This window comes from Nocardiopsis sp. CC223A, assembly GCF_030766825.1.
GTDB lineage: Bacteria > Actinomycetota > Actinomycetes > Streptosporangiales > Streptosporangiaceae > Nocardiopsis.
Window position 1 is genome coordinate 1 of sequence record NZ_JASFDV010000034.1, and the last position, 57421, is coordinate 57421.

The 57421-nt window shown below is 73.1% G+C and carries 48 protein-coding genes, 3 tRNA genes and 1 pseudogene (1 of these 52 cut by a window edge); 28 read left to right on the forward strand and 24 right to left on the reverse strand.

The features are described 5' to 3' along the window. Positions 1 to 240: zinc finger protein (locus QJS33_RS15455; protein ID WP_372339669.1), on the reverse strand; the 240-nt coding region annotated here is incomplete at its 3' end. 228 nt (positions 241 to 468) lie between these two features. On the opposite strand from QJS33_RS15455, the gene QJS33_RS15460 reads away from it, so the two are divergent. From QJS33_RS15460 to QJS33_RS15485, 6 genes are all read left to right on the forward strand, one after another. Further along, entirely contained in the window at positions 469 to 1221 is a 753-nt protein-coding gene (locus QJS33_RS15460; RefSeq protein ID WP_306368675.1) for a hypothetical protein, read from the forward strand. 143 nt (positions 1222 to 1364) lie between these two features. Then, a tRNA-Met gene (locus QJS33_RS15465) sits at positions 1365 to 1438 on the forward strand. 18 nt (positions 1439 to 1456) lie between these two features. Continuing rightward, positions 1457 to 1529 (forward strand) — tRNA-Pro (locus QJS33_RS15470). Positions 1530 to 1571: 42 nt separating this feature from the next. After that, a tRNA-Lys gene (locus tag QJS33_RS15475) sits at positions 1572 to 1644 on the forward strand. A 1-nt stretch (position 1645) separates the two neighbouring features. Beyond that, on the forward strand, positions 1646 to 3955 hold the full coding sequence (locus QJS33_RS15480) for a transcriptional regulator (RefSeq protein ID WP_306368676.1): 2310 nt from the start codon (positions 1646 to 1648) through the stop codon (positions 3953 to 3955). Between the two features lie 171 nt (positions 3956 to 4126). After that, the gene (locus QJS33_RS15485) at positions 4127 to 5122 is read left to right on the forward strand and encodes a phosphatidylinositol-specific phospholipase C (protein ID WP_306368677.1); all 996 of its coding nucleotides are present in this window, start codon (positions 4127 to 4129) and stop codon (positions 5120 to 5122) included. A 303-nt stretch (positions 5123 to 5425) separates the two neighbouring features. On the opposite strand, the gene QJS33_RS15490 is transcribed toward QJS33_RS15485, so the two are convergent. Next, entirely contained in the window at positions 5426 to 5854 is a 429-nt protein-coding gene (locus QJS33_RS15490; RefSeq protein ID WP_306368678.1) for a hypothetical protein, read from the reverse strand. A 194-nt stretch (positions 5855 to 6048) separates the two neighbouring features. On the opposite strand from QJS33_RS15490, the gene QJS33_RS15495 reads away from it, so the two are divergent. The 3 genes from QJS33_RS15495 to QJS33_RS15505 all read left to right on the forward strand — a co-directional run bounded on the left by QJS33_RS15495 (position 6049) and on the right by QJS33_RS15505 (position 9701). Next, a complete protein-coding gene (locus QJS33_RS15495) occupies positions 6049 to 7215 on the forward strand; it encodes a thiolase family protein (RefSeq protein ID WP_306368679.1) in 1167 nt (388 codons plus the stop codon). Positions 7216 to 7380: 165 nt separating this feature from the next. Then, positions 7381 to 8247, forward strand: coding sequence for an acetylxylan esterase (locus tag QJS33_RS15500; protein ID WP_306368680.1), 867 nt, complete (start codon positions 7381 to 7383; stop codon positions 8245 to 8247). Between the two features lie 11 nt (positions 8248 to 8258). Next, positions 8259 to 9701: a carboxylesterase/lipase family protein gene (locus tag QJS33_RS15505; RefSeq protein ID WP_306368681.1), complete on the forward strand. Its 1443-nt coding sequence runs from the start codon at positions 8259 to 8261 to the stop codon at positions 9699 to 9701. Here the strand turns inward: QJS33_RS15505 and QJS33_RS15510 are convergent. Then, the gene (locus QJS33_RS15510; protein WP_306368682.1) at positions 9679 to 10788 is read right to left on the reverse strand and encodes a CdaR family transcriptional regulator; all 1110 of its coding nucleotides are present in this window, start codon (positions 10786 to 10788) and stop codon (positions 9679 to 9681) included. The genes QJS33_RS15505 and QJS33_RS15510 overlap by 23 nt on opposite strands. Positions 10789 to 10973: 185 nt before the next feature. Between QJS33_RS15510 and QJS33_RS15515 the strand changes: the two genes are divergently transcribed. The 3 genes from QJS33_RS15515 (at position 10974) to QJS33_RS15525 (ending at position 13631) form a co-directional block, all read left to right on the forward strand. Continuing rightward, positions 10974 to 11642, forward strand: a complete 669-nt coding sequence (locus tag QJS33_RS15515; RefSeq protein WP_306368683.1) for a TetR/AcrR family transcriptional regulator — start codon at positions 10974 to 10976, stop codon at positions 11640 to 11642. A gap of 51 nt (positions 11643 to 11693) precedes the next feature. Beyond that, positions 11694 to 12296, forward strand: coding sequence for a TetR/AcrR family transcriptional regulator (locus QJS33_RS15520; protein WP_306368684.1), 603 nt, complete (start codon positions 11694 to 11696; stop codon positions 12294 to 12296). A gap of 150 nt (positions 12297 to 12446) precedes the next feature. Next, a complete protein-coding gene (locus QJS33_RS15525; RefSeq protein ID WP_306368685.1) occupies positions 12447 to 13631 on the forward strand; it encodes an MFS transporter in 1185 nt (394 codons plus the stop codon). Positions 13632 to 13687: 56 nt separating this feature from the next. On the opposite strand, the gene QJS33_RS15530 is transcribed toward QJS33_RS15525, so the two are convergent. Then, positions 13688 to 14971 carry a hemolysin family protein gene (locus QJS33_RS15530; protein WP_306368686.1) on the reverse strand — a complete coding sequence of 428 codons (1284 nt, stop codon included), beginning with the start codon at positions 14969 to 14971 and terminating at the stop codon, positions 13688 to 13690. Positions 14972 to 15153: 182 nt separating this feature from the next. On the opposite strand from QJS33_RS15530, the gene QJS33_RS15535 reads away from it, so the two are divergent. From QJS33_RS15535 to QJS33_RS15545, 3 genes are read left to right on the forward strand one after another with little or no spacing between them, the layout of a single operon-like run. After that, positions 15154 to 15564, forward strand: a complete 411-nt coding sequence (locus tag QJS33_RS15535) for a DUF1048 domain-containing protein (protein WP_306368687.1) — start codon at positions 15154 to 15156, stop codon at positions 15562 to 15564. Positions 15565 to 15593: 29 nt separating this feature from the next. Continuing rightward, positions 15594 to 16376 carry an ABC transporter ATP-binding protein gene (locus QJS33_RS15540; RefSeq protein ID WP_372339670.1) on the forward strand — a complete coding sequence of 261 codons (783 nt, stop codon included), beginning with the start codon at positions 15594 to 15596 and terminating at the stop codon, positions 16374 to 16376. Positions 16377 to 16385: 9 nt separating this feature from the next. Then, entirely contained in the window at positions 16386 to 17147 is a 762-nt protein-coding gene (locus tag QJS33_RS15545; RefSeq protein ID WP_306368689.1) for an ABC transporter permease, read from the forward strand. Between the two features lie 267 nt (positions 17148 to 17414). Here QJS33_RS15545 and QJS33_RS15550 read toward each other — a convergent pair whose 3' ends face one another. Continuing rightward, a complete protein-coding gene (locus QJS33_RS15550) occupies positions 17415 to 18416 on the reverse strand; it encodes a LacI family DNA-binding transcriptional regulator (RefSeq protein WP_306368690.1) in 1002 nt (333 codons plus the stop codon). A 162-nt stretch (positions 18417 to 18578) separates the two neighbouring features. Between QJS33_RS15550 and QJS33_RS15555 the strand changes: the two genes are divergently transcribed. From QJS33_RS15555 to QJS33_RS15575, 5 genes are all read left to right on the forward strand, one after another. Continuing rightward, positions 18579 to 19118: a TRAP transporter small permease gene (locus QJS33_RS15555; protein ID WP_306368691.1), complete on the forward strand. Its 540-nt coding sequence runs from the start codon at positions 18579 to 18581 to the stop codon at positions 19116 to 19118. Further along, entirely contained in the window at positions 19115 to 20389 is a 1275-nt protein-coding gene (locus QJS33_RS15560) for a TRAP transporter large permease (RefSeq protein WP_306368692.1), read from the forward strand. The genes QJS33_RS15555 and QJS33_RS15560 overlap by 4 nt, the downstream gene beginning before the upstream one ends. A gap of 46 nt (positions 20390 to 20435) precedes the next feature. After that, entirely contained in the window at positions 20436 to 21440 is a 1005-nt protein-coding gene (locus QJS33_RS15565) for a DctP family TRAP transporter solute-binding subunit (RefSeq protein WP_306368693.1), read from the forward strand. 73 nt (positions 21441 to 21513) lie between these two features. Beyond that, positions 21514 to 23391 carry a bifunctional sugar phosphate isomerase/epimerase/4-hydroxyphenylpyruvate dioxygenase family protein gene (locus QJS33_RS15570; RefSeq protein WP_306368694.1) on the forward strand — a complete coding sequence of 626 codons (1878 nt, stop codon included), beginning with the start codon at positions 21514 to 21516 and terminating at the stop codon, positions 23389 to 23391. Then, positions 23388 to 24266, forward strand: a complete 879-nt coding sequence (locus QJS33_RS15575; protein WP_306368695.1) for a shikimate dehydrogenase — start codon at positions 23388 to 23390, stop codon at positions 24264 to 24266. The genes QJS33_RS15570 and QJS33_RS15575 overlap by 4 nt, the downstream gene beginning before the upstream one ends. A gap of 33 nt (positions 24267 to 24299) precedes the next feature. Here QJS33_RS15575 and QJS33_RS15580 read toward each other — a convergent pair whose 3' ends face one another. After that, a complete protein-coding gene (locus tag QJS33_RS15580) occupies positions 24300 to 25073 on the reverse strand; it encodes an SGNH/GDSL hydrolase family protein (protein WP_306368696.1) in 774 nt (257 codons plus the stop codon). A gap of 112 nt (positions 25074 to 25185) precedes the next feature. Between QJS33_RS15580 and QJS33_RS15585 the strand changes: the two genes are divergently transcribed. The 3 genes from QJS33_RS15585 to QJS33_RS15595 are packed head-to-tail and all read left to right on the forward strand — an operon-like array spanning position 25186 to position 27769. Continuing rightward, entirely contained in the window at positions 25186 to 25860 is a 675-nt protein-coding gene (locus QJS33_RS15585; RefSeq protein WP_306368697.1) for a response regulator transcription factor, read from the forward strand. Then, positions 25857 to 27296, forward strand: a complete 1440-nt coding sequence (locus QJS33_RS15590) for a cell wall metabolism sensor histidine kinase WalK (protein ID WP_306368698.1) — start codon at positions 25857 to 25859, stop codon at positions 27294 to 27296. Before QJS33_RS15585 ends, QJS33_RS15590 begins: the two co-directional genes overlap by 4 nt. Then, positions 27293 to 27769 (forward strand): hypothetical protein, encoded by a 477-nt coding sequence (locus QJS33_RS15595; protein ID WP_306368699.1) that lies wholly within the window; start codon positions 27293 to 27295, stop codon positions 27767 to 27769. Before QJS33_RS15590 ends, QJS33_RS15595 begins: the two co-directional genes overlap by 4 nt. 185 nt (positions 27770 to 27954) lie before the next feature. Here QJS33_RS15595 and QJS33_RS15600 read toward each other — a convergent pair whose 3' ends face one another. The 5 genes from QJS33_RS15600 to QJS33_RS15620 form a co-directional block, all read right to left on the reverse strand. Then, positions 27955 to 29178 (reverse strand): acyltransferase, encoded by a 1224-nt coding sequence (locus tag QJS33_RS15600; protein ID WP_306368700.1) that lies wholly within the window; start codon positions 29176 to 29178, stop codon positions 27955 to 27957. A 204-nt stretch (positions 29179 to 29382) separates the two neighbouring features. Next, positions 29383 to 29877: a DinB family protein gene (locus QJS33_RS15605; protein ID WP_306368701.1), complete on the reverse strand. Its 495-nt coding sequence runs from the start codon at positions 29875 to 29877 to the stop codon at positions 29383 to 29385. After that, complete coding sequence (locus QJS33_RS15610) at positions 29874 to 30548, reverse strand: cyclopropane-fatty-acyl-phospholipid synthase family protein (RefSeq protein WP_306368702.1); 675 nt, start codon at positions 30546 to 30548, stop codon at positions 29874 to 29876. The genes QJS33_RS15605 and QJS33_RS15610 overlap by 4 nt, the downstream gene beginning before the upstream one ends. A 71-nt stretch (positions 30549 to 30619) precedes the next feature. Next, positions 30620 to 31204: a helix-turn-helix domain-containing protein gene (locus QJS33_RS15615; protein ID WP_306368703.1), complete on the reverse strand. Its 585-nt coding sequence runs from the start codon at positions 31202 to 31204 to the stop codon at positions 30620 to 30622. A gap of 103 nt (positions 31205 to 31307) precedes the next feature. Further along, positions 31308 to 31700: a Fur family transcriptional regulator gene (locus QJS33_RS15620; RefSeq protein ID WP_306368704.1), complete on the reverse strand. Its 393-nt coding sequence runs from the start codon at positions 31698 to 31700 to the stop codon at positions 31308 to 31310. A 211-nt stretch (positions 31701 to 31911) separates the two neighbouring features. Here QJS33_RS15620 and QJS33_RS15625 point away from each other — a divergent pair, with 211 nt between their 5' ends. The 3 genes from QJS33_RS15625 (at position 31912) to QJS33_RS15635 (ending at position 36963) form a co-directional block, all read left to right on the forward strand. Further along, positions 31912 to 32652 carry a trans-aconitate 2-methyltransferase gene (locus QJS33_RS15625; RefSeq protein WP_306368705.1) on the forward strand — a complete coding sequence of 247 codons (741 nt, stop codon included), beginning with the start codon at positions 31912 to 31914 and terminating at the stop codon, positions 32650 to 32652. 3 nt (positions 32653 to 32655) lie between these two features. Then, positions 32656 to 33867, forward strand: a complete 1212-nt coding sequence (locus QJS33_RS15630; RefSeq protein ID WP_306368706.1) for a GTP-binding protein — start codon at positions 32656 to 32658, stop codon at positions 33865 to 33867. Between the two features lie 252 nt (positions 33868 to 34119). After that, positions 34120 to 36963: a BTAD domain-containing putative transcriptional regulator gene (locus tag QJS33_RS15635; RefSeq protein WP_306368707.1), complete on the forward strand. Its 2844-nt coding sequence runs from the start codon at positions 34120 to 34122 to the stop codon at positions 36961 to 36963. Positions 36964 to 37333: 370 nt separating this feature from the next. Here the strand turns inward: QJS33_RS15635 and QJS33_RS15640 are convergent, their stop codons facing one another. The 10 genes from QJS33_RS15640 to QJS33_RS15685 all read right to left on the reverse strand — a co-directional run bounded on the left by QJS33_RS15640 (position 37334) and on the right by QJS33_RS15685 (position 49896). Beyond that, positions 37334 to 38218, reverse strand: a complete 885-nt coding sequence (locus QJS33_RS15640; protein ID WP_306368708.1) for a glycosyltransferase family 2 protein — start codon at positions 38216 to 38218, stop codon at positions 37334 to 37336. A 254-nt stretch (positions 38219 to 38472) separates the two neighbouring features. Then, positions 38473 to 39966 (reverse strand): amidohydrolase, encoded by a 1494-nt coding sequence (locus QJS33_RS15645; protein ID WP_306368709.1) that lies wholly within the window; start codon positions 39964 to 39966, stop codon positions 38473 to 38475. Between the two features lie 14 nt (positions 39967 to 39980). Next, a complete protein-coding gene (locus tag QJS33_RS15650) occupies positions 39981 to 40622 on the reverse strand; it encodes an FMN-binding negative transcriptional regulator (RefSeq protein WP_306368710.1) in 642 nt (213 codons plus the stop codon). After that, positions 40619 to 41902, reverse strand: a complete 1284-nt coding sequence (locus tag QJS33_RS15655) for a M20 family metallopeptidase (RefSeq protein ID WP_306368711.1) — start codon at positions 41900 to 41902, stop codon at positions 40619 to 40621. The genes QJS33_RS15650 and QJS33_RS15655 overlap by 4 nt, the downstream gene beginning before the upstream one ends. Beyond that, positions 41899 to 42684, reverse strand: coding sequence for an ABC transporter ATP-binding protein (locus QJS33_RS15660; protein WP_306368712.1), 786 nt, complete (start codon positions 42682 to 42684; stop codon positions 41899 to 41901). The genes QJS33_RS15655 and QJS33_RS15660 overlap by 4 nt, the downstream gene beginning before the upstream one ends. After that, a complete protein-coding gene (locus tag QJS33_RS15665; protein ID WP_306368713.1) occupies positions 42681 to 44489 on the reverse strand; it encodes a dipeptide/oligopeptide/nickel ABC transporter permease/ATP-binding protein in 1809 nt (602 codons plus the stop codon). Before QJS33_RS15665 ends, QJS33_RS15660 begins: the two co-directional genes overlap by 4 nt. 4 nt (positions 44490 to 44493) lie before the next feature. Further along, positions 44494 to 45510, reverse strand: a complete 1017-nt coding sequence (locus QJS33_RS15670; protein ID WP_306368714.1) for an ABC transporter permease — start codon at positions 45508 to 45510, stop codon at positions 44494 to 44496. 5 nt (positions 45511 to 45515) lie between these two features. Continuing rightward, positions 45516 to 47102 (reverse strand): ABC transporter substrate-binding protein, encoded by a 1587-nt coding sequence (locus QJS33_RS15675; protein WP_306368715.1) that lies wholly within the window; start codon positions 47100 to 47102, stop codon positions 45516 to 45518. Between the two features lie 71 nt (positions 47103 to 47173). Further along, positions 47174 to 48778: a hydantoinase/oxoprolinase family protein gene (locus QJS33_RS15680; RefSeq protein WP_306368716.1), complete on the reverse strand. Its 1605-nt coding sequence runs from the start codon at positions 48776 to 48778 to the stop codon at positions 47174 to 47176. Next, entirely contained in the window at positions 48775 to 49896 is a 1122-nt protein-coding gene (locus QJS33_RS15685) for a DUF917 domain-containing protein (RefSeq protein ID WP_306368717.1), read from the reverse strand. The genes QJS33_RS15680 and QJS33_RS15685 overlap by 4 nt, the downstream gene beginning before the upstream one ends. 72 nt (positions 49897 to 49968) lie before the next feature. On the opposite strand from QJS33_RS15685, the gene QJS33_RS15690 reads away from it, so the two are divergent. Then, positions 49969 to 51477, forward strand: coding sequence for a CdaR family transcriptional regulator (locus tag QJS33_RS15690; RefSeq protein ID WP_306368718.1), 1509 nt, complete (start codon positions 49969 to 49971; stop codon positions 51475 to 51477). 1017 nt (positions 51478 to 52494) lie between these two features. Here QJS33_RS15690 and QJS33_RS15695 read toward each other — a convergent pair. Beyond that, entirely contained in the window at positions 52495 to 53628 is a 1134-nt protein-coding gene (locus tag QJS33_RS15695) for an IS701 family transposase (RefSeq protein ID WP_306368724.1), read from the reverse strand. Between the two features lie 329 nt (positions 53629 to 53957). Between QJS33_RS15695 and QJS33_RS15700 the strand changes: the two genes are divergently transcribed. Beyond that, positions 53958 to 56534, forward strand: a complete 2577-nt coding sequence (locus QJS33_RS15700) for a DEAD/DEAH box helicase family protein (protein ID WP_306368719.1) — start codon at positions 53958 to 53960, stop codon at positions 56532 to 56534. Between the two features lie 76 nt (positions 56535 to 56610). On the opposite strand, the pseudogene QJS33_RS15705 reads toward QJS33_RS15700, so the two are convergent. Further along, positions 56611 to 57297: pseudogene (locus QJS33_RS15705) on the reverse strand (site-specific integrase); the annotation flags it as partial. Between the two features lie 59 nt (positions 57298 to 57356). Beyond that, on the reverse strand, positions 57357 to 57421 hold the 3' end of the coding sequence (locus QJS33_RS15710; RefSeq protein ID WP_306368720.1) for an NADPH-dependent F420 reductase. The gene runs 637 nt beyond the window's last position; only the last 65 of its 702 coding nucleotides appear in the window; its start codon lies beyond the right edge, outside the window — the gene reads right to left on this strand; the stop codon is at positions 57357 to 57359.

The window sequence follows — 57421 nt, forward strand, 5'->3', positions numbered from 1 at the left end:
GGCCGGGCGCCGGGGCGGCGGGTCCGGTGGTTCCATCACGCGGACCTGGGGCAGGTCCTCCGCCGCGATCGGCGGCGCGGCCGGAGCGCGGAAGGCGTCGGCCCCCACGGGTTCGGCCAGCAGGTCCGCCGGACCCGCGGCCCGGGCCGCGGTGCGGACGGTGTCGCACACCAGGCAGGCGCGGTTCGCCGATTCGTTGAGAGCGGTGCAGACGCCGCACCGCCAGTCACCTTCTGCCAAGGGTGTCCTCCCCTCGATCAGCCCCACCGTACGCCGCCGGACCCCGAATCGTGCCACAATCCCGGAATCCGCGCGCTTGGGAGGTACCCCCGCAGAACACAGGGAACCCTCCCGAAACCCCCGTCACTGCGGCCGGTCCCGGCCGCCCCGCGGCCCTTACCGTCCGTCCCGGGAACCTCACCGCCGGGGCCATGGCCGCGTCCGCGCAGGTCGGACATGCTCGAAGGCATGGCTCGGAACCCTGTTCGCGCCCGCCCCTGCGACGGTCCCACCCTGCGCGGCGGCCGCTGCCGCCGTCCCCGCGTGGTCCCGCCCTGTGCCGACCACACCCCGCACGCCCTGTCCCGCCGGGGCACCCCGGGCCCGTGGGCGCGCCGTCCCGCACCGCTGCGCGTCCCGCGCCGCCGCGGCCCCCGGTTGAGCGCCCTGCTCCCCACCGCCTGGCCGGTCGCCGCGGACTCCCCCGGCAACGCCGAGCACGTCCGCCGCTGGCACACCCCGCGGGCCCGCGCCGCCCTGGACTGCTTCGCCTCCCTGCTGCCGGCCGTGTGCTGGCACCGGGTCTGCTCCCCCTCGCGCCGCGCCGACTGCCCGACCCTGGAGGCCCTGGCCCGGGCCGCTGAGTCCCCGGCCGCCGTCGCCGCCGGAGCCCTGCCCCGTATCGCCGAGGACGGTTTCGCCGACCTGCGGCCCACCCCGGAGCACCGTATCGCCCGGGCCCTGGCCCGGGCCAAGCAGGAGCAGCTGGGCCTGCGCGCCTTCGCCCCGGGGGCCGCCGTCGAGCACCCCGCCCCGCACCTGGCCGATCTGGCGCTGTCCCTGCGGCTGCTGGGCGTACTGGCCTGTACCGCACAGGGCCGGTCCCGCTGGTGCCCGTGCCTGGCCGCGCTGCTGGCCCGGGGCCCGCTGCCGGACCCGACGGCGGTGTTCGCACTGGCGACCCGGTTCGCCACCCCCTACGGGCTGGAGTCCAGCGCCTGACGGCCCGATCGCCGCCGCTCGTCCGATGCTCCGCCGACGGGGCTCTCTGCGCGCGGCGCCCCGGCCGTACGGAGCATCCGCCGCCGGAGGCGGAAAATCATTTCCCCGCCCCGCGTCCCACGCGCTACGGTTCCGGCCATGGACGACGTGTAGCTCAGTCGAGGAGAGCGTCCGGCTCATAACCGGGAGGTCGCGGGGGCAGGGCCCGCCACGTCGACGGCCCCTCAGGGGGCGACGGTACGTAGCTCAACCAGGAGAGCGCCCGGCTCGGGACCGGGAGGGAGCGGGGGCAGGGCCCGCCGTACCGGCGGGCCGACGCGCACTCCCGACCGTGCGCGTCGGCACGCACACGGTGCGTAGCTCAGGCAGCAGAGCACCCGGCTCTTATCCGGGAGGGCGTGGGGGCGGAACCCACCGCACCGGCATGGACGACACCACCCCCGTACACGCGAACCCCGGGTACCCGGCGAGCCGCCTGCTCAAGGAGCTGGCCACCGCCGCGGCCCACGACGACCCCGCCGTGCGCAGGGCCGCCGAGCGGCGCGCCTCCGCCTGGCGCCGGATCACGGAGGGCATGGCCTCCGGGCGGCTGTCCATCGGATCGCGCACGCCCGTCAGGGGCCTGCCCGCCTGGGTCACCCCCGAGGTGGCGCACGGCGGGTTCGCCACGGGCGAGGCCGCCGCCGCGGGGCCGCTGCGCCCGCACGAACTGGACCTCATCCGCCGGCACGGCCTGCGGGAGGACCGCGCCGCGCTGTACGCCCACCACCTCACCGAGGCGGGCCTGGAACACCTGGGTGCGCTGCTGGACGGCGGCGGCTACGCGGTGGACCAGCCCGAGCAGGCCGCCCTGCTCACCGTGGTGTGGCTGCTGCGCACGGGGGACACCGCGGCCGCGCTGCGGCTGCTCGCCGAGCTGGACCCCTTCGCCGCGACCCTGTGCTTCACCCCGCGTCCGGCCCCCGCACGGGACCTGCCGCCGGGCGCGGTGTTCCGCCACTCGGTCCGCGAGGTGCGCGACACCCTGGCCGCGGTGGCCGCCCGGGGGCCCGGGGCGCCGGGCGCCCAGCGGGAGGCGCTGGCGGTGTGGAACCCGTTCGCCGACCGGGTGCTGGCCCACTGGCTGGAGACCGCCCCGGACGGCGGGACCGCGGTGGACGCGCACCGCCCCGACGGGTGGGCCGCGCGCGGCTCCGCCCTGCTCGACGAGTACGGGCGGCTGGCCGCCGAGCACACGCTGTGCACCAAGCACCGCAGGCCCAAGGAGAACCTCGCGATCCTGCTGGCCGCCCTGCGCGAGGCCGTGGCCCCGGACGGGCCCGGGGTGCTGGGCGCGCGGCGGCGCGGCCTGCTGCGGTGCGCCGTGGCCGCGATGACCGCCAAGCGCGGCGTCCCCGGCTCCGCCGGGCACTCCGCGGTGCGTACCGTGCAGGCCGCCCAGGCGGCGCTGCCCACCCACGACGTGCTGGCGGCGCTGCTCGCCGAGCGCCTGTCCGCCCTGCCGGAGAACTCCGGGGTGCCCGACCCGGACGCGGCCCTGGCCCCTGTTTCCGCCGAGGAGGCGCGGGACTTCGACGCCGCCGCCGGGTCCGCGGTCCCGGGGCCGCTGCGCGCCCGGGTGGCCAAGGCCGTCATCGCCCCGCTGGAGGAGCTGGTGGAGCGGGGTGTGGTCCCCTCGGCCGAGGTGCTGGCCGCCCTGGTGCCCGCCCTGGCCGCCGCGGCGCAGGCGGCCGCGATCGACGACCCCGCCCTGTCCCGGCTGGTCACCGCCCACCACGAGGCGTTCGCGCGGCGACGGTCCCTGCTGCTGCTCGACCTGGCCTCCCAGGTGCGGCAGGGGGAACTGCCCTGGGTGCGGGAGCTGGAGCGCCACCACGGGTCCGCCCGGGTGCGCCGGGAGGCCGCCCGTGCCGTGCTCGTCCGGGTGGGCGACACCGTGCTGACCCACTTCCCCGGGACCATCACGCCGAACCCGCTGGTGAGCGAGCTGAGCGGGCTGGCGCGCACCGCCGAGGGGCGGGTGCCGCCGCGCCAGGTGGACTTCCCGTTCGTGGAGGAACTGGCCTCGGACATCTTCACGGGCACCTTCTCGGCCAAGTTCACCCGGGCCGCCCGGCGGGCCGCCGAGGTGGTCGAGGGGACCCTGTACGCCCGGTACTACGGGATCGACTGCGCCGAGGTGTTCGCGCTACAGGAGAAGCCCTCCGGCGGGGAGCCGACCTTCGCCCTGCTGTGCCGGGAGCGCGCCGGGGACCCGCTCCGGTCGGTCTCGGGCAACGGAATGGTGATCGAGCAGGCGCAGATCCTCACCACCCACAACCTGGCGGCGCTGGTCGTGGCCGGGGCGCGGCCGCGGGACGGGTGGGCGGCGGCGGCGCGGGGGGCGCACCGGACGACGGTGCGACTGCTGGGTGCGCTGCCCCGGGTGTACGACACGCTCGCGCACGTGAAGAACGCGGCGTTCGCGTGGCGGCAGACCGTGTTCTTCCTGTCCCGGTGCACGCCGCGGGAGCAGCGCGAGGTGCTGGCCCGGATGGAGGGGGCCGACCTGCCCTACCACGTGCGTGAGCGGCTGGACCCGGCGCTGGTGTGGCTGCGCGCGGCGGTGGCGGGGCACACCCTTCCGGCCCGCGACGACGGGGAGACCGTGCGCTTCCTGGGGTGGACGGCGGGGCGGCACTGGATGCTGGACATCGCCCCCGAGGCGCTCTTCCGGTACCGCCACCCGTTCTGAGGGGCGGGTGGGACCGGGCGGCGCCCGCCCGTACGCCGTCCTTCGACGCCGGGGCGGGAACGGTGTGCGTCCCCCGGCGCGATAGGGGGATATGGGCGGCGTCCTCCGCGTGGCAGTGTGAACGGGATCGGGCGCTCCCCCGCGTCCGCCCCCCGCGAACGGAGGAACCCCATGCTCCCCGCGTCCGCCCCCGTCCTCCCGGTCCCCGCCCCGACCGTCCCGCGCCCCTCACCCCTGTCCCTGGTGTGGTCGGCCCTGGTGACCCTGGTCGTCCTGCCCGGTCTCATGGCCCCGGCCCCGGCCGCCGCCGAGACCGTGGCCGCCGCCGAACCCGCCGGATGGATGGGCTCCCTGCCCGACGGCGCGGGTCTGGCCGAGCTGTCCATCCCCGGCACCCACGACAGCGGTGCCTGGCGCGGCACGGTGTGGTCGCGCACCCAGGACCTGACCATCGCCGAGCAGCTCGACGCGGGTGTGCGCTTCCTGGACGTGCGCACCCGCCACTACCGGGACGCCTTCCCCATCCACCACGGCGCCGAGTACCTGCACCTGAACTTCAGCGACGTGGTGGTGGCGATCGACGCGTTCCTGGACCGCAACCCCACCGAGACGGTGCTGATCCGGATGAAGAAGGAGCACACCGAGGAGGAGAACACCCGCAGCTACCAGGAGACCCTGGACCACTACATCGAGGGGAACCCCGACACCCGGGGGATCCTGGGCGAGCGCCTGTGGCGGCCGCCGGTCCAGGGCGGGGCGTACGTGCCGGACCTGGGCGAGGTGCGCGGGCGGATCGTCATCGTGCAGGACTTCGCGGCCTCGCGCGACTACGGGATCGGGTGGAACGGCCCGGCGACGGACGTCCAGGACGCCTACCGAGTGCCCACCCTGTTCGACATCCCGGCCAAGTGGGAGAAGGTGCGCGTGCACCTGGAGAAGGCGGCGACGGGGGCGTCCGGGACGCTCTACGTCAACCACCTGAGCGGGAGCGGCGCCCCGTTCGCGAACCCCCGCGAGGTGGCCTGGGGGTTCCTGGGCTCGCGCGGGGTCAACACCTACGCGGTCGCACACCTGCGGCAGGCTCCCCTGCAACGGACCGGGATCGTGGTGATGGACTTCCCGGACCGGGAGCTGATCGACCTGGTGCTGGCCCGCAACACGGGGTGAGTCCACGGGCGGATCCGCAGGGTCCGGCCCGCCGGCGTCGACCGCCGTCCGCCCTAGGGCACGGCCGACACCGGCGGGACCGGGTGGGCTCCGGGGCCCGGACGGGGCGTCCGTCCACACCGTCCCGCCCGAAATTCCCGGGTCCCGGAGAACACCTTACGGAATACGAGGGAGTGAACGTGAACGCTTTCGGAAAACCCGTGGGGCACAAGGGGCTGTTGTGGCCCTTGTCTCGCCCTGTCCGTTATCGAGGGTGACGGACCCGCCACCGCCCGACACGGTTCCGGAGCGATGGAACGCCGGTCAGGACGGGTCGGTCGCCGCGAACCACTCGTGTGAAGAGCGCAGCTGCAACAGGATGAGCACGATCAGCGGGGAGAGCACCACCATGGCGGCCGCACGGTCGGTGACCAGCGCACCGGCGACGGTCACCAGCGCGGCCCCGCCGATCAGCAGGCGCGCGATGAGGTGGGTGCGCCGCCCGCCCCGGGGCAGCAGCAGCCCGGCCGCCAGCAGGGCCGCCGCGGACACGGCGCCGATACCGAACCGCAGCAGGATGTCGCCCAGGCCGGCCCCGGTCTCGGCGGACAGTTCCCGCTGTTCCTGCACGGGCAGGCCGAGCAGGTAGAACACGCCGAGCAGGTTCATCACCAGGGCGACACCGACCAGCCCGGCCGTGACGAACAGGATGATCCGGGCGGCCTTCAACGGGCCGGGCATCGGGGGAATCACCGGGGTCTCCTCGTTTCCGAGTGCGGAGGTACGACCCGGGCATGGTACCGCCGATGCCCCGAAGCCCCTGGCCAGGGCGCCGGGGTCCGCGACCGGCCCCGGACCCGTTCGGCGGGGGAGGCGACCCCCATGGTTTGAAAACCAAACCCTCTCGGTTAAGGTGACCGCACAGACCGCCCGACAAAGGAGTCGCCATGACCGCCGCCGTCATCGTGGACGCCGTCCGCACCCCGATCGCCAAGGGCAGGCCGGGGGGCGCGTACGCCGACATCCACCCCGTGGACCTGCACGCGCACGCCCTGCGCGCGCTGGTGGAGCGCACCGGGATCGACCCCGCCCGGGTCGACGACGTCATCGGCGGCACCGTCGGCCAGGTCGGCGAGCAGTCGGGCAACACCGCGCGGTGGGCCGCCCTGGCCGCCGGGTTCCCCGAATCGGTGCCCGCCGTGACCGTCGACCGCCAGTGCGGGTCGAGCCAGCAGGCCCTGCACTTCGCCGCCCAGGGCGTCATCGCCGGCGCCTACGACCTCGCCATCGCCTCCGGTGTGGAGTCCATGAGCCGCGTGCCCATCGGCTCGCAGTCGCTGGGCCGCGACTTCCCCGGCCCCGCCGTCGGGGCGCGCTACCCCGAGGGCCTGGTCCCGCAGGGGGTGAGCGCCGAGCTCATCGCGCAGCGCTGGGGTCTGGACCGCGGGCTCCTGGACGAGTTCGCCGCCACCTCGCACCGGCGGGCCGCCGACGCCTGGGCGCAGGGCCGGTTCGACGCCGAGGTGAGCCCCGTCAACGATCTGCGCACCGACGAGACCGTCCGCCCGGGCACCACCACGGAGGTCCTCGCCGGACTGCGCACCGCCTTCGAGGACGACCACTGGAAGCAGCGCTTCCCCGAGCTGGAGTGGAAGGTCACCGCGGGCAACAGCTCCCCGATCAACGACGGCGCCGCCGCCGTGCTCGTGGCGGGCGAGGAGACGGCCCGCCGTCTGGGCCTGCGGCCCCGCGCCCGCGTCCACTCCTTCGCGGTCGTGGGCGACGACCCGCTGTACATGCTCACCGGTGTCATCCCGGCCACCGAGAAGGTGCTCGCCCGGGCCGGACTGCGCCTGGACGACATCGACGCCTTCGAGGTCAACGAGGCCTTCGCGTCGGTGGTGCTCGCCTGGCAGAAGGAGACCGGCGCCGACCCGGCCAGGGTCAACGTCAACGGTGGCGCCACCGCCATCGGCCACCCGCTGGGCGCCTCCGGCGCCCGGTTGACCGCCACCCTGCTCAACGTGCTGGAGCAGACGGGCGGCCGCTACGGGCTCCAGGTGATGTGCGAGGCGGGCGGCCTCGCCAACGCCACGATCTTCGAGCGCCTGTAACGCACCCCCGGGAGGCCGGTCCGTCGGCGGATCGCACGAACACCGGCCCCCGGGATTGCCGCGATTGCGCAGAGACGGCGGCCGTTCCCCCCGGCAGGATGTGAAGGCGAACCAGGTGGGGCGGGGCCCGGACCCGCTCCACCGCGACGTCAGGAGTCCCCCGCCATGCGCGCACGACGCCCCCTCGCCCTGCTGTCCGCACTCGTCCTCGCCCTGTCCGTCCCGGTGGGCGCGGCCGCCCCCGCGAACGCCGCACCCGCGCCCGTCGGCACCCTGTCGGCCGTCGGCGGCCCCGGTGAGCCGGGCCCCTACGCCACCGCCGTGGAGGTCGGGGCGGTGACCACCCTGTACTACCCGCGCGACATCGCCGACAGCGACGTCCGCCACCCCGTGATCGTCTGGGGCAACGGCACCTTCGCCTTCCCCGTGGTCTACCGGGACCTGCTGCTGCACTGGGCGAGCCACGGCTTCATCGTGGCCGCCGCCAACACCCCGCAGTCCAACCTCGGCATCTCCATGCGCGCCGGCATCGACCTGCTCACCCACCGGGACGCCGACCCCGGCAGCGTCTTCCACGGTCGCGTCGACCTGGAGAACATCGGCGCCTCGGGCCACTCCCAGGGCGGCGCGGCCTCCATCGTCGTCGGCGCGGACCCGCGCGTGGACACCGTCGTGCCCATCCAGCCCGGACCGCTGGCCGACATCGACCGCGTGCACGGCCCGGCACTGCTGCTGTCCGGGCGGCGCGACGGCATCGTGTTCCCCTTCCTGGTGCGGGCCTTCTACCACGACGCCGACCACATCCCGGCGGTCTACGGCGAGGTCCGCGGGGCCGACCACTTCACCGTGGTGGGCGACCCCGGACCCTTCGCCGCCCCGACGACCGCCTGGTTCCGCCTGCACCTGATGGACGACGCGTCGGCCCACGGCGAGTTCTTCGGCCCCGGCTGCGGTATCTGCGTCGACACGGACACCTGGTCGGACGTCCGCCGCAACGCCCTGACCGACGGCTTCCCGGCCCCCACCGCGTGACGAGGACACCGATGCACACCATCGTGAGCACCCGCCAGGGCGAGGTCCGGGGCCTGGCCCGGGACCGGATCTCGGTCTTCCTCGGCATCCCCTACGCGGCACCGCCCTTCGGCGCCCACCGGTTCCGTGCCCCGGCCCCCGCCGAACCCTGGGAGGGGGTGCGCGACGCGCTGGAGTTCGGGCCGACCGCCCCCCAGACCCCGTACGGCCCCGCCCTGGGCCGGCTGATCCCCACGATCGACATCCCCGGGGACGGGTGCCTCAACCTCAACGTCTGGGCGCCCGCCGACGGTGACGGGCACCGCCCGGTGATGGTGTGGATCCACGGGGGCTCCCTGCGCAACGGGTCGACGGCCCTGCCGCTCTACGACGGGTCGGCCTTCGCGCGCGACGGCGTGGTCCTGGTGTCGGTCAACCACCGGCTCGGGGTCGAGGGCTTCGGGGTCTTCCCCGACGCGCCCGACAACCGCGGCCTGCTCGACCAGATCGCGGCGCTGGCCTGGGTCCGCGACAACATCGCCGCGTTCGGCGGGGACCCGGGCAACGTCACCCTGTTCGGGGAGTCCGCCGGGGGCATCGGGATCGCGGCCCTGATGTCCGGCACCCGGGCCCGGGGCCTGTTCCACCGGGCGATCGTGCAGAGCGGACCGCCCCGCGCGGTGCCGCGGGAGAAGGGCGCCGAGGTCGTGCGGCGGATCGCCCGCAGGCTGCGGGTGCCCGCCACCGCCGCGGCGTTCGCCGCGGTGGACCGGCGGCGGCTGCTGGACGCACAGAACGCGGTGGTCGGCGCGAGCTCCCCGCTCGGCGGCGGTCCGGGCTTCGAGATCGTGGTCGACGACGACGTGGTGTCCGCGGCTCCCCCGCCCTGCGACGTCGACCTGCTGCTCGGATCCAACCTGGAGGAGTACCGGCTGTGGTTCGTCCCCGACGGGACGATCGACCGGATCGGCGGCCTCACCCTGTGGTCGGCGTCGCTGAAGTTCAAGATCCCCGGCCGGGTGGTGCGGCTGTACCGGGCCGGGCGCCCGGGGGCCCGGCCCGGGGAGATCCTCGGGGCGATGGCCACCGACCTGCTGCTGCGCGGCCCGGTGAACCGGTGGGCCGACGCGCGGTCGTCCGGCCCGGCCCGGACGTTCGTCTACGAGTTCGCCTGGCGTTCGCCCGCTCTGGGGCTGGGCGCGTGCCACGCGCTGGAGATCGGGTTCGCGTTCGACACCCTGGCCGCCGGCGAGGACCTGACGGGGTCCGGCGCGCCCCAGGGGCTGGCCGACACCGTGCACCGGGCCTGGGTGTCCTTCGCGGCCTCGGGGGACCCGGGCTGGCCCGCCTGGTCGGAGCGGCGGCCGGTCCGGGTCTTCGACGACCCCGACCCGGGTGTGGTCCACGCGCCCCGGCACGAGGAGTTGAGCGCCTGGCTTCGACACCCGCGGTTCACAACAGGTCCCGCGCGGTGAGCGCCGCCTGGAGCAGCCGGGCCTGGGCCGGGACCGCGACGTCCAGCCCGGTCAGCGCACCCACCCGTTGCAACCGGTAGTCCAGGGTGTTGCGGTGGATGTGCAGCGCCAGCGCGGCCCGGCGGCGGTTGTGCCCGTGGTCGGTGAACACCCGCAGCGTCTCCAGCAGGTAGGGGTGGGGGTCCAGCGGGTCGAGCTTGGCGGCCAGCCGGTGCAGCGCCTCGCCGGGGCGGGCGAGCTGGTGCTCCAGCAGCACGTCGTCCAGGCGGTAGAACCCGGGCGGTCGGCCCAGCCGCCGGACCAGGTCCAGCACCCGGCCGGCCTCCGCGGCCGCCGCCGGAACGTCCGCGGGCTCCCCGGCCGGCGCGGCCGCGGCGACCAGGGGGCCCACGTCCCGGGCGAGCGCGGCGACCAGGTCGGGCAGGTCGGGTCGGCCCGGCAGCAGGGCGATCCCCGCGACGTGGTCCATCAGCACCGGGACGCCCGTGCAGGCGTCCAGGCAGGACTGGACCGACCTGGTCGGCGGGTCGTCCTCGAACGAGAAGGCCACGACCTCGTATCCGCCGGACACCTCGATGCCCGCCGCCCGCGCCGCCTCCGTGTACGGCCGCCCCTCCAACAGGGCGGACAGCAGGGCCCGCCGGACGCGCTTGTCCTCGCTGTGCAGGTCCTCCAGGGTCTGGCGGTGGGCGAGCACGACGGCGGGCAGGGCCGAGTACAGGCAGGAGAGCAGGTGCGCGCCCGCGTCGGCCAGTTCCCCGGGCTCGGCGGCCTCGACCAGCACCCGCCACCACGCCTGTGCGCCGATGAGGTAGGCGGCGGTCACCGCCTCCAGGGGGACGCGGTCCTCGGCCCGGCGCGCCGACCACTCGATCAGCAGGGCCAGGTCGCCCCGGCCCACCTCGCCGCCGTCGCGCAGCGTCCGCAGCAGCAGGCCGTGGACGGCGGCGATCGACCGGGCCACCTCGCCCTCGATCACGCGGGGCGACAGGTCCCGGTAGTAGGGCACCTCCGCGGCGCACCGCGCGACGACGGCCGCGGTGACGTCGCCTCCGCGCGAGGCCATCCGGATGTGCAGGTCGGACATCGGCTCATCGTCACATCACGGAAACACGGACGTCAATGGCGGCCGGGCGGCGGGCCGGACGCCCTCCCCCGTTCCGACGCCATCACCCTCCTCGCTTGGCCCACGCCGCAGACCTACGGCGTAGGCCTACAGTGCAGACCGGCTCCTGTGCACGGTCAACGGGCACGAGGCCTAGACTGTGGCGGGTGACGACGCGACGATCGAGGACGGCCCCGGCCGGGCTCACCAGGGAGGGCATCGTCGACGTCGCGATCCGCGTCGCCGACGCCGACGGCCCCACGGCGGTCAGCATGCGGCGGATCGCACAGGAGCTCGGGGTCGACCCGATGTCCCTCTACCGCCACATCGGCGCCAAGGACGGCCTGCTCGACCTCATGACCGACACCGTCGTCGCCGGGATCGAACGGGTCGAACCGGGGGCGACCTGGGTGGAGACCGCCCGCGAGCAGATGCTGGCCGCGCGCCGCACCATGCTCCGCCACCCCTGGACCGCCGAGGTCGTCAAGGCCCGGCCCATCCCGACCCCGGCCGCCCTGCGCTACGTCGACACCATCCTGGGCATCCTGCGCGGCGGGGGCCTGAGCCTGGATCTGACCCATCACGCCCTGCACGTCCTGGGCAGCCGCATCCTGGGGTTCGGCCAGAACCTGTTCGACGAGGGCGCCGACACCCCGCCCGAGGTCGCGGCGGCCCGGGCGGCGGGCCTGGCGCACGAAATGCCCTGGGTGGCGGAGATGATCGTCGGGTCCGCCCACGGGGGCGCCCTGGGCGGCTGTGACGACGACGCGGAGTTCGTGTTCTCGCTCGACCTCATCCTTGAGGGCCTCGAACACCGCCGCGCCGCCGGGCGGTAGGCCCCGGCCGCAGGCCGGTCCGGGTTCCGTACCGGAGAGTAGGGTGGTGGCATGGGCAGTCCCCGCAACGGCGTCATCGGCCGGCCTCGCGAGTTCGACATCGATGAGGCGCTGGAACGCGCCATGCTCGTGTTCTGGGAGCGCGGCTACGAGGGGGCGAGCCTCACCGACCTGACCGGCGCCATGGGGATCACCAAGACGAGCATGTACGCGGCCTTCGGCAACAAGGAGCAGTTGTTCCGCAGGGCCCTGGCCCGCTACACCGAGGGGCCCGCCTCCTACGCGGCGCGCGCCCTGGAGGAGCCGACCGCACGGGGGGCGGCCGAGGCGTTCCTGCGCGGGGCGGTCCGGACCGTGACCCTCACCGGCCCCTCCGGGTGCCTGATCGTCCAGGGCGCGCTGCCGTCGAGCGACGGGGCGCGCCCCGCACACGAGGTTCTCGCCGGCTGGCGGGCCGAGGCCCGCCTGGACATGGAGGAGCGCTTCCGGCGCGCCGTCGCCGAGGGCGACCTGCCGGCCGGCGCCGATCCGGCGCGGCTGGCCCGGTACGTCATGGCGGTGGGGTTCGGCATCGCCGTCCAGGCCACCGACGGCGTCGGCCACGACGAACTGCAAGAGGTCGTCGACACGGCGCTGCTCAACTGGCCGCTCTGACGGTCCGTCGGCGCGGTCGCGGTCGGCACCGTCGCGCCCGACTTCTGTACCGATCGGAATAGAATTGTCGGGGCCGGGGTTCTCCCCCACGACCGCAACCGTCCCGGCCGGAGCGGCCGGGCGCCCTCGCCCCGAACCCCACAGGACACCATGAACAGCACCGTCACACCGGCGGGAACGCCGACGTCGCACCGGCCCGCCTCCTGGGCCGGCGTCGCCTCCCTCGGCCTGGGGATCTTCGCCCTCGTCATGGCCGAGTTCCTGCCCGCCAGCCTGCTCCCCCGCATCGCCGACGACCTCGGTGTCACGGCGGGCTCCGCGGGCCAGTCCGTCACCGTGACCGCCATCGCCGCGGGGATCTCCGGGCTGCTCCTGCCGGTCCTGGTCCCGCGCGCCGACCGGCGCCGCGTGCTGATCGGCCTCACCGGGCTGGCCGTCGTCTCCAACCTCCTCGTGGCGGCGGCCCCCGGCCTCACCGCCCTCCTCGCCGCGCGCGCCCTGCTGGGCATCGCGCTCGGCGGCTTCTGGGCGCTGGCCATCGCGACGGCGGCGCGGCTCGTGCCCGGCGACCGCCTCGGCCGTGCGGTGACCGTCATCAACTCCGGCGTCGCGGTCGCCACCATCGCGGCCGTCCCGCTGGGCGCCTGGCTGGGCGGGCTCTGGGGCTGGCGGCAGGTGTTCCTGCTCGGCGCCGGGGCGGCGGTCCTCGCCCTGGCCGTCCAGGCGACGACACTGCCGCGGATGGCACTGGGCGCGGCGAACGGGCTCCGCGCCCTCGGGTCGACGCTGCGCTCCGGCGTCCTCCTGCTCGGCCTGGTCGCGATCCTGCTGATCGCCGGCGGGCAGTTCACCGGGTTCACCTACATCCGCCCGGCGGCGGAGAGCGTGTCGGATATCGGTTCCGCCGGGCTCGCCGCGCTGCTGCTGGTCTACGGGATCGCCAACGTGCTCGGCACCGCGTTCAGCGGTGTCCTGGCCGACCGCGCCCTGCGGACGACCGCCCTGGTGTTCCCCGCGGTGCTCGGGCTCGGCATGGTCGCGATGGCCGCCACCGGTGCCTCCCCCGCCGGGCTGTTCGCCGCCGCCGCACTGTGGGGCTTCGGGTTCGGCGGCGTCCCGACGACGGCGCAGACCTGGGCCGCCAGGACCGAACCGACCCGCCTGGAACAGGTGGGCGGGCTGATGTCGACCGTCTTCCAGATCGCGATCGCCTCGGGAGCGGTCGTCGGCGGCCTGCTGGTCGACGGCGTCGCGGCCGCCGCGCCCCTCGTCGCCGGCGGCACCGCGGCCGTCCTCGGCGGCGTTCTCCTGGCCGCCCTGCGGCAACGCGGCTGAACGCCGGGAACGGTCGGCCGCACCGCTTTCGCCGGTGCGGCCGCCGGGCCCCGTGCTCACTCCTCGGGGAGGGCCTCCTCCATGCGGCGCACCCGCACCTCGGTGATGGTGCGGCCGCTGGTCCGGGCGACCTCCGCGGTCCACCCGCCGAAGTCGACCGTCTCGCCGGGCTCCCGGGGGATGTGGCCCAGGACCGCGATGATCAGGCCCGCGACGGTGACGTAGTCGCCCTCGGGCGGGTCGGTCAGGGACAGGTCGATGTCGGGCAGGTCGTGCACGGGGTAGGTGCCCGGGAGCGTCAGGGTCCCGTCGTCGTTGGAGACGACGGTGCGGATGTCGGAGTCGGTCTCGTCGTAGATCTCACCGACGATCTCCTCCAGCAGGTCCTCCAGGCTGACGATCCCGTCGATGCCGCCCATCTCGTTGACGATCACGGCCAACTGCTGGCGCTCGGCCGTCATCTGGCGCAGCGCCATCGAGACGACCAGCGAATCGGGCAGCAGCATCGCCTCGCGGGCCACGTCCCGGGCGGCACCGGCGCCGCGGACCAGGTCGGACCAGTGGACGATGCCCAGGACGTCGTCGAGGTCGTCGTCGGCCACGACCGGGGCGCGTGAGTGCCCGTGCTCGGCGAGCATGCGCGTGGCCTCGTCGGTGGGGGTGGCCGCGGGGATGGTGAAGACCTCGCCACGGGGGACGACGACCTGGCGCAGCCTGCGGTCGTCGATCTCGAAGGCGCCGCTGATGATGGTGCGCTGCTCGCGGGTCATGCCGCGCTGGGCGGTGAGCATGTCGCGCAGCTCCTCCTCGCCGACCTCCTCGCGCGCGGCGGAGGGGTCCCCGCCGGTGAGGCGGACGACCAGGTCGGTGGAGACGCTCAGCAGCCACACGACCGGGCGGGACAGGGCCGCGAGCAGGTTGAGCGGGCGGGCGACCATGAGGGCCCAGCCCTCGGCGCGCTGCATGGCGATGCGTTTGGGCGCCAGCTCGCCGAACACCAGGGTCACGAAGGTCAGGACGATGGTGACCAGGATGACGGACACCGGTCCCGCGGCGGAGCCGAGGAAGCCCAGCGGCTCGATGAGCGGCTGGGCCAGCGCCACCGCGGCGGTGGCGGAGGCGAGGAAGCCGGCGAGGGTGATGCCGATCTGGATGGTGGCGAGGAAGCGGTTGGGGTCGCGGGCCAGACGGGCGACCGCCCTGCCGCCGGGTCCCCGCTCCTCCATTTGTTTGAGCTGGCCTTCGCGCAGGGTGATCAGGGCGATCTCGCTGCCCGCGAACAGGGCGTTGACCAGGACGAGGACCAGGACGAGGCCGATTTGAACCCCGTAACTCTCCATGACTGCCGTTATCTCCGATGCGGATGGTGATGGTGGTGGCCCTTGGGGCCGTTTCCGTGCCGCTTCACCCTTTCACACGGCGTCCGTGCGGCGCCCCGGTGTGCGCGACACGCCCCCTCCCCAGTATTCAGTGTTGCTATGTACCAGTAGCCAGTACTACTATGCAGTGGTACTCAGCGGCAATGAGTAGTAAGAGGAGGCGGACGACCATGGCGACAGAGTGGATCGAGAAGGTCACGGGATCGATCGAGGACAAGAAGCGGTACAGGCGGTACAGGGCGCGCGTCAGGGAGCTCCCCGGGAACCACCGCACGGCCGTCGAGGCGCTCGACCGGTACCTGACGCACTTCGGGTCGATCTCCAAGGGGGACGTCCTGGTGCAGATGCTGGACGACCTCGTCGACCTGTTCGAGCAGAGCGCGGCGAACGGGACCCCCGTCCGCGACGTCGTCGGGGAGGACCCCGTCGAATTCGCCGAGACGTTCCTGGCGAATTACGCGGAGGGCCGGTGGATCGAAAAGGAGCGGGACCGGCTGAAAAGGGCCATCGAACGCGCCGCCGGAGAAGACGGCGGGAAGAGGGGCTCCCTCTGATGAGGACACAGGAGACACAGAGGACTCCGGTGATCCGCCTGCGGGGTCTGGAGAAGTCCTACAAGGACCTGAAGGTGCTGCGCGGGGTGGACTTCGACGTGGAGCGCGGCGGCGTCTTCGCCCTGCTCGGCTCCAACGGGGCGGGCAAGACCACACTCGTGAAGATCCTGTCCACCCTGCTCGGGGCCGACGGCGGAACGGCCGCGGTCAACGGCTTCGACGTCGCCGCACAGCCCGCGCGGGTGCGGGAGTCCATCAGCCTCACCGGCCAGTTCGCGGCGGTGGACGAGGTCCTCAGCGGGCGGGAGAACCTCGTCCTGGTCGCCCGGCTGCGCCACCTCGACGACCCCGGCGCGATCGCCGACCACCTGCTCTCCCGCTTCTCCCTCACCGACGCGGCCGGACGGAGGGTGTCGACCTACTCCGGCGGCATGCGCCGCCGCCTGGACATCGCGATGAGCCTCATCGGGAACCCGCCGGTCATCTTCCTGGACGAGCCGACGACCGGACTCGACCCGCAGGCGCGCGTCGAGGTCTGGGAGGCCGTCAGGGGCCTCGCCGACAACGGCACGACGGTGCTGCTCACCACGCAGTACCTGGACGAGGCCGAGCAGCTGGCCGACCGGATCGCGATCCTGCACCGGGGGAGGATCATCGTGAACGGCACCCTGGACGAACTCAAGAAGCTGCTGCCGCCCGCCGAGATCGAGTACGTCGAGAAGCAGCCGACCCTGGAGGAGATCTTCTTCGCGGTCACCGGCGGGTCGGACCAGGGCGGCGAAGGCCGCCGGACCTCATCGAGCGGGAAGTAGGGACGGACCGTGGCAACGCACTTCCTCGGCGACACCGCCGCCCTGACCGGGCGGACCATGCGCCACGTCACCCGCAGCCCGGACACGATCATCACGACCGCGGTCATGCCCATCGCCATGATGCTGATGTTCGTGTACGTGTTCGGCGGTGCCATCGACGTCGGGTCGGACTCCTATGTGAACTACATGCTGCCGGGCATCCTGCTCATCACCGTCGCCTCGGGCATCGCCTACACGGCCTTCCGGCTCTTCACGGACATGCAGGGCGGGATCTTCGAGCGGTTCCGATCGATGCCGATCGCCCGGTCGGGGGTGCTGTGGGCGCACGTGCTGACCTCGCTCGTCGCCAACGTCATCTCGCTGGTGGTGGTCGTGGGCGCGGCCCTGCTCATGGGCTTCCGCTCGGACGCCGGACCGGCGGCCTGGCTCGCCGTCGCCGGGATCCTGATCCTGTTCACCCTGGCCCTGACCTGGATCGCGGTGATCCCGGGCCTGTCGGCGACGTCGGTGGAGGGCGCGAGCGCGTTCTCCTACCCGCTCATCTTCCTGCCGTTCCTGAGCTCGGCGTTCGTCCCCACCGAGACCATGCCCGGCCCGGTGCGCTGGTTCGCCGAGCACCAGCCGGTGACCTCCATCGTCAACACCATCCGCGACCTGCTGTCCGGGCGGCCGGCCGGGGACGACGTCTGGACCGCCCTGGCCTGGTGCACGGGCATCCTCGTCGTCGCCTACGCCTTCGCGATGGTCACCTACCGCAGGAAGACCTCCTGACCGCTCCGCACCCGGCGGCGGCCCCACACCGGTGGGGCCGCCGCCCGCGCGCCTCAGGTGCCCGGGGACGGTCCCTCCCAGGGCGCGGTCGGCGAGCACCGGCCCGCGGAAGACGGGCACGCTCCGGAAGCGGGCGGCGACGCCCTCGGGCATGTGCGTCGAGACCCGCACGGCGATCATCCGCGGCGCCGATCCGGCGGCCGTCGGCGGGATCGGCGGGGTGATGTCGGCCAGGCGCCGGGGCCGGGCTCCGCCGACCCGGCCGGGTCAGCGCGCGGCCGGGCCGGTCGAGCGGCGGATCACCAGGTGGGAGGAGAGCACCACCTGTTGCGGGGCGGGCTGGGAGCGCGACAGGGAGCCCTTGCGGGTGAGGAGTTCCACCGCGGCCCGGCCCGCCTCCTCGTGCGGTCCGGCGACCGTGGTCAGCGCGGGGGCGCACAGGTCGGCGCCGAAGATGTCGTCGTAGCCGACCACGCTGACCTGACCGGGGACGGGCACACCGCGTTCGGCGAGCCGCCGGAGCACGCCGATGGCGAGCAGGTCGTTGTGGGCGACCAGGGCGGTGGCGCCCGCGCCGAGTCCGGCGTCGGCGGCCACCCCGCCGCCTTCGACCCTGGGTGGGAACGGGCCCAGCCGGCGCGCGGTCATGCCGTGTGCCTCGGCCGCGGCGCGCAGCGCCCGCCAGCGCTGCGCCGCAGGCCAGGAGCGGTGCGGCCCGGAGAGGTAGACCAGGGACCGGTGTCCCAGGGAGGCCAGGTGCTCGACGATCTGGCGGCTGCCCGCCCCGTTGTCCACCACGGCGCTGGGCAGCCCCTCGACCTGCCGGTTGACCAGGACGAGGTTGTACTCACGGGCCAGCTCCCGGGTGGTCGCCTCCTGCATGCGGCTGGCCGCCAGGACGAATCCGTCGACGGACCGGGACAGGCGCTCGATCTGGTTGCGCTCGTTGTCCGCCGACTCCTCGGTGTTGGCGAGGATGAAGGTCAGCCCCGCCTCGCTGGCCCGCTTCTCCGCACCCCGGATGGTACCGAAGAAGTGGGGGTTGGTGATGTCGGGGACCAGCATGGCGATCGTCGCCTTGTGCCCTGACTGAAGGGCGGTGGCCAGCGGGTCGGGCCGGTAGCCGAGGCGTTCGGCCACGGCGAGGACGTGCTCGCGGGTGGCGGGGTTGACCCGGCGGGGGTTGTTGAGGGCGCGGGAGACGGTGGAGGCGGCCACGCCCGCCTCGCGGGCGACGTCGTAGATGGTGGTGCGTCGGGGGGAGCTCATGCCACCCGTTCCTACCTGTTCACGACAACATTTGGCAATCGCTTGTCATTCAACAAGCCCGAAATCTAGAGTTCACGGCACGGCCCCAGCAGAAGGTGGCCCACGCCACACTCACCCCGCTGATCAGCGTGAACAACCCCGCCGACCGGAAATCCCACTCCCATGACAGCCTCTCCCAGCCCACCCGCCCCCCTGATCCCGCGTCCTCTGGCAACCGTCTCCCGGTGGCTGGAGAAGGCGGAGCTGACCACCGGCGCCCTCATGCTCACGGTGGTCTTCGCCCTGATGTTCACCCAGGCCGTACAGCGCCACCTGCCGGTGGCCGGCTGGGTCTGGACCGGCGAACTCGCCCGGTACGGCCTCGTGTGGCTGACCTTCGCCCTCGCCGGATACCTGGTCGGCCGGGACGAGCACATCACGTTGAAGATCGTCGACCTCGTCCTCCGGGGCCGGGCACTGCGGACGGTGTGGGTCCTGGCGAACCTCGTCGTGGCCGCGGTGGCCGCGGCCCTGGTCCTGGACGCGGCCGAACTGGTCTTCGGCGGCTCGCCCCAGCGCACCCCCGCCCTGGGCATCCCGCAGTCCTGGACCTACGCCGTCCCCATGGCCGGTCTGGCCCTGGCCGGGCTGCGGGCCCTGCTCAACACCCTGCTGCCCACGCCTCCGGCGCTGGAGACCCGACCGAGCGAGGAGATCCGATGAGCGCGGTGCCGGTGATCCTGGGCATCCTCGTCCTGATGCTCCTGCGCGTTCCGGTGGGGTTCGCGATCCTGGGCCCCTGCCTGGTGTACATGTCCCTGACGGACCAGTCCACCGGCCTGAGCCTGCGCACCGCCGCGCAGGAGGTCAACAGCTTCCCCCTGCTGGCCGTCCCGCTGTTCATCCTGCTCGGCGTCGTGGCCGACCACACGGGTATCGCCGACCGCATCTTCGCCTTCGCGCAGGTGCTGCTGGGCCGGGTCCGGGCCAGCCTGGGCTACGTCAACATCGGCGTCAGCCTCGGGTTCTCCTGGATCAGCGGCGCCGCCATGGCCGACGTCGCCGGCACGGGGAAGATGATGGTCCCGGCGATGACCGGGCGCGGCTACCCCCGCCGGTTCACCCTGGGCCTGACCGCGGCCTCCAGCCTCATCAGCCCGGTGATGCCGCCGAGCATCCCCGCGATCGTGTACGCCTCGGTCGCGGCGGTGTCCACCGCCGCCCTCTTCGCCGCCGCCGTCGTCCCCGCCCTGCTCATCGCGGCCGGGCTGGCGCTGTACGTCTTCCTCTGGAGCCGCAGGCAGCCCCAACTCGCCGGGCGGCGGGCCGAACCGGGCGAGTTCCGCCGGGCCGGGCTGCGGGTCATCGGGCCGCTGGGCGCCCCCGTCATCCTCCTGGGCGGCATCCTGAGCGGCCTGTTCACCCCGACCGAGGCCGCCGCGGTCGGCGTCGCCTACGTCGTGGTCCTCGGCGTTCTCTACCGCAGGCTGACCCTGCGCTCCCTGTGGAACATCACCGTCGAGACCGCCACCACGGCCGCCTCCATCGCCCTCATCCTGGCCGCCTCCGGGCTGCTGGGCTGGGTCCTGGCCCGCGAGCGCGTCCCGCAGGACATCGCGTCCTTCCTGCTCGGGTTCACCGACAGCCCCGTGGTCTTCCTGATCACGGTGAACCTCGCACTGATCCTCATCGGCGCGCTGCTGGAGCCCATGGCCGCCCTGGTCATCACCGTCCCGGTCCTGCTCCCCATCGCCGCCCAGTTCGGCGTGGACCCGGTCCACTTCGGGGTGATCGTGATCCTGAACCTGATGATCGGCCTGCTCACCCCGCCCATCGGCGGCGTGCTCTTCGTGCTGGGCTCGGCGACCCGCACCCCCATGCACGAGGTCTTCCGCGGCACCGCGCCCTTCCTGGTCCCCATCGTCACCGTGCTGCTCCTGCTCACGCTGGCCCCGGACCTGGTCCTGTTCCTCCCCGGGCTGCTGGGTCTGTGACCCCGAGGCCCGCCCTCCCATCCCCCACCTCACAAGGAGATCCACGATGAACCGCATGCTCCGCCTGCCGCTGCCCGCCCTGGCGGCCGTACTCGCCCTCACCGCCTGCTCCGGGCCCTCCGACGGCGGCGGGGAGACGGAGGGCACCACCCTGACCTTCGCCAGCAGCTACAGCGAGGACCACCCGCACACCCGCTGCGGCATCGACCTGGTCGCCGAGCGGGTCGCCGAGGCCGACGTCGACCTCACCGTCGACACCTTCCCCAACAGCCAGCTGGGCAGCAACACCGAGACCTTCTCCTCGGTGATGTCCGGGGACATCGACATGGACGTGCAGGGCTCGGCGGCCCTCGGGTCCGCCTACTCCCCCATCGGGGTCTTCGACGCGGCCTACGCCTTCGACGACGTCGACCACATGTTCTCCTTCTTCGACTCCCCGGCCGCCGACACGATGAAGGAGGGCTTCACCGAGGTCACCGACGCCCGCATCCTCGACCTCTGGTACTTCGGCGAGCGCCACTTCACCGCCAACGAGCCGATCCGCGAGCCCGGGGACCTGGAGGGGCTGCGGATGCGCTTCCCCGACTCCCCCATCTACCTCGCCAACGCCGAGGCCCTGGGCGCCAGCCCCACCGCCGTCGCCTTCGAGGAGGTCTACATGGCGCTCCAGCAGGGCATCGTCGACGGCCAGGAGAACCCCATCGCCACCATCGCCGCCGACGACTTCGACGAGGTCCAGTCCCACATCAGCCTCTCCGGCCACCAGATCGGCTCGCAGATGATCGTGGTCTCCGGGGCGACCTGGGACGGCCTGACCGAGGAGCAGCAGGCGGCCCTCCAGGAGGCGGTGTCCTCCGTCCGCGAGGACAACCGCGCCTGCATCGAGGAGGCCGAGGCCGAGACCCTCGCCGAATGGGAGGACACCGGGGCCATGGAGGTCGTCGACGACGTCGACGTGGAGGCCTTCCGGACCCGGGTGCGGGAGTACTTCGGCGAAAACCTGGAGGGCGAGGAGCTGGAGCTCTACCAGAGCTTCCAGGACGCCCGCTGAGGCCCTGACCGCCACCTGAACAGGGCGCGGGCCGCCCGGCCCGCGCCCCCGACCGGAATCGGAGGTCGCTCACATGCGGCATTCCATCGCCACCGTCTGCCTCAGCGGCACCCTGGAGGAGAAACTGCGGGCCGCGGCCGGGGTCGGTTTCGACGGGGTGGAGGTCTTCGAGAACGACCTCGTCGCCTCGCCGCTGCGCCCCCGGGAGATCCGGGCCCTGGCCGAGGACCTGGGCCTGACCATCGACCTCTACCAGCCCTTCCGCGACTTCGAGGGCGTGGACGACGCGACGCTGGCCGCGAACCTGCGGCGGGCCGAGGCCAAGTTCTCCCTCATGGTGGAACTGGGCGCGGACACCGTCCTGGTGTGCTCCAACGCCACGGCGTCGGCGATCGACGACGACGCCCGGGCCGCCGCCCAGCTGCGGCTGCTGGCCGAGGCCGCCGAGGGGTACGGGGTACGGGTCGCCTACGAGGCGCTGGCCTGGGGTACCCGCGTGTCCACCTACCGCCGCTCCTGGGAGCTCGTCCGCCGGGCCGACCACCCCTCGCTCGGGCTGTGCCTGGACAGCTTCCACATCCTCTCCCGCGGGGACGACCCGGCGGGCATCCGCGACATCCCCGGTGAGAAGCTGTTCTTCCTCCAGCTCGCGGACGCGCCGCGGCTGAGCATGGACGTGCTCCAGTGGAGCCGCCACCACCGGTGCTTCCCCGGCCAGGGCGGCTTCGACCTGGCCGGGTTCACCGGGCACGTGCTCGCCGCCGGGTACACCGGGCCGCTGTCCCTGGAGGTGTTCAACGACGTGTTCCGGGCGGCCGACCCCGGACGGACCGCGGCCGACGCGCGGCGCTCGCTCACCGTGCTGGAGGACGGCCTCGCCCGCCGGGACGCCCCGCCCCGGGGAAGACCGTCCGTGACGCTCACCCGGCTGCCCGAACCGCAGACCCCGCGGGGGTTCGGGTTCGTGGAGGTGGCCGCGGCCGGGGAGACGGCGGCCGGGATCCGGTCCCTGCTCGCCGCCCTGGGCTTCGCCCACACCCGGGACCACCGTTCCAAGCCGGTGCAGCTGTGGGAGCACGGCCCCGCCCGTGTCCTGCTCAACGCGGCCGACCCCCGGCTCGGCCACACCTGGGACGGCGCCGCCTCCGTCACAGCGCTCGGCCTGGTCCTGGACTCCCCCGAGCGCTCCGCCGCCCGGGCCGAGCGCCTGTGCGCCCCGGTCCTGGCCCGGCGGCACGACCCGTCCGAGACCCCGCTGCGCGCGGTGGCGGCGCCGGACGGGACCGCCGTCTTCCTCTGCCCGTCCGGGGACGGCGGGGAGGAGCCCTGGCTGTCGGACTTCTCGGCCCCCGCGGTCGCCGACGTCCACCCGGGGGGCGGTCCCGCCCTCACCGGGATCGACCACGTGGGGCTGCACCAGCCCTTCGCCCACTTCGACGAGGCCTCGCTGTTCTACACCGCCCTGCTGGGCCTGTCCCCGGGGGAGAGCACGGAGCTCGCCTCGCCGGAGGGGCTGATCCGCAGCCGGGCCCTGGCGGGCGCCGACGGCGGACCGCGGATCGCGCTGAACGTCTCGCTGATCGGCGACGGCCCCCGCGCGGGCACCGCGGGCGGCGTCCAGCACATCGCCCTGGCCTGCGAGGACATCATCGCCGTGGCCGAGGCCGCGGTGGCGGCCGGGCTGCGGACCCTGCCGGTGCCCGACAACTACTACGACGACCTGGCGGCACGCACCGACCTGCCGCCGCACCGAAGAGAGCACATGAGACGGCTGAACATCCTCCACGACCGGGAACCCGACGGCGGGGGCGAGTTCCTCCACTTCTTCACCCCGCTGCTGGACGGGCACCTCTTCTTCGAGGTGGTCCAGCGCGTCGAGGGGTACGCCGGCTACGGGGCGCGCAACACCCCGGTGCGCCTGGCGGTCCACCGGACGGAGCGCGCCGCGTGAGGGGGACGACCACAGCTCCGGAGCGGTCCTTCCTGGTCGGGCTGATCGGAGCGGGGATCGGCCCGTCGCTCACCCCGGCGATGCACGAACGGGAGGCCGCCGCCCTGGGACTCCGGCTGGTGTACCGGACGATCGACATCGACGTCCTGGACCTGCCCCCCGAGGCCGTGGGGGAGCTGGTCCGCTCGGCACCGCACTACGGCTTCGACGGCCTCAACATCACCCACCCGTGCAAGCAGCTGGTGCTGCCCCACCTGGACCGGCTCGCGCCGGACGCGGCGGCCCTCGGCGCGGTCAACACGGTGGTGTTCGACGGCAGGACCGCGGTCGGCCACAACACCGACTGGTCGGGGTTCCTCGGGTCCCTGGAGGCCGGGCTCCCCGGGGCACGGCGCGACCGGGTGGTCCTGCTGGGGGCCGGCGGGGCGGGCGCGGCCGTGGCCCACGCCCTGTTCACCTCGGGGACCGGGGATCTGGTGATCGCCGACCGGGACGTCGGGCGCGCGCGGGACCTGGCGCGGGGGCTGGCGGCGCGCTTCCCGGGCGGGTCCTGCACGGCGATCCCGCCGGAGGACCTGCCCGCGCACCTGGCCCGCGCCGACGGACTGGTCAACGCCACCCCGATGGGCATGGCCGACCACCCGGGCCTGCCCCTGCCGGCCGAGCTGCTGGACCCGTCGACGTGGGTGGCCGACCTCGTCTACCGCCCGCTGCGCACCGCCCTGGTGACCGCGGCCGAACGGCGCGGCTGCCCGGTCCTGCCCGGCGGCCGGATGGCCGTCCTCCAGGCTGTCGAGGCCTTCGAGCTGATCACCGGCCTGACCCCCGACCGCGACCGCGTGTACGCCCACTTCGCCGAGCTCACCGCGGACTGACGTGCCGGTGCGCCCGGCGCCGGGGCCCGGTGTTCAGCAGGCGGCGAAGTGGTCGTCCGCGGCCCAGTCGCCCTCGGCCCAGTCCTGCGCCCGGGGCGGGGCGAACCCGGGGTAGAGCCCGGCCAGCTCGTCGAGCAGCCAGTCGGTGAAGCGCGCGGCGCCCTGGGGGCAGGTGTGGATCCCGTCGGGACTGCGGTCGGCCAGGCCCTCCCGCTCCCGGGAGTACTCCTCGCCCCACACCGTGGTCGCGTCGAGCACGACGACCCGCCCCGCGGAGTCCCGGGCGACCTCGCGCGCCACCTCCGGTGCGCGCGCGAGGTCGTCCATGTGCGGGGCGTAGAAGTCGTCGGGGCGGATCGGCGGGGCGGTCACGATGACCAGGTCGGCCCCGGCGTCCGCCGCGGTGTCCGCGAGCCGCCCGTACCCCCGGGCCTGCTCCTCGCGGGTCCCCCAGTCATAAGTGGTGATCTGGTAGACCACCACGTCCGGTGCGGCCTCCTCGATCTCGCCGGGCAGGGTCTCCCAGTTCTCCTCGGAGAACGGTCCGACGACGTTGCCCCCGCCCTCGGCGGCGATCGAGTGGAAGGCGACGGGCGTCTCCGCGAAGGCGGCGGCCAGCGGCAGGGACTGGCCCACCGCGATGGAGTCCCCGGTGAACAGGACCGTCTCCGGGCCCGCGTCGGCGGGCGCGGGGGCGGACGGTTCGGAGGCCTCGGTGTCCCCTGTACCGGCGGGCGCGCCCGTGCAGGCGGCGGTCAGCAGGGCGAGGGGGCAGGCGGCGATGAGGAAGCGCAGTGCGTTGTTCATGGGATCCACCGTCGCGGCCCCGGGTCCCGACCGGTCCGCCACCGTGTCGCAGTCGTGTCGCGACCGGCACGGGAACCGGGCACCGCGGCCCGGTCCGGCCGATACTGGCCGGGTGGCACGACTTCTGCTGATCGAGGACGACCCCATGGTGCGGCGGGGTCTGGAACTGGCGCTGTCCCGGCACGGGCATGACGTCCGCACCACCGACACCGGTGAGGAGGGCCTGGCGGCCTTCCGGTCCGAGCCCCCGGACCTGGTGGTGCTCGACGTGATGCTGCCCGGGGTGGGCGGGTTCGAGGTGTGCCGCCGCATCCGCGAGCGGGGCGGCACCCCGGTGATCATCCTGACCGCGCTGGGCGACGACTTCGACGTGGTCGGCGGGCTGGAGGCGGGCGCGGACGACTATGTGGTCAAACCGGTGCAGCCCACCGTGCTGGACGCGCGCGTGCGCGCCGTGCTGCGCCGCTCCCCCGGGGACGCCGAGGGGGTGCGCGTACACGGCGACCTGCGGGTGGACACCGCGACCCTGCTGGTGTCCCTGCGCGGTGAGCCGGTCGCGCTGACGCCGACCGAGCTGCGCCTGCTGCTGGTCCTGTCGCGGTCACCGGGCCGGGTGTTCAGCAGGCAGCAGTTGCTGGAGGAGGTGTGGGAGCACGACTACCTCGGCGACTCCCGACTGGTCGACAACTGCGTGCAGCGGCTGCGGGCCAAGATCGAACCGGCCGCGACGGCCCCGAGGTACGTGCAGACGGTCCGGGGGTTCGGCTACCGGTTCGGGCCGCTGTGAGGGCGCTCCGGCGGCCGCTCCCGCGCGGGCTGCGGTCCCGGCTGCTGACCGCGTTCGTGCTGGTGACCGTCCTGGGCGCCGTTGCGGCGGCCTGGTCGGGCGCCGGGTCGGCGGGTACCGCCCTGGTCTCCTCCCACCAGCAGCGCACCACCGAGGCGGTCGCCGGGAGCATCACCGCCGTCGCCCCGCAGCTGACCTACCCGCCCGACCGGGAGGCCCTGGACCGGCTCCGCCAGGCCGTCGGAGGCGACACCCTGGTGACCTACGGGGACCTGACCTCCACCGGCGTCTTCGACACCGGTCTGATCACCGACGAACTCCGCGGGGCGGTGCGCGACGGACACCGGTCGGCCGCCCAGCGGATCACCGTGGACGGCCGGACCTGGCTGCTGGTGGGCACCCCGGTCATGGCCACCGCCCCCGACGGCACCCGCTCCCCGTCCGGGATCGAGGTCTACACCCTGCGCGACCTCGCCGCGGTGGAGCGCGAGGTCGACGGGTTGGTCCTGACGGCGGTCGCCACGGCCGCGGCCGCCCTGCCGCTGTCGGTGCTGCTGGCGCTGCTGGCCGCCCGCGGCGTCCTGCGGCCGGTGCGCGACCTGCGCGACACCGCCGGGGCACTGGCCGCCGGGGACCTGGGCGCCCGCGCCGAACCGCACGGCGCCGACGAACTGGCCGAGCTGGCCGTGGCCGTCAACGAGATGGCGGCCTCACTCCAGGAGTCCATGGCGGCCATGGAACGGATGCAGGCCGACGCCCGCAGGTTCGTCGCGGACGTCTCCCACGAGCTGCGCACCCCCCTGAGCACACTGGCGGCGGTGGTGGAGGTGCTGGAGTCCTCGGCGGAGGGCACGGACGACGACACCCGCGAGTCGGCGCGCATGGCCATCAGCGAGACGCACCGCCTGATCCGCCTGGTGGAGGACCTGATGGAGGTGTCGCGCCTGGACGCCGGTACCGCGCGGCTGCGCGCCGAACCGGTCGACGCGGCCGCGGCCGTCCGCGACTGCCTGCGGCTGCGGGGCTGGTCGGAGCGGGTCGAGGTGGCGGCGCCGGAGGGGATCGTGCTGCGGCTGGACCGCCGCAGGCTGGACGTCATCCTGGCCAACCTGGTCGGCAACGCGCTGCGGCACGGGGCGCCGCCGGTGCGGGTGGAGGTGCACCGCCTGCCCGGCGGGGTGCGCGTCACCGTCACCGACCACGGTCCCGGGCTGGGCGGGGACGTGCTGCCGCGGGTGTTCGACCGCTTCTACAAGGCGGACGAGTCCCGCACCCGCACCCCGGGCAGCGGGCTGGGCCTGGCGATCGCCCGGGAGAACGCGCGCCTGCACGGGGGCGACCTCACCGCGTCCGACACCGGGTCCGGGGCGCGCTTCGACCTGGTGCTGCCCGACCGGGGGGAAGGGGAAGAAGACGAAGAGGAGGGTGGGCGATGAGGCGCCTGGGAGCGGCGGCCGTGGTGCTCGCCCTGGTCACGTCCTGCGGGAGCGGTCCCGCCGAGGTCGTCGACGGCGGTCCGGCCCCGACGGGTGTGGCGTCCGGGGTCCCCCTGTACTTCCTCGACGGGCAGGGGGAGCTGGTGCTCCAGGTGCGGGACACCGGCCGCCTGGGGTCGATCTCCGAGGCGATGTCCCTGCTGCTCTCGGGGCCGGGCGACTCCGATCTGGGCACCGGGATCGACGCCACCGGCGCCCAGCGCATGGGAGTGACCGTGCGGGAGGACGTGATCGAGCTGATGACACCGCTGGCCGCCGACGAGGTCACCCCGGCGGGGATCGACCAGATCGTGTGCACGGCCCTGGCGGTGCACGTGCAGTCGGGCGGGTCGCCGGACACCGGGGTGCGGGTCCGCTTCACCCTGGACACCCCGGAGTCGGACGAGGTCCGCCGCTGCCCGGTGACCGGCTGACCGCCCCGTTCAGGGCCGACCGGCCGGGTGGTCGGGGGCCCGGGATGCTCCCATGAGGTCACGGACACCCGTCCGGTCGCGTGCGGCGGCTCCTCCGAGCGGGTCGGCGAATCCCCTGGAGGGCAGCCGGTGGGCGTCGGTCGCGGTCCGTGGGGCGGAGCCGTCGGAGAGGCCGCCGCGCATCCTCACGGTCGGTCCAGGGCGGTGACGTCCACGGCGGGCGGCGCCGGGACGGGGACCGCGGCCCACAGCACGGCCAGGGCGACCATGACCGCGGCGAACGCGGCCGCGCCCCGGCGGCCGGTGGCCCATCGGGCGCGGAAGCGGATCGGGTCCTCGACCAGGTGGGTGGAGAGCGCCGCCAGGGCGACCGACACCGCGCACACCGCGGCCGTCCACCACCACCCGGTCAGGCCGGTGGCCTCGGGGGACAGCAGCACGATGACCGGCCAGTGCCACAGGTAGAGGCTGTAGGAGATCGTCCCCGCCCACCTCAGTGGTCCGGCGGCCAGGACCCGGGCCACCAGGCCTTCCGGGGCCCGTGCGCACAGTCCGATGAGCACGGTGCAGGCCAGCGCGTGCACGAAGAGCCCGCCGCCGTAAAGCCAGGTGGCGGTCGTCCCGTCGGCGATCAGCCACAGCACGGCGATCACCGCCGCCGCCAGTGCGGTCGCCGCCGCGGCGGCCCGCGGGGCCCGATCGGCCAGACGGTCCAGCCGCTCCCGCACCGGTGGCGCGGCGGCCAGCGCGCCCAGCAGCAGGGAGAAGGCGCGGGTGTCGGTGCCGGTGTAGACCCGGGTGGGGTCGGCGGGGTCGACCAGGAGAGCCATCGCCAGCACGGAGGCGGTGCCCAGGCACGCCGCGAGCACCGCGACCGCCGTCGCCGTCCCGCGCCGGGCGATCCGGCCGCCGGAGAGTGCGGCCAGGGCCAGGAGCAGCGGCCACAGCAGGTAGAACTGCTCCTCCACCGCGATGCTCCACAGGTGCCCGAAGACGCGTTCCTCACCGAACCGGTCCCAGTACCCGGCCGACGAGGCGAGCAGGTGCCAGTTGACCAGGTTCGCCTGCACCCACGGGCCGTCGGCGAGCGTGCTGCGCACCAGGCCGGGCGGTCCCGCGGCCCGGACCGCGAGGGTGACGCAGACCAGCATGAGCGCCAGCGCGGGGAGCAGGCGGCGCAGCCGGCGCCCCCAGAAGGCGAGGAGGTCGACCCGGCCGGTCGCCGCGACCTCGCGCAGCAGCAGACCGGTGATCAGGTAGCCGGACAGGACGAAGAACAGGTCGACGCCGAGGAAGCCCCCGGCCAGGTGGCCGGTGTGGAAGAGCAGGACGCCGACGACCGCGGCGCCCCGCAGGCCGTCCAGGGCGGCCAGGTGTCCCCTGCGGCCGGACGGGGGTCGGTCGGCCACGGCCGAAAGGTCTGGTCTCATGGCGCCGAGGTTTCCGGACCCGTGTCCGGGGACCGTCCGCGCCGTGTACCGGTCGTGTCGCAGATGGGCGGGCGCCGTCCCGGGCCGGGGCCCGGGACGGCGGTGGTGGCCGTTCCCTCACGCCACCGGTTCCGCCGATGCCCTCGGATCGAAGACCGCTCGGACGACCGCCCCCGCCGGGGATCAGCGACCGGTGCGGCCGTCGGTCAGCTCGCGGAGGATGTCGAGGTGGCCCGCGTGGCGGCCGGTCTCCTCGATCATGTGCGCCAGTGCCCACCGCATCGACGGCGCGGGCCCGCCCGGGCTCCCCGCGTGGGCGGGCCGGTCGAGGTCCGCGCACGCGGCGACGGCCCGGTCGGCGGCGGCGACCGCCTCGCGGTACCCGCGGACGACGTCCCGTGCGCTCCGCCCCGGGGCGACGTGGAAGGTGGCCGACCAGTCGCGGGGCCGCTCCCCCAGGAAGACGAAGCGTTCGACGTGGGCCAGGTGCTCGATGAGCCCGAGGAGATTGGTGCCCGAGGGCACCCCGGGGGTCCGCAGGTCCCGCTCCGGTACCCCGTCCACCTTGGCCAGGGCGCTCTCGCGCAGGTAGTCCAGGAACCCGGTGAGCACCTCCTTCTCCCCGGGCCCGGTCCGGGGCGGCGGCCGGTCCCGGCGGCGCGGTTCCGCGGCGCTCACGTGCGCCCGCCCCCGTCCGCGCGGCGGGCCGCCACCACGGTGTCGAGCACCGTCGCGGTCCGCCCGTCGGGCCCGCGGGCGATCCGCGGACGCCCCTCGCACATCAGACGGGTCCAGCCGTTCCCGAGGGCGAGCGAGTGCCACAGGTCCTCGGCACTCGGATGGTCGTCACGCTGTTCCCAGGACCAGGGGGCGCTGGAACCGTGGTCGACGACGGTCAGCACCCCGCCGTCGGCCACGGACCGCGCCGCCCGGCGCAGCACCGCGTCGCGGTCGAGGTCCACCAGGGTGTGGAAGTAGTTCGCGTACACGAGGTCCCACCGCCCGGCTCCGGGCGCGGACCGGGCCAGGTCGTGCCGTTCCACGGCGAGTCGGTCCCCGAGGCCGGCGCGGCGGGCCCGCTCGGCCAGTGCGGACAGGGCGTGCTCCGCGATGTCGACGGCGGTGACGTGCCAGCCCGCGGCGGCGAGCCACAGGGCGTCCCCGCCGCGGCCGCAGGCGAGTTCGAGCGCCCGGGGCGTGCCCGCGGGGGGCGGCACGAGGGACAGTTCGCCGATCAGGGCGGTGAAGGCCGGGTTGGGTGTCGGCAGCGGCCCCGACGGGTCGTCGTCGCGGTACCGCTGCTCCCAGAACCCGCGGCCGGACGGGGATGTGGTCGTATCTGGTTCCATGCCGCCATGGTGGGCGCGCCCGCGTCCGCCGCGCACGCTTTCTTGCGGATGTGCAAGAGCGCGGCGGCTCCTCACGCCCCGTGCAGGTGGATGCGCTCGCCCTGGGTCCCGAAGATCGCGATGACCTCCGCGGTGGCCGATTCGGCGGGGTTGCCGATCCAGTGCGGGAGCCGGGTGTCGAACTCGGCCGCCTCCCCGGCGCCCAGCAGCAGGTCCTGCTCGGCGCCCAGGAGCAGCCGGACGGTCCCGGAGAGCACGTAGAACCACTCGTGGCCCTCGTGGGTGCGCAGCTCGGGCGCGGGGAGCGTCCGGGCGGGCGGGTAGACGACCTTGTAGGCCTGCACCCCGCCCGCGCGCCGGGTGAGCGGGACGAACGTGAGGCCGAAGCGGCGCACCGGACGCAGGTGCACCCGCGGGTCGCCCACCGGGGGCGCGTCCACGAGTTCGTCGATCGGCACCCGGTACACGCGCGAGAGCGGCAGCAGCTGGCCCAGGGTGGGGTGCAGTCGCCCGGTCTCCAGCCGCGACAGCGTGCTCTGGGTGATGCCGGTCCGCTCCGACAGCGCGGCGAGGGTCAACCGCGCCCCGGTGCGCAGCCGCCGCAGCCGCTCGCCCACGGCGCGCAGCACCGCGTCGTCGTCCCCGGTGTCGTTCATATCGGCAATCTAGCGCGGCCCCGGCCGGGACCGGTGCAGGCCGGGGCGGTGGACCACGGCGCTCCCGATGCCCCCGGCCGCTCCGGTCACGAGGGCCGAGCGTTCACGCGCAGTCAGGGCACACCCCCGCGAACTCCAGTGAGTAGGCGAGCCCGGTGAAACCGGTCGACCGCTCGACCCGGGTGAGCACCGTGCGCAGCTCCCGCGCGTGCGGGACCTCCTGCGCGTGCCCGCAGACGCGGCAGAGCAGGTGGTGGTGGGAGGGGGTCTCGCACCGGCGGTAGAGGCGCTCGCCGTCCTCGGACTGGATGGTGTCGACCTCGCCCTCCCTCGCCAGCCGGTGCAGCGTCCGGTACACGGTGGACAGGCTGGGCGGGCGCTGCGGGCCGCCGCGGGAGTCCGCGATCAGGGCGTGGACCTCCTGGCAGCTGCGGAACCGGTCCTCCCGCCGCAGGGCGGCCAGCACCTCGCCGTCGTACCTGGACCCCGCACCCATGTCACCGGACTCCCGGGCGGGCAGGGCTCGGGGGGCGGGGCGGGCTGTTCACATGTGCTCCTCGGGAAGGACGGGCCGATTGCCGGGGCGGGCGGCCGGTGGACCGGACGGGATGCGAGGAGTGGACAGCGGCCGCCCGCCCATGGAAGATTATGATAACCGTTTTCATTTTGGCAAGACGGAGTCCGCCCCCAACCCCTGGAGACATCCCGTGGCCGACCACGACGACCCCTACCGGCTCTCCGGCCGCTACCTGGACATCATGATCGCCGGGTGGTGGGACCACCACGGCGCGGCCGTCGCCGAGGCCCTGCGCGAACTGCCCCCGGGCTCCGGGCCCGTCGTGGACGCGGGCGCGGGCGGCGGGCAGGGCACCCGCCTCATCGCGCGCACCCTGCCCGACGTCCCGGTCCTGGCCGTGGAGCCCTCCCCCGTCCTGGTCGCGGTGCTGCTCTCCCGTGCCGCCGACGACCCCGGCCTGCGCGCCCGGGTCACCGTGGACGGCGACGACCTGCTGGCCGCCGACCTGCCCGACCGCATCGGCGGCATGGTCATGGCCAACCTCATCGGGCACTTCAGCCCGCACGAGCGCGACCGCCTCTGGGAGGACCTGGCCCCGCGCCTGGCGCCGGGCGCCTTCGTCCTGCTCAACCTGCCCCGGCCGACCGAGCCCGAGCCGGTGGAACGGTCCCGGATGAGCGAGGTGACCGTGGGCGGGCGCACCTACGTGGGTTGGGCCGGGGCCGAGCCCGCCGGACCCGAACGCCTCACCTGGCACATGACCTACCAGACCTGCGAGGGCGACCGCGTCCTCTCCTCCGACGAGGTCCACTACGACTGGTGGACCGTCTCCGAGGCCGGGCTGCGCGCCGAGACCGCGCCCCACGGCCTGACCGTCGTCCCCCACGGCCCCGCCGAGGCGGACCTGTACAAGATCATCCGAGAGAGCTGACCCGTGAGCGCACCGACCGACCTGCCCGTGACCGTGCTGTCCGGTTTCCTCGGCGCGGGCAAGACGACCCTGCTCAACCACCTCCTGAGGAACCTGGACGGTCCCCGGGTGGCGGTGATCGTCAACGACATGAGCGAGATCAACATCGACGCCGAGCTGGTCCGCGGCGAGGGACACCTGTCGCGGACCGACGAGCGCCTGGTGGAGATGACCAACGGCTGCATCTGCTGCACCCTGCGCGACGACCTGCTGGAAGAGGTCGCCCGCCTGGCCGGACAGGGCAGGTTCGACCACCTGCTCATCGAGTCCAGCGGGATCTCCGAGCCCATGCCCGTCGCGGCGACCTTCGCCGTCCCCGGGCCCGACGGCCGCCCCCTCCTGGAGGGCGCCCGCCTGGACACCATGGTGTCGGTGGTCGACGCCGCGAACTTCCTCACCGAACTCCACCGCGGCGACGACCTCGCCGACCGCGGGCTGGACGCCTACGAGGACGACGAGCGCACCGTCAGCGACCTGCTCGTCGACCAGGTGGAGTTCGCCGACGTCCTGCTCGTCACCAAGACCGACCTGGTCACCGCCCAGGAGGCCGACCGGGTGGAGGCCGCCGTGCGGCGCCTGAACCCGCTCGCCCGCGTCCTGCGCATCTCCCACGGGCGCGTCGACCCCGCCGAGCTGATCGGCGCGAACCTGTTCGACCTCGAACGGGCCTCCCGCGCCCCCGGCTGGGTGGCCGAGCTCAACGGCGACCACGTCCCCGAGACCGAGGAGTACGGGATCTCCAGCCTGGTGTTCCGCGCCGACCGGCCCTTCCACCCCGAACGCCTGTGGAGGCTCGTCGAGACCGGGTTCGACGGCGACCGGTACGGCACCGTGTTGCGCACCAAGGGCTTCTTCTGGCTGGCGACCCGGGCCCGCACCACGGGCCTGTGGTCCCAGGCCGGACCGGTGGGCCGCTTCGAGCCGGCCGGGGTGTGGGACCCCGCCGACGGCCTCGCCCTCGGATACGCCCCCGAGGACCTGGCGGACACCGAGCGGGTGGAGCCCCGCCAGGAACTGGTGTTCATCGGCACCGCGCTCCGGCACGGCGACCTGGAGGAGGCCCTGCGCGCCTGCCTGCTCACCGATGGCGAGCTGGCGGCCCCCTGGGAGGCGCTGCCCGACCCGTTCCCGGAGTGGGACGTCCGCGGCCTGCACACGCACCACGCCCACACCTGAACGGACTCCGGCCGCCGAACAGGCGCCGCCCCCTTCCCGTCGGCCCCGGCGCCGACGAAGCCCGGCGGGAGGGGGAACCCCGGTCCCGGCCGGGACGTCCGTGTGCATGGGATCCCGCCGAAACCGCGGCTCGTGCAACGGACTTCCGAGTGATCTCCCAGGAGTACACTCCTGGGATCCGAGTTACCGCTGTGCTCCCGCGTACCGGACGTACGGGCCTTCCCCCCAGTTCGTTCCAGCCCGGGAGTGGTGTTGACGGTTGAGATCTCCGTACTCGGCGACATCCGGACGCGGATCGACGGGCGCACCGTCGATCTGGGACACGTGCGGCGGCAGTCCGTGTTCATCGGCCTGCTGGCCGACGTCAACCGCCTGGTCCCGGTCGACCGGCTCATCGACCGGGTCTGGGGGCGGCATCCGCCCGCCGGGGCCAGGTCGTCGCTCTACAGCTACGTCTCCCGGCTGCGGACCGCCCTGTCCTCGGCCGGCGGCGACGCGGTGGTCGACCGGCGCCCGGGCGGCTACGTCCTCTCCCTGAGCGACGACGCACTCGACACGGTCGACCTGCACCGCTTCCGGCGCCTCACCTCCCTGGCCCGGGACTCGCCGACCGAGGACACCTCCCTGGCCCGGCTGGAGGAGGCGCTCGCCCTGTGGCGGGCCGACGCCTTCGGCTCCCTGGACAACCCCTGGGTCAACGAGTTCAGGGAGAGCCTGCACCTGGAGCGCCTGCGGACGAAGCTGGACCGCAACGACCTGCTGCTCCGCCGGGGCAGGCAGGCCGAATGCCTCGGCGACCTGGTCTCCCTCGCCCAGGCGCATCCGCTCGACGAGCGCCTGATCGGCCAGCTCATGCTCGCGCTGTACCGGGAGGGGCGCACCGCGCAGGCCCTGGAGCACTACGACCGCCTCCGCAGGGCGCTCTCCGAGGAGCTGGGCACCGATCCCGGAGCCGAGCTCAGGGACCTCCACCTCAGGATCCTCGACACCGATCCGGCGCTGGACGCCCCACCCCTCGCAGCGGTGCTCTCCGCCGTCCGGTCGTCCTCGGCGGCGGCGCCCCCGCCCGTCCCCCCGCCGGGCCAGCTCCCCTCCCCGCCGCCTCGGCTGGCCGGGCGGGAGAGGGAACTCACCGCACTCGACACCGTGTGGGAACCCGGATCGACACCCGTCACGGTGGTCTGCGGCCTCGGAGGTGTCGGCAAGACCTCGCTGGCCCTGCACTGGGCGCACGACAACCTCGACCGGTTCCCCGACGGCCAGCTCTACGTGAACCTGCACGGCTTCTCACCGAGCACTTCCCCCGCCGAGCCGCAGAGCACGGTCCACGACTTCCTCATCGTCCTCGGCATGGCCAAGAAGGCCGTCCCGACCAGTGCCGAGGCGCAGATCGGCCTGTACCGCAGCCTCCTGGCCGGCAAGCGGATGCTGATCCTGCTGGACAACGCGCGCGACTCCGAGCAGGTACGGCCCCTGATCCCCGGCTCCCCCTCCTGCGTCGTCCTGGTCACCAGCCGCAACCGGCTCAGCGGCCTGGTCGCCACCGAGGGGGCCCGGTCCGTCACTCTGGACCCGCTCACCTCCGCCGAAGCGCACCGGCTGCTCGCCGCCCGGATCGGGGCGCCCCGCGTGGCGGCCGAGCCGGAGGCGGCGGAGTCGATCATCACCGGCTGCGGGCGGATCCCCCTGGCGCTGGTCGTCGCCGCCGCCCGCGCCGCGAGTGACGCGCACCTGCCGCTCGCCGAACTCGCGGCCGAGCTGCGGGAGGCGGAGACCAGGCTGGACGCCCTGGACACGGGTGACCTGGGCACCTCCCTGCGCGGTGTCCTGGACGCCTCCCACCTGGCGCTGCCCGCGGCCGCGGCGCGAGTGCTCGGCCTGCTCTGCCTGCTCTCGGGACAGAACATCGGACTGGCCTCCGTCGCGGCGCTGTCCGGGCACACGCCACCGCGGACCAGGGCGCTGCTGCGCACCCTGGAGGCGGCCCACCTCGTCCAGCAGCCGGTCCCCGGGCGCTACGAACTGCACGACCTCGTCCGCCTGCACGGCAGGGAACGGGCGGAGGCGGACCTGTCGGCGCAGGACCGCCGCGAGGCCCTGCGCTCACTGGTCGACTTCTACGTCCGCACCGCGGCCGCCGCGAACCGGCTCCTGGGCCCGCACGAGATCCCCTCGTCCGTGGCGGAGGAGGAACCGTCCGACGGGCACCCCTTCTCACCCCGGCTCTCGGACGAGGTCCAGGCACTGGAGTGGTTCACCGCGGAACGCTCCTGTCTCCTGGCCGTGATCCGCCTCGCCTCGGACCTGGGTCTGCACCGCGAGGTCTGGCGGTTGTGCTGGGACGCCCACCTGTACTTCCGCCGCAGCGGCCACGTCGAGGATTTCATCGGCCTCAACCGCACCGGACTCGACGCCGCCTCCCGGCTGAGCGGTGGGAGCGCTCCGACCCTGAAAGCCCTCGTGCAGAGGAGCCTGGCCTCCACCCTGCTCATGGCCGGCCGCCCCGGCGAGGAGCCGTCCCGCCTCCTCGCGGACTCCCTCGGCCGTTTCGAGGACACCGGCGACCTGCTCAACCAGGCGCACACGCACCAGGTGTTCCTGCTGTCCGCGGTCCTCGCGGGAGAGGGGAGACCGGCGCTGGAGCACGCGGAGAGATCCCTGGAGCTGTACCGGAGGGTCGACGCCCCGCTGTGGGCGACCGCGGCGCTCAACAATCTGGGCTGGGTCCTGGCCGAGTCGTTCGGACGGTACGAACGCGCCCTCGACCACTGCCGGGAGGCGCTGGAGGGTGCGCGCGCACTCGGCTACAAGGCCGGGGAGGCGGCCATCCTGGACACCCTGGGCAACGTCTCCGTCCTCGCCGACCGCCGCCCCGAGGCCATCGGGTACTTCCGCCAGGCGATTCCGGTCTACCGGGCTCTGCGGGACGCCTTCGAGGAGGCGAACACCTTCAGCAGCATGGCCGAGGCCCACGAGGCCCTCGGCGAGCCGGAGGCCGCGCGTGAGGCCTGGCGGCGGGCCCTGGACCTGTACCGCGCACAGCACCGGACGGAACAGGTACGGGAGACCGAGGAGAGGCTCCGCGCGTCACCGTGACGCCCCGCCGGTCCTCCGTGCCGGGTCATGTCCCCTGGAGCGGTGCGACTTTCACGCGGGTGCGTCCTTGCGGGTCATCGCGATGGCCGGCCGATGTCGGACGGCCATCGCGCCCTGTCGGCACGGTGATCCGGAGCGTCGCCGAAGGCGGCGCACCGATCCGGCCTGCGGCGCCGCCGCGTATCCGTGGGAACGGGGCCGGAAGAGCCGCACCACCCGGCGGGACACCATCCCGTGCCGGTCCGGCGGGGCCCACCACGTGCGGGATCCGCCCGATCCGTGAGACGGCGCCCGAGAACGGGCCCCCCGTCCCGGAGGCACCGCGCCCGGCCGGAGTCCCGACCGGCGCGGCGTCCCGGGACGGGGCGGCTCACGCCGCGGTCTTGCGGGAGGAGCGCGCGGAGGGGGTGAGGGACGAGGCCGAGCGCAGGCCCCAGAACAATCCCTGGAGGAGGTGGCGCGGCGCCCGGAGGGTCCAGTGGTCGATGCCGTGGCTCTGGTAGGTGGCGGCGAAGCGGTGGGTGTAGGCGCGGAAGGACGCCGGGGAGGAGTCCACCAGCCGGCGGGCGGAGACCCCCGCCCGCATCCGGGGCGCGTAGGCGACCCGGATACCGGTCTGCTTCAGGTGCACGGCCAGGTCGATGTCCTCGTGCAGCACGTCGTCGTGGTCGGGGCAGGCCGCGTGCTCGATCGACTTCCACGCCGTGGCGCGGATCGCCATGTTGCTGCCGTAGAGGAAGGGGCAGCGCCGCCGCCCCAGGTGCCAGAGCGTGCGCCGCACGGCGTTGTCGGACACGCGGCAGGAGCCGAACACGGGCACGTCGTAGTAGGTGACCGGACCGGTGACGGCCCCGACGGTCGGGTCGGCCATGGCCCGGGAGACGTTCGCGACCCAGTCCGGGGCGAGGACGGAGTCCGCGTCGATGCGTCCGAGGACGTCACCGGTCGCCGCGGCGAACCCGGCGTTGCGGGTGGGGACCAGCCCCTGGGCGTCGAACTGGCGCAGGAGCCTGATCCCCGCCCCGGGGTGGGCGTCCGCCAGGCGGCGGACGACCGCCGCCGTGCCGTCGGTCGAACGGTTGTCGACCACGAGGACCTCCCAGGGGGCCTGCGTCTGCGCCAGCACGGCGAGCAGGCACCGCTCGATGGTGGTCTCCTCGTTGTACGCCGGGATGACCAGGGACACCGTCGGCGCTGACGCCACCGCCCGGGCCACCCTCCCGCGCCGCCTTCTCGGGATATCGACGTCGGTCACGGATTTCCTCTCCTCGGTCCTGCGACGGCTCTGCCCGCCTCGTGTCGGAGCCGGACACCCCGGCTCCGGGACCATATGACCTCAGGCAGGGCAACGGCCGACACGGTCCCCGTGACCATGAGGGAAACGCCCGGTGACCGCGCAGGCCGAACGTGCACCCCGTCCCCGTGCGCCCCACGGAGTACGGCGTCGCGCCCGCCGACGCCGGCGGGCACCGCGCATCCGCGCGGCGGCGGCGCGGGGGCCTGTGGCCGTCAGCGGGTCAGCGCCGACCAGGTGAACCTCCCCGCCAGCAGGGTCGCGGCCACCGGCATGGTCCGCAGTTCCTCCGCGGAGGACGCCAGGGGGTCGCGCTCCACCACCACGAGGTCCGCCGGTTCGCCCGGCACGACGCCCACCCGTCCGCGGGTGCTCGCGGCCAGCGCCGCGCCGACACCGATCCGCTGCTCGGGGTGCCAGGGCGAGCGGCCGTCGCGACTGCGCGCGACGGCGGCGGAGACCGCGATCCAGGGGTCCAACGGGGAGACCGGGGCATCGGAGCCGAGCCTCAGTTCCGCCCCGGCGCGCCGGAGGGACGCGATGGCGAAGGCGCGTGCGGTGCGGCCCGGCCAGTGCCGTTCGGCCACGTCCCGGTCGTCCATGGCGTGTTCGGGCTGCACGCTCGCGATCAGCCCCAGTGCGCCGAAGCGGGCGAAGTCCTCCTCCCGCACCAGTTGGGCGTGCTCGACCGTCCCGGCCATCCCGAGTTCCCCGAAGGCGTCCAGCACCCCGGTGTTCGCGCGGTCGCCGATGGCGTGGACGGCCGCGGCGATCCCCGCCTCCTTCGCCCGGGCCATGAGTTCGCGCAGCGTGTCCAGGGGCACGGTCTCCATCCCGCAGGCGTGCGGGTGGGAGAGGTCCATGCCGGGGTAGGGGTCCCAGCACCACGCGGTCCGGGTGTTCAGGGAGCCGTCCACCACCACCTTGAGGGGGCCCATGGTGACCAGGCCCCGGGAGTCCAGGACGTCCCCGGTGCGCACGCCCGCGGCGATCGCCTCCTCCAGCCGTTCGGGCCACACGGACACCTCCACCCGCAGGGAGTCGACGCCCCGGTCCACCCGCTCCGGCCACAGCCGCAGGTTGTCCGTGTTCTCGAACTCGACGATCCCGACCACGCCCCGGCGGGCCGCGGCCAGGGCGGCCTCCCGGTAGTCCTCGAAGGAGAGGTCGGCCGGGGACTGGAGCCGGTCCAGGGCCCCGAACCATTCGCCCTCCCGGACCAGGCCGGTCACCCGGTCGGGGACCAGGGAGAGCAGCCGCGCGGCGGCGGTGTTCATCCACCCGCAGTGCAGGTCCTTGCTCACCAGCACCACCGGGATCCGGGGCGCCACCCCGTCCAGCGCCGCCAGCGAGGGGGCGTCCGGCCACACCCCGTCCTGGAAGCCGTAGCCGACCAGCGCCGGGGGCTCCGCCGTGTTCGACGCGCGGGGCCCGGCGACCGCGTCGCGGACGCGTTCCAGGCACTGTGCCGCGCTGGCCGTGCCGGACAGGTCCAGGCGCCGCCGCTGGACCGTCCACTGCGCGAAGTGCACGTGGTGGTCCCACATCCCGGGCAGCACGAAGCGGCCGTCCACGTCCGTGGCCTCCCCGTGGCGGGCGCCGGAGCCCGCCGGGACGACCGCCCCGATCACACCGCCGTCCAGCAGGACGTCGTGAGTCCCCGCACGTCCGGGGAGGGACGCGTTGAGCAGCGTCCGTTGTTCGCCCATGTCGGCGTCCTTCCTCAAGGGTGCGTCACCGCCGGGCCGTTGGCCCGCGCCATCCGCTCGGCCAGCTCCGGGTTGCGGTACGGGCCCGGCTCGACCAGGTGGCCGATGATCCGGGCGACGGTCTCCGCGGACTTGTCCTGGCTCATCTTCTCCTTGGCCTCGATGCGGTCCACCGGCAGGCGGAACCCCACCGTTCCGGTGACGATCCGGTGCGCGTACGCGCCGTTCTCCGCGGTGGCGTGCAGCAGGTGCGGGTCCGGCAGGACCCGCTCGAAACGGTGGACGAGGCGGTCCAGCACCCGCAGGTTCTCCTCGTCGCCCAGGACCTCCGGCACCCCGTACAGGTGGGCGGCGGCGAAGTTCCAGGTGGGAACGCCGGGCCGGGAGCCGTACCAGGACGGCGAGATGTACCCGTGCGGGCCCTGGACGATCGCGAGCATCGTGTGGCGGCCGAGCCCGTGCCCGACCTCGTCGGGCCGGCCCATGTGGCCGAGCAGGACGACGCCCTCGGCGTCCTCGTCCAGCAGCACCGGGTAGTGCGAGGCCACCGGCCCCGAGCCCGGTACCGCGGAGACGAAGGTGCACCAGGGGTTCTCCCGGACGAGGTCCTTGACGGCCTCCGTGTCGTCGAGCGCGTAGTCGGGGTTCCCCCTCATCGGACCGCCCCGCTCCCGTGCGCCGGGTCCCGCTCGATCCTGCGCCACGCCAGGTCGGCCAGGGCGGCGGCCTGCACCCCGAGGATCCGGTCGTCGAACCGCACGCCCGCGGAGTGCATGGGCTCGGGCCCCGCCGGGTCCACGTCCTCGGGCATCGCCCCGAGGAAGACCAGCGCCCCCGGCACCCGCTGTAGGACGTAGGAGAAGTCCTCCGAGGTCATCGCCGGTTCGGGCATCCTCACCACATGGTCGCGCCCGTGGAGCTCCTCCAGCCGGGCCAGGACCGCCGCGGCCTCGGACGCGTCGTTCACGGTGGCGGGGTAGGACGGCACGAACTCGACCGCGGCCGTGCAGCCGTGGGCCCGGGCCAGGCCGCGCAGGAGTTCGGTCAGGTCGTCGCGGAGCAGTGCGAGCGTCTCCTCGGAGAAGTACCGCAGGTTGGCCTCCATGAGCACCTCCCGGGCCAGCACGTTGCCGGCCCTGGAATCGGTCGAGAGCCGGCCGATGGAGATCACCGCGGGGTCGTTGGCCGGAACACGGCGTGCGACGAAGCCCTGGACGGCCAGGATCAGCTCGGCGGCCACCGGGACCGGGTCCACGGCGAGGTGGGGCGCCGCGGCGTGGCCGCCGGTGCCCTCCACACGGATACGCAGGGCGCTGACACCGGCCATGATCGGCCCGGGCCTGCTCACGAACCGCCCGTAGGGGGTCGTGGCGTCCACGTGGATCGCGTAGGCCGCGGCGGGCCGCTCCCCCGCGGCCTCTAGGACGCCCTCCTCGATCATGATCCGGCCGCCGCCGAAGCCCTCCTCACCGGGCTGGAACATGAAGACCACGGTTCCGGGCAGCGCGTCCCGCCGCTCGTGGAGCAGCCTCGCCGCACCGACCAGACCGGCCGTGTGCAGGTCGTGCCCGCAGGCGTGCATCGCGCCGTTGGCGGAGGCGTGGTCCAGGCCGGTCGCCTCCGTGACGGGCAGCGCGTCCATGTCGCCGCGCAGCAGCACCACCGGCCCCGGCCCGCCCCCGGCGGCGCCGCCGCGCAGGACCGCGGTGACCGAGCTCAGGGACATGCCCGTCGTGATCTCCAGGTCCATTCCGGCCAGGGACTCCAGCACGGCCTCCTGTGTCTCGCACAGCTCAAGTCCGACCTCCGGACGGGCGTGCAGGCGTCGCCGCAGCGCCCGCAGCTCGGGGAGGATCGCCTCGGCCGCGGCGGCGAAGGGGTTCTCCGCCGCCGCGGGTGCGGTGCGGCGGCCGTCGATCACAGGGTGGAGGGTCATGGCGTCGCGGTCTCCTCGAAGGTCATGCGCCGGCCCAGTACCGGGACGGCACCGAGCAGTTCTTCGGTGTAGGGGTCGGAAGGGGCGGCCAGCAGCGCTTCCGTGGGGCCGGATTCGACGATGCCGCCGTGGCGCATCACGGAGACCTCGTCGCTGATGTAGCGGACGACGGCCAGGTCGTGCGAGATGAACAGGATCGACAGCCCCAGGGTCCGCTGGAGTTCGCGCAGCAGGTTGAGCACCGTGCTCTGCACGGAGACGTCGAGCGCGGAGGTCACCTCGTCGGCGATCAGCACCTCCGGCTCACCCGCCAGGGCCCGGGCGATGGTGATGCGCTGGCGCTGGCCGCCGGAGAACGCACCGGGCAGGGCACCGGCGCGGTCCGGGTCCACGTGCACCTGTTCGAGCAGTTCGCGGACGCGGCGGCGCCGGGCCTCGCGGCTCCACCGGCGCCCCGTGGCCAGCGTGCCCTCGGCGACCGACGCGCCGACGGGCATCCGGGGGTCCAGGGCGGAGTAGGGGTCCTGGAAGATCAGCTGGATGCGCAGCCGGGCCTGCCGGGCCCGGCTGCGCCGCCCCACCGCGCTGACCCCGTTGACCCGGATGTCCCCGGCGGACACCGGGGCCAGGCCCACGACCGCGTTGGCGACCGAGGACTTCCCGGAGCCGGATTCGCCCACCAGTCCGACGGTGCGCCCGTGGTCCAGGCGCAGCGACACGTCCGAGACCGCCGAGCGCGCACCGTAGCGGACGCTCAGGTTCTCGATCTCCAGGGCCGTCACAGCGAACTCTCCTCTCGTGGCGCCGGGGTCCGGGTCCCCGCGGCCGGGTCCCCTCCGCGGGCACCGTCCGCCACCGCCGGGCCGCCCGGCGGCAGGTCGTCGATCACCGGCAGGGGCCGGGTCCGGTCGGAGCGCATGTCCGGCAGGCAGGCGATGAGCCCCCGGGTGTAGGGGTGCGTCGCCTCCTCGCGGATGCGCTGGGCGTCGAGGGCCTCGACCACCTCGCCATCCTTCATCACCACCACCCGGTCGCAGAACCCCGAGACCAGGGCGATGTCGTGGGAGATGAGGACGATGGCGGCGTCGGTCGCCCGCTGGGCCCGGCGCAGCACGGCGAGCACCTGCTTCTGCACGGTGACGTCCAGGGCGGTCGTGGGTTCGTCGGCGACGATCAGCCGGGGGCGGCCGGTGAGGGCCATGCCGATCATGGCGCGCTGGCGCATGCCCCCGGAGAACTGGTGCGGGTAGTCGCCCAGGCGCCGGTGCGGTTCGGCGATCCCGACGGCGTCCAGGCCCGCCACCGCCCGGTCCCGGGCCCGGGCGCGGCCCATGCCAAGGTGCGTCCGCGACACCTCGGTCAGCTGGCGCCCGATCGTCAGCGCGGGGTTCAGCGAGGTCAGCGGGTCCTGGAAGACGAAGCCCAGTTCGGTGCCCAGGCGCTTCTTCTGCGCCCGGGTCGGCGGTGCGGCCAGGTCGATGTCGTCGAAGCGGCGGATCCGCGCGTTCACGACCGCCGGGGCCTCCAACAGCCCGGCCAGCGCCATGGCGGTCAGCGACTTCCCGGAGCCGGACTCCCCCACGATGCCGACGATCTCGCCTGGCCGTACGGACAGGCTCACCCCGCGGACGCGTTCCACGAGCCCGCCCGCGCCGTCGGGGAACGCGACCGTCAGGTCGGTGACCTCCGCGAGCGCGGTCCTGTCCCCGGCCGCCGGGCCGACCGGCGCCGGCCGTGCTCCCGCGCGCGGGAGCACGGCCGCACGGCCCGCCGCCGCCGCACCGCGCAGCCCCTGCCCGGGGGTGAGCGCTTCGGCGACCATCGTGAAGACCAGGCCGGCGAAGACGATGACCAGACCCGGGCCGATGGCGGCCATGGGGTTGGTGTAGAGGTGCTTGATGCCCTCGTCGAGCAGGCGGCCCCAGTCGTATTCGGGGGCCTGGACGCCCAGGCCGAGGAAGGACAGCCCGGCGAAGGCCAGCAGCGTGACGCTCGCGGACGCGGACGCCTGGACCAGCAGCGGGTTGGCGATGTTGGGCAGGATGTGGCGGAAAAGGACCCGCAGCGGCCCCGCCCCCGCCACGCGGGCCGCCCGCACGTAGTCCTGGTCCGAGACGGAGGAGGCCAGGTTGTAGACGAGCCGGGTCAGGTTGGGGATCCCCGACAGGCCGATGGCGAGCATGGCCCCGGTGGCGGTGGCCCCCCAGATGACGGTGAAGAACAGCACCAGCAGCAGCCAGGGGAAGGCCAGCAGCATGTCCATGATCCAGACGAGGAACCGGCGCGGGTACCGGGGCAGGACGGCGGCGGTCAGGCCGACGACCACGCCGCCGACCATCCCGATGGCGGTGGCCCCCGCCGTGAGCAGCAGCGACAGCCGGGCGGCAGTCATGACCCGGGCGAAGATGTCGCGCCCCAGGTCGTCGGTGCCGAAGAGGTGCTCGCCGCCCGCGGTGGCCCACCGGTCGGCGACGGAGCGCTCCGCGGCGGCCTCCCCCCAGATCGCGGGGCCGGCGAGGACGAGGAACAGCAGCAGGGCCGCGCCGAGGGAGGCGGCGATGCCCGCGGGGGTGAGGAGTCTCTTCACCGAGTCACCCTTCCGAGATCGACGTGCGGGGATCGACGGTGATCAGGATGAGGTCCACGGCGAGGTTCACGGCCAGCACCATCAGGGCGAAGACGAGGACGACGCCCTGGATCATCGGGTAGTCCTTGGTCTGCACGGCCGAGATCAGGGTGCCGCCCATCCCGGGGACGGCGAACACCGTCTCGATCACCACGGTCCCGGCGGTGAGCCCGGACAGCAGCAGGCCGCCGACGGTCAGCGTCGCGGTCACGATGTTGGGGAGCGCGTGCCGGAACAGGACGATCCGCCGGGGCAGCCTCTTGGCCCGTGCGGTGGCCATGTAGGTGGAGTCGAGGACCTTGACCATCTCGACCTGGACGATGCGGGCCAGGTACGCCATCGGCCCCAGCGCCAGGCCGAGCACCGGCAGCACGGCGGAGCCGGGGTCCCCCCAGCCCGCGGGCGGGAGGAGCCCCAGCCACACGCTGAAGACCGCGATGAGGCCGACCGAGATCAGGAAGTCGGGGACGGCGATGAGCACCCCGAGCCCGCCGGAGACGACCGTGTCGGCGACCCTGCCCCGGGGGGAGCGGGCGACCAGCGCGGCCGCCATGCCCAGGGGCAGGGCCCCGGCGAGCGCCACCGCGAAGCCGAGCGCCGCCAGGGCCAGGGTGGTGGGGAACCGGGAGGCGATCACTTCCGCGACGTCCTGCCGGGTCTGGATGGAGGTTCCCAGATCGCCCCGGAGGAGCCCGGAGACGTAGTCGGTGAACTGCTCCCGCAGGGGCGCGTCCAGTCCGAGGTCGGCCCTGGTGTTCTCGACGAGCGTCACCGGGGCCGTGGGGCCCAGGGCCGCGCGTACGGGGTCGCCGGGCACCAGGTGCACCACGAAGAAGCTCGCCAGGACGACGATCAGCAGCGAGGCGACCAGGCGGCCGGTCCTGCGCAGCGCGAAGGACGCGCGGGGTGAGAGCCGGCCGGTCCACCGTACGGGGGCGGGCGCGGGGCCGGCCGGTCGGGGCGATCTGGGAAGGGTCGTCATGGGACCTACTCGGTCATCCGGATGGAGGGCGCCTGGATGTAGGAGGTCTCCTCGAACACCGCGCCGTTCATGAAGGTGGGCAGGAGGGTGCCGGACACCGGGAAGGTGTGGAAGTCCTCCACCAGGATCCGTTCGGCGTCCTCCCAGTGGCCGCAGGCCTGGTCCGGAGCCGCGGTGAAGGCCCGTGCGGCGGCCTCGTCGTACTCGGCGCTGTCGGTGGCCATGAAGTTCAGGCCGCCCTCGTCGGGGGTGGCGCCGCCGTAGAAGGCGTGCTGGATGGTGGGGCCGCCCGAGGAGATCTGGATCCACCCGGTGTCCCAGTCGAAGGTCTCGTAGAGGTACTCCGACCAGCCCGCCCCGTCCATGGCCCGTAGTTCGGTCTCGACGCCGATCTCCAGCCAGTACTCGCGCAGCAGCTCCGCGGCGGGGGCGTGCGTCTCGCTGCCCGCGTCGTAGATGAAGGAGATCGTCAGCGGCTCGCCGTCGCGGTGGCGCATGCCGTCGGAGCCCGCCTCCCAGCCCGCCTCGTCGAGCAGCTCGCCGGCCCGGGCCGGGTCGAAGCCGGGGGTGTCCCAGACCGGGCCGTCCTCGGGGACACAGAGGTAGGGCGACTCGGTGATGAGGGAGTCCAGGGCGACCGGGTGGCCGCCGGTGACGACCTCCGCGGCCTCCTCGTGGTCGAAGCCGAGCACCAGGGCCTCGCGCACCAGCGGGTCGTGGGTGGGGCGTTCGGGCCGTTCGTTGAAGAGCATCTGGCCGATGGGGTTGACGATGCCGGTGTAGTCGTACCCGGCGGTCTCCACGCGGGCCCGGTCGGAGCCGACGATCCGCGCCGCGTTGAGCTCGCCGGAGAGCAGCAGGTTCGCCCGTGTGGACTCGTCGGTGACGACCCGGACCTCCAGTCCCGCGGGGACGCCCTCGGTCTGCGAGGTCAGCCCGTCGGGACCCCAGTCGTAGTCGTCCCGGGTGGTGTAGACGAGGGTGTCGGGCCGCATCTCGGTGAGCGCGTAGAGGCCGGTGCCGTTGGAGACGCCCTGGAGGCTGTCGGGGTCGTCCAGCCCCGCGGCGCAGACCATCTCCACGGTTCCGATCTTGCTGACCAGGAAGGGGTCGGGTGTGGGGGAGGTGACCTCCAGGGTGAGCCCCTCGCCCGTCGCCTCCAGCCCGGCGGCGACCAGCGAGTCCGTGTGGACCGAGGTGTTGTCCGGGTCGGCGTGGTAGTCGAGGTTCGCGGCGGCCACCCCCGCGTCGAACTCCGTGCCGTCGTGGCAGGTCACGCCCGGCTTGAGCGCGAAGGAGGCCGAGAGCCCGTCGTCGCTCGCCTGCCACGATTCGGCCAGCCAGGGCCGGGCCTCGCCGTCCTCGCCCGTGTAGATGAGGGATTCGTAGGCGTAGACCATGGCCTGGCGCTCCTGGGGCTGGGCGCCGGTCATGGGGGCGGTGTCGTTCACCTCCCCGGTCACCGCGGCGGTGAAGATCCCCCCGGAGGCGAGACCCGGGTCCTCCCCGTCGGCGGAGCCCCCGCAGGCGGTGAGACAGAGGACCCCGACGCCCAGGAGGGCGGTGGATCGGGTGATGTCGCTGGTACGCATGACCTGTGCCTTCTCTTCAAGTGTTCCAAGGTGTGATTCCGGCGGAGCGGGCGGTACGGTTCAGCGGGTCCCTATGAGTCCGTGGTCGGTGGCGAGTCCCGGGAACCGAACCCGGCCAGCGGCCCGGCGGCCTTGACCGAGACCCGCAGCGCCTGCTGGGTGCTGTAGGAGACGGGGGTCTCGACGATGTCGACGACCTCCACCCTCAGCGGGTCGGCGCCCGCCTCGATGGCGCGTTCGACGGCGGTCCGGGAGGCCTTGGCGACGGCCTCGTCGCGCTCTTCGTAGGTGCCGATCTCCTGGGCCCGGCCGCCCGCCAGCGACATGGCGGCGCCGACCGCGTTGGCCACGTCGCCGTGTGCGGGGCGCAGGACGGTCCCGGCACCGGGGAGGTCGTCGGGGACCAGGAACCCGCCCCCGCCGACGACGACGAGCGGCAGGTCCGCCTTCCCGTGCGAGAGCCGTTCCACGGACTCCTGGAGCCACTCGTGGGCCCGGTCCAGGGCCTTCTCCAGGGCGGCTCCGGTGCCCTGGTCGACGCGGACGGCCCAGTCTGCGGCGACGCCCCCGGCGTGGACGGCGGCGTCGGTGAGGGTGGCGGTGTCCCCGCCGAAGGCGAGGGCGAGGGTGTGCAGCCGGTGCCCGACGGAGTCGGGGCCCAGCCGCCCCGTGTCGGGGTCCACGCGGGTACCGCCGCCGACACCGATGCTGAGGATGTCCGGCATGCGGAAGTTGGTGCGCACGCCCCCGATCTCGCGCGGCAGGGTCGACTCGCGCGGGAACCCGCCGACGACCACGCCCAGGTCGCTGGTGGTGCCGCCGACGTCGACGACGATGGCGTTCTCCGCCCCGGAGAGGAAGGCGGCCCCGCGGATGGAGTTCGCCGGGCCCGAGCCGATGGTGAGCACCGGGTGGCGCGCCGCGAAGTCCAGGGCCATGAGCGTGCCGTCGTTCTGGGCGAAGTACACGGCGGCGTCGGTGAGCCCCTCCTCCCGCACCACGGTCCGCAGCGCGTCCGTCACCGTCCGGGCGATCCCGTGCAGGGAGGCGTTGAGCACGGTCGCGTTCTCCCGTTCGAGCAGGCCGACGGTGCCGATGTCCCGGCTCAGCGAGACGGGGAGGTCCCGGCCCAGGCGGGCGCGGACGATCTCCTCGACCTGCGCCTCCTGCTCCGGGAAGGAGGGACTGAAGATCCCGCAGATCGCGACGGCGTCCACCGGCCCTTCGAGGCCGTCCAGGAAGTCCTCGACGGCACGCGGGTCGAGTCCGGAGATGGGCGTCCCGTCGACCATGTGCCCGCCGGGGAGCACGGCCGCACCCGCCAGGACGCCGTCCCTGAGGTCCTGCGGCCACCCGGTCAACGGGGGGAAGCCGGTGGCGGCCGGTGCGCCCAGGCGCAGCACGGCCACGCGGCCCAGCCCACGGCGGCCCACGATGGCGTTGGTGGCGTGGGTGGTGCCCATCATGACGCGGCGGACGTCGGTGCGGCGCACGCCCAGGTCCTCCAGCACCGCGGCGATCGCCGCGCGGATACCGCCGGTGACGTCCTCCGTGGTCGGCTGCTTGGTGCGGGCGACCACGGTGTCGGAGGAGTCCAGGACGACGGCGTCGGTGTTGGTGCCGCCGACGTCGACGCCGAGGGAGAGGCCGCCCGGGGGCGGGGCTGTGGCGCTCACGCGGTGGCTCCCGAGGTGGTCGGTGCGGCGCCCCGCCCCGCCGGCACCGGGGGGAAGCGCCCGGCGTCGAACGGCACGTAGGCGATGTCGTACCCGAAGGCCTGCGGGCCGGCGATCTCGATCCCGCGCTCGGTGCGCCAGAGGGGGTCGCAGGCCCAGGCCAGGACGCTGACGCGCTGGCCGAAGCGCAGGAGTTCGGTGGAGATGGCGTGACCGGTCTCGCTGTCCACCAGGGTGACCAGGTCGGGCACGCTGACCAGGACCTCTCCGTCCTCCAGGACGACCAGGTTCTCGTTCTGCAACTCCACGCGCAGCAGCCGGTCCCGCTCCGGCCCGGTCCCGGCGATCGTGACCGAGCCGCGGACGAAGCCCCCTTCGGTGCGACGTGCGACGTCCACGACCTTTCCGCTGACCAGCACCGCCGCGTCCAGGGTCCGGGCGAGCGCGGACACCGGCTCCTGCGCGCCGAGCAGGGCGTGGCCGACCTCGATGGCCCGGCTGACCGTGCCCTGGATGACGGCGCCGGGGACGTCCCCGGCGTCGAGCAGGGAGGCGCCCAGGCACAGCGAGCCGCCGGCGACGGAGAAGGCGCGGACGTGGCGCTCCAGCCAGGTGGCGTCGACGGTCCGCATCACCGTGACGTTGCCGACCACGTCCGAGAGCACCGTGAGGTTGCGCGGTACGCCCGCCACGTTCATGGCCACCATCGTGGCCTCGGGGAACGCCCGGCCCATGCCGTCGGCGTCGAGCACGTCGAGCCCCAGCTGGGCGGCCCAGCCGACCGGCCCCACGCCGTTGCTGCCGCCGATCTCGGTGGCCATCACCACGGTGATCGGGCGGCCCGCGGCCCGCTCGGCCTCGCGGAGCAGGGTCTCGGGCTGCTCCGCGGAGGGGAGCATCTCGATCCCCACGGTCGGCGCACCGATGCCGGCCATCACGATGACCGTGTCGTCCTCGGTCAGGTCCTCGACCGGGCGGAGCCGCACGGGACCGTGTTCGTCCAGCGCGGCCGCGACGCCGATCTGCGAGGTGGTGACGGCGCCACCGCCTCCGGTTCCGAAGATGGCGGCGCCCGCTGCCAGGGCCGCGACATCGTCGGAGGTTATGTCTCTCGTCATGCGTCGAGCCTAGGCAGTACCCGTACAAAGACAATGTTGTTTCAGCATAGGGAACTCGCGTAATTTGTTCCCATGGCACAGATCGACATCGAGCACGTCCTCCAACAATCGGCACGGCTGGGGGTCGACCTCGTGGCGGGGCCGAGCACGGGGTGCCGGATCTCCCGCGTGGAGATCGCCGACATCGGTTCCCTGGACTCCCTCTCCGCCGGGACCCTGGTGATCGCCGACGTGTCCGCCCTGCCGTCGGCGTACCGCATCGACATCGCCATCCGGCAGGCCAGCGCCCGGCGGCTGGGCGGCCTCGTCCTCCCCGTGGCGTCGCCCATCGCCCTGACCTCGCGGGACCTCGCCGAACGCGGCGGGGTCCCCGTGCTCCAGGCCCCCGGCCGCAAGGCGTCCGACCTGGCCGTGGCCATCGACCGCATGGTCAACGACCAGGCCTCCGACGTGCTGACGCGGGCGCGCTTCGCGCTGGAGAAAGCGCGCGAGGCCGCCGGGGGCACCGCGCCCGACACGGTGGACGCGGTGCTCGCCGCGACCGGCGAGGCCCTCGGCGGGAAGGTCCGGTTGGAGACGGACCCGCAGGTCGGATGGGCCGAGGAGGCCGCCGTGTTCATCGGCGAGGTGCCGCGCGGCAGGCTGGTCTTCGAGCCCGCCGGACAGGACGGCCACGCGGGGGACGACGCCGCCGGACTGGCTCTGCCCGGTATCGCCGCGGTGGTCTCCAAAGTGCTGCTCCGGGAGGTGCAGCACCGTTTCGCCCCCCGGCAGACCTCCGCCGAGCTCCTGGCCCAGCTCGTGGTGGCCGAGTCCTCCCGGGTGGACTCCCTGGCCGACCAGGCCTACCGGCTCGGCTTCCCCCTGCAGCTCTCGCACGTGGCGGCCTGGCTGGAGTTCACCGACCCCGGCGACGCCGACCACCACCCGCCGCGCGCCCTGCAATCGGCCCTCGAACTCCACGCCTTCGAGCTGTTCGAGAACCGCGACGAGCTCTGGCACATCGCCTTCATCCGCGACGACGCCCTGATCGTCTCCTCCGAGCGCCCCGGCAGGGGCGACCACCAGCGCAGACTCCGGGAGGTGGCCGCCGACATCGCCGACCACGCCCAGACCCTGGCCGGCGGCCGCTGGGAGTCGACCGTCGGCATGGGGACCCCGCAGGTGGGCGCCACCGGGCTGCGCCAGTCCGCGGCCGAGGCGAGGATCGCCGCCGAGACGGCCGTCGCCTCCGGCCGGATCGGCCACATCGTGGCCACCGACGTCACCGGCCTGCGGCGGGTCCTCCTGGACTTCTACGCCTCCCCCACCAGCCGCAAACTGCTGGAGGACCTGCTGCGCCCGCTGGACTCCGACGACCCCCAAAAAACAGCGACGGCGGTCCGGACACTGCTGGCCTACCTGAGCAACCGCAACTCCCCCGCCAAGGCCGCCCGGGAGCTGCTGCTGCACCCCAACGCGGTCACCTACCGGATGCGCAAGATCGAGAAGGCCCTCCAGCTGGACCTGGACGATCCCGACACCCGGTTCGCCGTGGAACTCGCCTGCCGCGTGCGCCTGCTCAGCGCCGAGACCCGCTGAAACGGACCCCGACGCACACCCGGAAAGCGACGAGGCCAACCCCCGAGCGGCGCCAAGGGAGTCCATGTCGGCCCAGGTCACAGAGGGCGCGCTCCCCATCGGCACCGGGGTCACGTGCTCTGGCACGCGAAAGGCCGCCGCCGGAGCCCCCGAGGACATACGGACCCGCGCGGATCCCCCGGGCCGGTCCCGCGGTCCGAGCCGTCGAGCACCCGGCGCGCCCCCGGGTCCACGCGGTGCCGCCGATCGCGAGACGCCGCGCCCCGGCCACCGGCGACAACGACCCGTTCAAGGAGTAGCAAGAAGATCCACGCGTATCGAACCGGACCACGCGTACGTGTGCGGCGTCTTCGACGCCCCACAACTCGGCCCCGGCCGAGAACGGGGGCGGTACCCACACGGGACGGCTCCAGAGCCCCACCCGGTGGAACGGCATCGACGGGGCACCGGACTTCTCATCCGATGGCCGCAGGTTCGAATCCTGCCGGGTGCGCCCCAAAACACCAGTTCAAAGGGGCCCACGAGGACCTCGCAAGAGGTCCTCGCCGCGTTCCGGGCCGATGTGTGCTCCTGGTGTGCTCCCCAGTACAAGGTCAGTACAGGTGGGGCACCCACCTCCCGAGCACTTTGCCCTCCCATGGCCGTGCGGGGGCACCCGTGTGCCCACGGGTGCACCACCGCAGGCGGCGGACGCGGACCCGTGCCGTCATATCCGCCCCCGAACACACCAGCCCTGCCCAAGGACCACCAGGGCTGGTCAGCCGCCCACACCCTACACAGCCGCTACCCTGCGCTGTCGTCGGCGACTAGTACTCCAGCCGCACTTAGTGATCGATGAGACGTCTTTGCCGCTGATAGTGGCAGCGGCGGGCCCTGGCCTGGTGACGGCGTCTCCACCGCGACCAACGGACCCGGTATGACCAGGCATGATCGGGCCGGTGGTAGTGGGCGTGCAGTCGGCGGATCTCGTTGACGGTCAACCCGACCAGCTCGCCCGGATCGTCACCCCCCGGCCTCTCACGCGGCGATCGTCCCTGCGAGGAAGGCCCCCTGTGTGGCGGAACCGTCGTTCCCGCCGACCTGGCCCTCCCGGCCGGATGGTGGATCGGCGGCGAGGAAGGCCAGATGGGCGTGGGCCACCATCGCGAGCGTGATGTGCCGGTACCAGGCGGTGTGCGTACGGACCTGGTAGTGGTCCAATCCGACCTCGTTCTTGGTCGCCTGGAACACCTCTTCCACGCTCCACCGCGCCCCGGCTACCCGCACCAGCTCGGACAAGGCGACCGGACCCATGGACCAGCACCGGTAGAACGCCACCTCGGTGGGGTCGCTGAGCGAGCGGCGGGCGAGCACCCACTCGTGCTCACCGACCCCGATCCAGGCCCAGTCGTAGAACCGCCTCCCTTTGGCGCCGTCCCCGCAGGCATAGCGCTGCCACGCATCGGCCCCCAACAGCGCGACGAGGGTGTCGGCGCGGGTCCTGACCCCGGCCAGGACCAGGCGGTGGTCGCGCGAGACGGCCATGACATGGCTCAGCCCCCGGCTGCGGCAGCGCTCGCGCAGGCGGGTGTTGTCGCCGTAGGCCTCATCGGCGGTGACCCAGGCGAACGACAGCAGCGGATCGTCCGCGCAGCGTTCGATCATCCGCCAGGCCAGCTCGGGCTTGGTCTCAAAGCGGGTGCCGTCGGGAACCCCGGCGTCGGCGAGCCGGTCCGCCTCGGCGAACCAGGACTCGGGCAGGTACAGCTCCCGGTCGATGAGCACCCGCTGCCTGTCGGGGTTGACGTAGGAGCAGAACACCCCGATCTGGCAGTTGGTGATCTTGCCCGCGGTGCCGGTGTACTGGCATTGTACCCCGGCTGAGCGGCGGCCCTTCTTCTCGAACCCGGTGTCGTCCACGACCAGCACCCCGTCCAGGTGGCCGATCCGTTCGGCGGTCTGGGCGCGCAGGGCGTCGCGGACCTGATCGGCGTCCCAGCGGGCGTGGTTGAGCAGGCGCTGCATGCCGTCGGGGGTGGCGTCGCCGGCGAACTCGGCCAGGGACCAGCCGTTCTTGCGTTCCAAGCTGCTGAGCAGCCCCAGCAGGTAGGAGCGGGCGCGCAGCCGGGGTTCCCGGCGGCCGAAGAAGGGGGCCACGGTCTGGGAGAACAGGTCCTCGAACCCGTTCGCCCAGACGGTGGGATCGACTTCCGTTACAGTGGGCGGCACGGCCACCGCCGATCGTTTGGTTCCTTCACACCCACATGATCACAGCGGTGGCCGTCTCATGTCCGGGGGTTGCTCAGACCGAGATCTCAAAGTGCGGCTGGAGTACTAGCGCAACCTGATGATCCAAAAGCCCCCTAACCGCCGACGGGCGCTGGCAAGATGCTCTTGATCAATCAACTGATGCTATTCACCAAGCAGCGAAAGCAGAAGCAGCTCGGTCGATTCGGCTTCTTCGCCGTAAGGTGCACAGCACACTGACCAAAGGAGGAACGATGACCCATGCAGCGGTACCGGATTTCGACCAGCGCCTCACCGCGTTCGGATCCACGAGGTTCACCCAACTACGGCAGGGACAACGCCAAGTCCTCACCGCGTACGCTCAGCAGCACCGCGACACCGCGGACCTAGCCATCGAGATGCCGACCGGAGAGGGCAAAACACTCTTGGCTCTGTTGATCGCCGACTATGCCCTGGACCAAGGTTGGTCCGTGGCCTACTTGACAGGCACCCGCCAACTTGCGCAACGGGTCGAAGAAGAAGCCAACGCACTGGGATTGGACGTTGTCCGCTTCGCTGCAAAGGACTACGGCGGAGCCAAGCTCGATGACTACCACCAAGCGCAAGCTGTTGGCGTCATGAACTACTGGGTCTATTTCAACAGCAGCCCTGTCCCTCAGCCAGCCGACATGGTCATCTTCGACGACGCCCATCTCGCCGAGCAACCACTCAGCGGGCTGCAAACCCTACGCATCCCCGACAAGCAAGGCCCCGCCAGCGAGCTGTACCAAACGATCTGCGAACTCTTGGCGGCACACACCAATGCCTACCCCGGTTTGCAGGCGATGCTGGAAGGTACCGCCCAATCCAGCACCCCGCCCGAGTTGCTGTCATTCAAAGACTGGGCCGCCATCGCAACACCTGTCCGCGACGCCATTGAAGAGTCACCCCTCATCGACAAGGACGAGATCAAATACGTCTGGCCTGCTGTCCGTGACCATCTCAGCCGGTGCGGAGTGCTCATCGGGCCGTCCGGCATCGAGATCCGCCCTTACCACCCGCCGACTACACTCAACACCTGGTACAGCCAAGCCAAGCAGCGGATCTATCTCTCCGCGACACTCGGCTCAATGGATGATCTGCAACGACGTGTTGGTGGCAGCCCAATCACCCAGCTAGAGCCCGCACAATCGCTTCCTCCGGGGGCAACCGGCGAGCGGCTGCTGGTGCTCAACCCCAGTTCGGAGCGCCCATTCGACTCCACCGTGCTCGAATGGGCGCTGAGCCAAGCGCGTGCCGCGGGCGGGCGCGCAGCCTGGCTGTGCGCCAGCCACTCAGAGGCTGACACTCTTCAGGAAGCCCTCACTGAGGCTGAAGAAACGGTTTATCGCCTTCGGTCTGGTGACGACGCGATAGTGGACATCTGGAGTCGGGCTGCAAGCGGACACCTAGTTACCGCAGGCCGTTACGATGGGCTCGACCTTGCGGGAGACGTTTGCAGGCTAGTCATCATCGTCTCGATCCCGCAGGCCAGCAGCGAGTTTGAACGGTTCGTCGTCGCTTACCTCGGCGACGCCAGTTTCATGCGCCACCGCGTCGGTCAACGCATCACTCAAGCCTTGGGACGTGCAAATCGCGACGCCACCGACCGGTCTCTTTACCTCGGGCTAGATCCCAGCTTCGCGCAGGTGCTCGCCGACCCTGCGGTCCGAAAGTCAATCCCTGAAAGTGTTACACCCACCGTCCGCGGGGCCTTGGAACGGTACGACCAAGGTTGGGAAGGCACCTTGCGCGCCTGTGAGGCCTTTTGGGAAGACTCCAAGAGGACTCCCCATCCGAGCGCACCTGGCGAACAGTCACCATCTCGGCGTAAGGCACGCCCCGGGCGCGGCACCAGCAAAAACGGTGAAATGTCCAGCTCTGATGCCGAGGTCTCGGCAGCAACTGACCTATGGATCGGCGACCACACGAGTGCTGCAGTTAAGGCTCGTGAGGCTGCGGCACAGCTGATAGCTGCCGAGGAAACCGAACATGCGGCGTTCTGGCGTTACGTTGAGGCCCACGCTCACTTCGACCGAGGCCGTGCTCAAGACCTGGCTGCTGCGCGAGAGACTCTGGATGACGTCACTAAGAACGGGCCACGGACCGCTTGGTTTCGTCGGCTGGCTCGCACTGTAGCCGACCTTGAAGGCTATGAGCGCCCAACCGATGACCTCGACCGAATCTTCCTCGCCTGGGACGAGTGGCGTCGTGAAGCCGGAGTTAGGCTCGACCGTGCTCTCTCCAAGGGCCGAACCTTTCTCACAGGTAACCACGACCAGCAGTGTGAAGGGCTGAAGGTACTCGCCCGACTTACCGGTGCCAGTGGCGAACGCCCACCAAAGCGTGAACAGAGTGCTACTGACTGCCGCTGGACTTGGTCTACTGCCAAACGCGCCGAGCGCCGCGTATGGGAAGTTAAAACTGGCAAGCCCAACCCCCTCGACCGCGAAGATGTGAACCAACTGCTCGGTCAGATCGAAGTCGAAACCAGGCGTTCGGCGAAAACTCGCGTTTATGGCTGCCTACTAACCCCAGCCACCACTGCAAAACACGATGCAGCCGAAGCCGCGCATGACAAGGCCGCACTGATCCATCACGGCGCAGTCGTCCGACTCTATGATCTGTTGGCCGACCGACTCCGGACGTACGACGCACTTTGCGGCAACGGAAATGCCGAGGCACGCGGCGATGCCCGAACGAAAATTGAATCGCTTTTGCCCAAAGACAGGTGGCTCGATCAACTGCTATCCCCGACTCGTGGAAACCTCATCACCGCCGATCATGTAACAGCCATCTTCCCTTCGACTTAAAACGTGCCATCCAAACTTCGGCGATAGGTCATTCTTTGCAGAATAAGACCCTCTCCTGGTGTGCTCCCCCGTCCCGCTACCCGGCCGACACCGGCGTCCCGCGCAGCAGCGCGGCGGTCGCCTCGGCCACCGCTTTGGCGACGTCGGGGTAGACCGATTGGTAGGTGTCCTGGGTGAAGTGCGTGGTCGCGTGGCCGAGCTCGGCGGAGACCACCTTCACGTCCGTGCCCGCCGCGAGCGCCAGGGAGGCGGCCCCGTGGCGCAGCCCGTGCAAGGTGATGGGCGGAAGGGCGGCGGCTTTGGCGATACGGCAGAACCAGTCACTGACCTGCCCCGGATGCCACGCCGACCCGTCCTGACGGGTGAACACCAACCCCGTACCGGTCCAGGCGGATCCTGCTGCGAGGCGGTGTTCGTTCTGGAACCTCTTCCACCCCTGCAGGATCTTGATCGTGTCGGCATCCAGGGTGATCGTGCGCTGGCCTGCTGCGCTTTTCGGCGTGGAGGTGATGGTCTCCCAGGCCAGCTGCACGACCTGGACGCGGATGTCGATCTGCCCGTCCACCAACCGGGTGTTCGCCCACGGCAACCCGACCGCCTCACCGCGCCGGAGTCCCTTGACGGCGATGAGGTGGAACACCGGGAACAACCACGTGTACCTCCTCGCATGCTGGAGGAAGGTGCGGGTCTGCTCCGATGTCCGGACCATCACCTCCCCCGGAACGGTTCCGTCCTTCTCCCACCGGCGCACCCGGTGTTTCGTGCCGCTACCCGCCTGGTTCGCAAGCCCGGGGATCACCTGAATGCCGTGGACTCGCAATGTCACATGACGATGATGGGCTCCGCCAGTTCCAGGTTGCGGGACAGTTGCTCGCGGTTCTGCCGTG

What these genes read in the sequence shown, in the direction of transcription:
- QJS33_RS15460 (WP_306368675.1), top strand. Translation starts at nt 469, where the DNA reads ATGGCTCGGAACCCTGTTCGCGCCCGCCCCTGCGACGGTCCCACCCTG.
- QJS33_RS15480 (WP_306368676.1), top strand. Translation starts at nt 1,646, where the DNA reads ATGGACGACACCACCCCCGTACACGCGAACCCCGGGTACCCGGCGAGC.
- QJS33_RS15485 (WP_306368677.1), top strand. Translation starts at nt 4,127, where the DNA reads ATGCTCCCCGCGTCCGCCCCCGTCCTCCCGGTCCCCGCCCCGACCGTC.
- QJS33_RS15495 (WP_306368679.1), top strand. Translation starts at nt 6,049, where the DNA reads ATGACCGCCGCCGTCATCGTGGACGCCGTCCGCACCCCGATCGCCAAG.
- QJS33_RS15500 (WP_306368680.1), top strand. Translation starts at nt 7,381, where the DNA reads ATGCGCGCACGACGCCCCCTCGCCCTGCTGTCCGCACTCGTCCTCGCC.
- QJS33_RS15505 (WP_306368681.1), top strand. Translation starts at nt 8,259, where the DNA reads ATGCACACCATCGTGAGCACCCGCCAGGGCGAGGTCCGGGGCCTGGCC.
- QJS33_RS15510 (WP_306368682.1), bottom strand. Translation starts at nt 10,788, where the DNA reads ATGTCCGACCTGCACATCCGGATGGCCTCGCGCGGAGGCGACGTCACC.
- QJS33_RS15520 (WP_306368684.1), top strand. Translation starts at nt 11,694, where the DNA reads ATGGGCAGTCCCCGCAACGGCGTCATCGGCCGGCCTCGCGAGTTCGAC.
- QJS33_RS15525 (WP_306368685.1), top strand. Translation starts at nt 12,447, where the DNA reads ATGAACAGCACCGTCACACCGGCGGGAACGCCGACGTCGCACCGGCCC.
- QJS33_RS15530 (WP_306368686.1), bottom strand. Translation starts at nt 14,971, where the DNA reads ATGGAGAGTTACGGGGTTCAAATCGGCCTCGTCCTGGTCCTCGTCCTG.
- QJS33_RS15535 (WP_306368687.1), top strand. Translation starts at nt 15,154, where the DNA reads ATGAGTAGTAAGAGGAGGCGGACGACCATGGCGACAGAGTGGATCGAG.
- QJS33_RS15550 (WP_306368690.1), bottom strand. Translation starts at nt 18,416, where the DNA reads ATGAGCTCCCCCCGACGCACCACCATCTACGACGTCGCCCGCGAGGCG.
- QJS33_RS15555 (WP_306368691.1), top strand. Translation starts at nt 18,579, where the DNA reads ATGACAGCCTCTCCCAGCCCACCCGCCCCCCTGATCCCGCGTCCTCTG.
- QJS33_RS15560 (WP_306368692.1), top strand. Translation starts at nt 19,115, where the DNA reads ATGAGCGCGGTGCCGGTGATCCTGGGCATCCTCGTCCTGATGCTCCTG.
- QJS33_RS15565 (WP_306368693.1), top strand. Translation starts at nt 20,436, where the DNA reads ATGAACCGCATGCTCCGCCTGCCGCTGCCCGCCCTGGCGGCCGTACTC.
- QJS33_RS15570 (WP_306368694.1), top strand. Translation starts at nt 21,514, where the DNA reads ATGCGGCATTCCATCGCCACCGTCTGCCTCAGCGGCACCCTGGAGGAG.
- QJS33_RS15580 (WP_306368696.1), bottom strand. Translation starts at nt 25,073, where the DNA reads ATGAACAACGCACTGCGCTTCCTCATCGCCGCCTGCCCCCTCGCCCTG.
- QJS33_RS15595 (WP_306368699.1), top strand. Translation starts at nt 27,293, where the DNA reads ATGAGGCGCCTGGGAGCGGCGGCCGTGGTGCTCGCCCTGGTCACGTCC.
- QJS33_RS15610 (WP_306368702.1), bottom strand. Translation starts at nt 30,548, where the DNA reads ATGGAACCAGATACGACCACATCCCCGTCCGGCCGCGGGTTCTGGGAG.
- QJS33_RS15615 (WP_306368703.1), bottom strand. Translation starts at nt 31,204, where the DNA reads ATGAACGACACCGGGGACGACGACGCGGTGCTGCGCGCCGTGGGCGAG.
- QJS33_RS15620 (WP_306368704.1), bottom strand. Translation starts at nt 31,700, where the DNA reads ATGGGTGCGGGGTCCAGGTACGACGGCGAGGTGCTGGCCGCCCTGCGG.
- QJS33_RS15645 (WP_306368709.1), bottom strand. Translation starts at nt 39,966, where the DNA reads ATGGGCGAACAACGGACGCTGCTCAACGCGTCCCTCCCCGGACGTGCG.
- QJS33_RS15650 (WP_306368710.1), bottom strand. Translation starts at nt 40,622, where the DNA reads ATGAGGGGGAACCCCGACTACGCGCTCGACGACACGGAGGCCGTCAAG.
- QJS33_RS15655 (WP_306368711.1), bottom strand. Translation starts at nt 41,902, where the DNA reads ATGACCCTCCACCCTGTGATCGACGGCCGCCGCACCGCACCCGCGGCG.
- QJS33_RS15670 (WP_306368714.1), bottom strand. Translation starts at nt 45,510, where the DNA reads ATGACGACCCTTCCCAGATCGCCCCGACCGGCCGGCCCCGCGCCCGCC.
- QJS33_RS15675 (WP_306368715.1), bottom strand. Translation starts at nt 47,102, where the DNA reads ATGCGTACCAGCGACATCACCCGATCCACCGCCCTCCTGGGCGTCGGG.
- QJS33_RS15685 (WP_306368717.1), bottom strand. Translation starts at nt 49,896, where the DNA reads ATGACGAGAGACATAACCTCCGACGATGTCGCGGCCCTGGCAGCGGGC.
- QJS33_RS15690 (WP_306368718.1), top strand. Translation starts at nt 49,969, where the DNA reads ATGGCACAGATCGACATCGAGCACGTCCTCCAACAATCGGCACGGCTG.
- QJS33_RS15700 (WP_306368719.1), top strand. Translation starts at nt 53,958, where the DNA reads ATGACCCATGCAGCGGTACCGGATTTCGACCAGCGCCTCACCGCGTTC.